Here is a 49,183-nt window from a genome sequence, read left to right on the forward strand (position 1 = left end):
GGTCGTCCTCGAGGGGGTAGTCGTCGGCGGCTCGGCCGCGAACGTAGCGCTCGCCGTCGGCGTCGAGCAAGATGCGGTAGGCCTCCTCGGCCTCGAGATCGACGTCGAAAGTGAAGGTGTCGCCCGCCTCGAGGTCGGCGATCGACCGCTCCTCGAGGGCCGAGCCGAAGTCGTCGGTCAGGACCGCCGTCGTGACGCCCTCGGTTTCGCTCGAGAGCCGACACGCCACGCTGTCGAGGTCCTCGAGGGGCTGGAACCGGATCCCCGAGGGTCGGTCCAGCGATCCCCAGGACTGTGCCTCCTCGTCGCCGTTGAGTTCGAGCGCGCTCTCTTCGGTTTTCGTCTCGTAGCCGCCCGAGCCGGAGCCGGCGTTCTCGACGGTGAGTCGATCGATACAGTAGCGGTAGCCGTCGGTCTCGAGGTAGCCGCCGTAGATCCCGTGAGTGACCGAAAGCAGGTCGTCCTCGAGGGGGTAGTCGATCGCGGCCCGGCCGCGGACGTAGCTCTCGCCGCCGGCGTCGCAGACGACCCAGTAGGTCTCGCCGGCCTCGAGTTCCGTTTCGAAGGCGAAGGTGTCGCCCGCCTCGAGGTCGGCGATCGAGCGTTCCGCGAGGGCGTCACCGTCGTCGTCGGTGAGGTACGCGGTCGTGACGCCCTCGGTCTCGGCCGAGAGCCGACCCGTTACCCTCGAGAGGTCGTCGGCCGCGTGGAACCGAACGCCGGACGGCTGGTCCAGCGAGCCCCAGGACTGGCTCTCCTCGTCGTCGCCGAGATCGATCGTGCTCTCCTCGGGTTCGGACTCCTCGGGTTCGGACTCCTCGGGCTCGCTCGGTTCGGAGTCGACGATCGAAACCGTGATCCGATCGACACAGTAGCGGTAGCTCCCGGACTCGTAGTCGCCGCTGTAGATGCCGTGGGTCGCCTCGAGGACGTCGCTCTCGAGGGGGTAGTCGGCGGCGGTCCGCCCGCGAACGTAGCTCTCGCCGCCGGCGTCGAGGAGGAGCCGGTAGGCCTCGCCGGCCTCGAGGTCGACGTCGAAGGCGAACGCGTCGCCGGCCCCGAGGTCGTCGATCGACCGTTCCGCGAGGGCGTCGCCGTCGTCGTCGGTAAGAACCGCCGTCGTGACGCCGTCGGTCTCCGCGGAGATTCGGCACGTGACGTCGCGGACGTTTTCCGCGGTCCGGAACCGGAGGCCGGAGGGGTCGTCGAGCGAGCGCCAGGACTGGCCTTCCTCGTCGCGACCGAGGTCCAGCGTGTCCGTATCCGACTCCTCGTCGGCCGAGTCCGTCTCGCTCTCGTAGCCGGTGTCCGGAACCGTTCCGGCGTCGGCGGGTCCGATCCGGTCGATACAGTAGCGGTAGCTGTCCGAGAGCTGGCCGCCCCCGTAGATCCCCTCGGTGACCGAAAGCGACTCCGACTCGAACGGGTAGTCCACGGCGGCCCGTCCGCGAACGTAGCTCCGCCCCCGGGCGTCGAAGACGACCCGGTAGGTCTCGTCGGCCTCGAGTTCCGTGTCGAAGGCGAACGTGTCGCCGGCCTCGAGGATCGCGATCGTCTGTCGCTCGATGACGTCGCCCGAGTCGGTGGTCAGATACCCCGTGACGAGCCCCTCCGAGCGCTCGGAGAGCCGGCACACGAGCCCGTTTACGGTCTCGGTCGTCCGTATTCGGACGCCGGAACGGCCGTTCAGCGAGCGCCAGGACTGACCCTCGTCATCGCTCTCGAGGTCGATCGCGTCCTCGCGTTCCCCGGACCGGATCGGGCCGATCCGGTCGATGCAGTAGCGGTAGCTGGTCGTCTCGGCCCCGGCTTCGGTGTAGAGGCCGTGCGTGACCGCCAGCAGGTCGTTCTCCAGGGGGTAGTCGACCTCGGCCCGTCCCCGGACGTAGTTTCGACCCCGGGCGTCACACTGGATCCGGTAGGTTCGGCCCGCCTCGAGGTCGGTCTCGAAGGCGAACGTCTCACCCGGATCGAGCGCCGCGATCGTCCGTCGCTCGAGGACCGTCCCCGACCCGGTCGCCAGGTAGGCCGTGAGGAGTCCCTCGCTCCGTTCGGAGACCCGACACTCGAGACCGTCGAGGCGCTCGGCGGGAACGAACGTGAATCCGGATCGGTTGGTCTGGTTGTGCTGTGCTTCGTCGTCGCTGTCGAGATCGAGCGTCTCCGAGTCGCCGTCGATCCCTACCCCGTCGGCGTCGGTGGTTCGATTGTGAACTTGTGGTGTCATCGTTTCGCGTTTTCGCTTCCGTTGATCGTGCGTGGTAATTTCGTGCTGCTGTCCTTCCTTGATCTTAGTCGGGTTCAATTGATTTCAGATTTTGTTGGTCGTTTTAGATATAATATAACTGAAGCAATATAAACATTCAGGATATAAATACAATCTGTGTGGAAGAACTGTCTCTAGATCGATCAGATAGTCGCCCGGGTGGGATAAGTCTTCTAGACGGCTCGCCGCCGGGGAGCGGAGTCGGGCGTATCGATCGGACTCCGACACGCGGCGGTCAGACGAACGCGAGCGGGAGCATGACGAGCACGCCGACGGCGATGCCGCCCGCCAGTTCGGGCTTCCCGCCGCGGGGTAACTCCTCCCCGAGCGCCAGCGCCTCCGGAACGAACTCCGTGAGGACGAGATAGATCATCGCTCCGGCGGCGAAGCCGAACCCGAACGGGAGAAACTCCCGGGCGACCCGGACGAGCCCGAACGCGAGGACGGCGCCGATCGGCTGTGGAAGACTCGAGAAGGCTGCTCACCAGACGAGCTTCCAGTTCGCCACGCCCATCGACTTCAGCGGGATCGAGATCGCGACGGTCATGAACACCGCCAGCAGCGGGACGGTAACGCCGAGCAGGGGAACCCCGCCCTCGAGACCGAGATCGGCGAAGGAGACGCCGAGACCATGATCCCGGAGGAAAAGCCCCAGAGAACGACGCTCCGCTGGTCGCTGATCTCGTCGAAGAAGAAGAACGGAATCGCGCCGAGACCGGTCGCTAACGCGGTGACCAGTCCCGCGACGAACACCAGCACGAGGTTCTCGAGGAGGACCATTCGGGCGGCGTCTCGCTTCGGTGCGATTATCGCTCGAGCGTTCGGACCGACAGCACCGGAACCGGTGCGGTGCCGATCACCCGCTGGGAGACGCTTCCGGCGACGACGCGATCGAGCCCCGAGCGACTCTCCGTTCCCACGACGACGAGGTCGACGTCGCGCTCGTCGGCGTAGGCGACGATCTCTCGATGAGGGATCCCCCGCTCGAGGGCGCGCTCGGTCTCGAGACCGCGCTCGCCCGCACGTTCGGCGATCTTGCTCGTCGAGCGCTCGCCGAGCTCCTCGAAGGCCTCGAGGACGACGCTCGTGTGCGAGTGGACGTCGTTGACGACGTACAGCGAGTGGACGCGCGAGCCGTAGGCCGTCGCGAGCTCGAGCCCCTGGTCGACGGCCGTATCTACCCCCGGCCGGCCGTCGGTCGCGATGAGTACGTCGTCGATCTCCTCGAACGGGGCCGCGGCGGTCGCGTTGACGGTAAGCACCGGACACCCCGCCTCGCGGACGACCGCGATCGCGACGCTACCCATGAGCCAGCGTTTCAGGCCGGTTCGGCCGTGAGTACCCATGACGATCAGCCCGACGTCGCGCTCGTCGGCGTACTCGAGCAGTTCCCTGCCGGGCCGACCGGAGCGAACACTCGTCTCGACGTCGAGGCCACGGTCGCGGCAGTCGCGCTCGACGCGCTCGACGAACTCCTGGTGGCGCTCGTGGACCGACTCGTCGTCGGCGTCCGCCCGGTCGACGACCGAGACGGCGTGGACGGTCGCCTGGAGACGTTCGGCGATCTCGAGTCCCTGGGCGGCGGCGGTCGCCGCGATGTCGCTGCCGTCGGTCGCGACGAGAATATCCCCGTTCATCGGAGCGGAGTACGGCGGCTACCCCTATGAACGTGGGGTAGCGTCCCACGGACTGATACGCTCGGCTCGAGCGGCCGGCCGGTACCGATGTGCCGACGCGCGAAGCCGACCGCTTCCGGGATCGGCTCGACGCCGTCAGCTCTCGGCGGCGACGACGCGGGTCCGTCCGGTTCGCGGGTCGATGTGAACCCGCCACATCCCCTCGTCGCTCGTCGCCGGAACGATCCACGTCGCCCGCGTTCGGTGTGGCATCGACGTTGCGACCGACTCCTGGCCGGCCGCGGTGAGCGTGTCGTACGCGAGCACCGCCGCCTCCTCTTTGGTCGTGATCTCGGCCGTCCCCGTTCGGCCGCTGGATGAGTTGGACATGGTCCCTCTGTCTACGGGTATGTCACCGACACACAAGAAGAGACGGCGTGGTTCCCGATCGTCGGGAACGACACGAACGGGTGCAGGCTCGGGACCCCGCTCATCCGCGCTTGAACGTCACGCCCCCGCCCCGCTCGGGATACTCCCAGACGACGTTGTCGTACTCGCAGGCGAACCGACAGCTCGAGCACTCGAGACAGTTCTCGTAGGCGATCCGCGGGACGCCGTCCTCGCCCTCGCGCCAGACCTCGGCCGGGCAGACGCGAACGCAGTCGTTCGTCTCGCAGTCGGCACAGATCTCCGGCACTTTCACGTCGAGGTGCGAGTCGCCGGGATCGTCGTACTTGACCGTGTAGAGTCGGTCCTCGAGCGAGTCGTTGTCGATCGTCGGGGTCGTCGGTTGCGTGCTCATCTCAGGTCACCACCTTGCGGTACCGCAGGGCCAGTCTGGCGGCGCCGGTCCACCCGCCGAGGGCATCGAGCATCGCCGCTTTCGCGCCGTCAGCGTGGGCCTCTTTCGGTCGTCGATCCATCCGGAAGTACGCCGTCCCGGCGTCGGCGAACGCCCGCGGGAGGTCCTCGAACAGCAGGTCGCGATCCGCCTCGACCGCGTCCATCAGCCACGCGTACCGCTCCAGGTTGCGCACGACGAACGACTCCTCGAGCGCCTCGGGGTAGGCTCGCAGCGCGTCGGCGTCGGTCCGCCGCCGGTCGGCCGCGCTGGCGATCGCGACACCGGCGTGGTAGCCGCTCTCGACGGCCATGTTCGTCCCCTCGAGGTGGACGCCGTTGTTGAGCACCAGTCCGGCCGCGTCGCCGGCGATAACCGCGCCGTCGTGGACGAGGTCGGGGACGCTCTCGGCGCCACCCTCCGGGATGGTCTTGGCGCCGTACTCGACGGTCCGGGCGTCCCGAACCAGCGGCGCGACCGCCGGGTGGGACTTGAACGCGTTCAGCGTCTCCTCGGGCGACTGGTCGGCGACGACGGCGTCCTCGATCCGGTAGGCGACGCCGACGCTCACCGTGTCGTCGTTGGTGTAGATGAAGCCGCCGCCGAAGGCGTCGCCGACGGCACCCTCGCCGAAGTAGTGGTACGAGACGCCCGCGTCGTCGGTCAGCCGGAACCGATCCTCGATGACGCCCTCCCGGTCGGGGAACTCGAGTACCTCCTTGACCGCGACGGCGACGTCCTCCCGGCTCTCGGTCGGCTTCAGGTCCGCCCCCTCGCTGACCAGCGAGTTGCCGCCCTCCGCGAGGACGACGTAGGGCGCCCGGATCGTCCCGTCCGGGCGGTCGGTCTCGACGCCGACGATGCGACCGCCCTCGCGGACGAGGCCGGTGACCGTCGTCTCGGTCACCAGCGTCGCTCCCCGGTCGACGGCCTGCCCGGCGAACCACTCGTCGAACTCCCCGCGCAACACCGTATAGGAGTCGTTGTGCGGTTCGCGGTGCCACTCGCCCGGCCGCAGGGAGACGGCGGTCTCGTCGTCCTCGCTCAGCATGCTGAAGCGCTTCTCGGCGACGTAGCGCTCGAGCGGCGCCTCCTCGAACGCGGTCAGTTCGCGGATCGTCGGCGTGTACAGCACGCCGCCGAAGAGATTCTTCGCTCCCGGCGAGGCGCCCCGCTCGAGGAGCAGGACCTCGAGGCCCCGATCGGCCATCGTCAGGGCCGCGGCGCTGCCGGCCGGTCCCGCGCCAACGACGATCGCGTCGAACCGGTCGTCGTAGTTCGGTTCCGCTCGCGTCTCCGCCTCGAGTTCCGGTGTCATCCTGGGACCTCCTGTCTCCGTTCGTCCGCGAGCCGTTCGGTCAGCGCGGGACAGACCTCGAAGAGGTCGCCCACGATGCCGTAGTCGGCGTGTTCGAAGATCGGCGCGTTCGGGTCGTCGTTGATCGCCACGACCGTCCCGCTCTTGTTCATCCCCTCGACGTGCTGAATCGCGCCGCTGATGCCGACCGCGACGTACAGGTCGGGTCTGACGGTCTTGCCCGTCTGGCCGACCTGCCGGGCGCCGTCGACCCAGCCCTCGTCGACCGCCGCGCGACTCGCCGCGAGTTCGGCGTCGAGCGCGTCGGCGAGTCGCCGCGCCGGCCCGAGGTCGCCCTCGATGCCGCGTCCGACGGCGACGATCCGCTCGGCCTCGGTGACGTCGGCGGTGTCGCCGACCTCGCGCTCGAGCACCTCGCTGATCGCGTCGGCCTCGTCGACGACGACGTCGACGCTCACGACCTCGCCGTCGGCGACCCGCTCGGGGTCGGGGCCGGCCGCCTCGAAGACGCCCGGCCGGATCGTCGCCATCTGCGGGCGGTGTTCCTCGCAGAGGATCGTCGCGAGCACGTCGCCGCCGAACGCCGGGCGGCGGGCCTGCAGGATCCCCTCGTCGTCGACGTCGATCTCGGTGACGTCGGCGGTGAGCCCGGCGTGGGCGGGCACCGCGACCCGCCCCGCGAAGTCCCGGCCCGTGTGGGTGCCGCCGATGAGCACGATCGAGGGCTTGCGCTCCTCGACCATCGCGCGGAACTGCTCGCCGTAGGGGTCGGCCCGGTAGGGCTCGAAGACCGGATCGTCTGCGACGAGAACCCGGTCGGCGCCGCGAGCGAGCGCCTCGTCGGCCACCGTCTCGAGGCCCTCGCCGATCGTCAGCGCGACGAGATTCTCCCCCGTGTTCTCCGTCAGCTCCCGCGCCTCCGCGAGCAGCTCCCAGGAGACGGGCATCACCTCGCCGTCGTGTACCTCGACGAACACCCAGACGTCCTCGTACTCGCCGACGTCGATACCGGGTTCGTCGGCGCTCATGCTTCCACCTCCGTCATCGCCGCCGCGAGGTCGTCGACGTCGTCGACCACCTCGCTCCTCCGCTCGACCGGGTCGACGGTCTCCATCCGACCGACGGAAGTCGGCGAGACGTCGAGGCCGACCTCCTCCTCGATCCCCAGCGTCTCGGCGTCCCAAACCGTCGGCTCGAAGTCGTTCTCGCCGTAGATCTTGCGGTGCAGTCCCGCCGGACGGGGGTCGAACTCGCCGAACGCGACGGCGACGACGACCGGTAACTCGGCGGCGACGAGTTCGTAGCCGCCCTCGACGTCGCGTCTGGCGGCGAGCCGTCTCTCCCCGGGTCGCGGATCGACCGCCTCGACGTAGGTCAACTGCGCCCAGCCGTTGTGCGCCGCGATCCCGGGCGGCACCTGTCCAGTCGAGGAGTCCGTCGTCTCCTCGCCGCAGACGACGACGTCGGCCTCGAGCGCCTCGGCCGCGCGGGCGAGGGTCAGACTCGTCGGCCAGGTGTCGCTGCCCGCGAACGCCCGGTCGGAGATCAGGACCGCGTCGTCACAGCCCACGGCAACGGCCTCCTCGAGGACGCTCGTCGCGTTCGGCGGCCCCATCGTCATCGCGATCACCTCGCCGCCGACCCGATCGCGGATCGTCAGGGCCGCCTCGAGGGCGTGCCGGTCGGGCCCGTTCATCACCGCGGGCGCGTTCGCCCGGTCGAGCCGGCCCGTGTCGGGATCGATACCGACCTCGTCGGCGTCGGGAACCTGTTTGATCCCGACGGCGATCGTCCATGTCATGGTATCATCACGTGCGGAGGTTGGCGTGCCGTACTCGTGAGCTACCGCGTTCCTTCTAACCGGGTGAGAACGACCTTCACACGTCAATGCGACGGCTGGTCGTCACCGTCGGTTCCGGCCGTCCCGCTCGAAATCGAACGGGTCGCTGTCGACGGCCCAAAGGAGGACGAACGAGTTCGGTCGATACCCACTGATCAAGAACCTTCCGCCTCTTATAAAACGGCGGGGAGAATACCAACGGGTATGACCGCCACCTCCGTCCAGCAGCCGAGCGGGAAAACGGAGACGCCGCCGCTTCGGGCGACGCTCGAGGTCGAACCCGACCCGACGGTCGGCTGTCCGGTCGTCGCCGAGGCGCCGAACGCCGTCGCAGTTACCCGGACGTTCGCCGGCGACGGGAACTGCCACAGCGACGTCGTGACCGTCGACGACGACGGCTGCGACCGTTCCTACGTGCGATCGACGGCGACGGCCGACTGCGTCTGTCGGACCATCAGCCGGCACGACTGCGTGTTCGACGTCACCGGCGTCACCGACGGCTCGCTCGTCGTCTCGCTGGTCGTCGACCGACGGTCGCGTCTCGCCCGCATCGTCTCGGCGCTCGAGGAGACCGGGGCCACGGTTCGGCTCCGCCACCTCGCTCACCGGTCGGCCGACGAGCGGGTCACGCTCGAGATCGACGCGTCGGACGTCACGGCCAGACAGCGCGAAGCCGCGAAGCTGGCGGTCGAACTCGGCTACTACGACCGACCGCGAAACGCGACGCTCGCCGATCTCGCGGACGCGCTCGACGTTTCGAAGTCCGCGGTCTCCCAGCGACTCGGTGCGGTAGAGCTGACGCTGATCCGGTCGTTCGTCGCGGAGTGATCCCGAGGGGGGGATCTCGAGCGGCGCCCGATCGGCGGGGGCAGTGTCGGCCTACCCGGTTTCGGGGGCAGCCACCCGCGTCGCCGCGACGACCGCCTGGACCAGCGTCGACTCGGCGGCCCGGAGCCGCTGAGAGACCGCGGACTTCGAGATCGAGAGTTCGTCGGCGAGTTCGCTCAGGCCGACCGTCCGGGGGCTGGCGTAGTACCCCGCGTCGAGCGCGAGCTCGAGCGCCTCCCACTGCTTCGGCGTCACCTCGCTGAGATCGACCCTGACGGTTCCGCCTCGCGGCTCGTCTACCTCGAGGGTCTCCGGTTGGACCGTCCCCCCGGCGTCGTCGATACACGACAGCACCTCGCGGGTCGAGTCGATGTCCGAGACGACCATGGTGACCCTGAATCGGTCCGACGGCGGCGAGTCACTCATCCCCCTTTACCTCCGCTCGAGCATCGATCGCCGCGCCGGTCCGCCGTGCGAACGACGGCCGTCCGGGGAGGGGACGAGTCGCCCCACCCGTCCGATCGCCGGAACCGTTCGGTACCGGTCGCTGTAGTCCTCATAGATAGATCTCGGGTCTCGAGGTTCCTCACTGTCGCGCTACATATTACAGTCGTTTATTCGCAACGGCGGGAGAAACCGCTCGACTTCGATCCCGGCCGCGGCTCAGTAGAACTCGCGGACGAGATCCATCGCGTCCTCGGGGGCGCCGTCGGGAATCTCGGACATGTCCTCGGTGACGCCGTGTTGTTCGTGGTACGGCACGGAGTTTTCGTTCTGGTACATCACGCCCTGGTACTCCTTCTCGCTGTCGAGGATGACCTCCTTGGCGGCCTCGTAGTCGTTCGGGTCGTGGTCTTCCTCCTCCTGAAGGTCGACCAGCGAGTCGCGGAAGTAGTCGTAGGTGTCGACGTCGTTGAACGTCACGCAGGGGCTGAAGACGTTGACGAAGCCAAAGCCGTCGTGTTCGATCGCCTTCTGGACGATCTCCTGGTGACGCAGGGCGTCGGAGGCAAACGACTGGGCGATGAAGGACGCGCCGGAGGCCAGCGCGAGCGCGAGCGGGTTGACCGGGGGCTGTTTAGGACCCTCGGGGGTCGTCGAGGTCTCGAAGTCCGAGCGCGAGGTCGGCGACGCCTGGCCCTTCGTGAGTCCGTAGATGCGGTTGTCCATGACGACGTAGGTCATGTCGACGTTTCGGCGGACGGCGTGGACGAAGTGGCCGGCGCCGATCGAGTAGCCGTCGCCGTCCCCGCCGGCGACCATCACTTCGATGTCGGGCCGGGACATCTTGACCCCCTGACCGACCGGAAGCGCACGGCCGTGAACCCCGTGGAGGGCGTAGCTGTGCATGTAGGTCCCGATCTTGCCGGAACAGCCGATCCCGGCGACGACGAACGTATTGTCGGGGTCGTTGCCGGTCTCGGCGAGGGCTTTCATCATGCCGTTCATCGTCCCGAAGTCGCCGCATCCGGGACACCAGGTCGGCTGCTTGTCGGATTTGAAGTCTGTGAATCTAACGTCGGAGCTCATTATGCGGGCACCTCCTCGGCGAGTTTGGTCGTAATCTCTTCGGCCAGTTCGTCCGCCTTGAAGCGGACGCCGGTGTACTTGTTGATGCGTTTCACGCGGGTAAGGGCGTCGTGTTCGATCACGTCCGCGAACTGTCCCGTGGCGTTACACTCGACGACGATCGTCTCCTCGGCGGCCTCGATCTCGTCTGCGAGGTCGGGTCGCGGGAAGATGTAGGGGACCGAGATGACGCGGACGTCGACGTCTTCGTCCTCGAGGTACTCGAGGGCTTCGACCAGCGCGCCCTCGTTCGACCCCCAGGAGATGACGAGGTTCTCCGCATCGGGGTCGCCGAACTCGCGGTAGTCCCACTCCTCCTCGTTTTTCGCGGTCTCGACCTTGCGGTTTCGCTTGTCGACCTGCTGAACGCGAACCTCGGTCTCCTCGGTTCGGCGGCCGAGTTCGTCGTGCTCGAGACCCGTGCTCATGTGGGCGCCGTCGGTCGTGCCGGGGATCGATCGCGGGCTGACGCCGTCCTCCGTCGCGGCGTGGGCACGGAAGCGGCCCTGGGCGTCGAGCCACTCCTGGACCTCCTCGTCGTCGACGAGCTTGCCGCGGTCGATCTCGACGTCGTCCATGTCGAACGCTTCCGGCGGGAACGTCTGCTCGGTGACCGACATCGCCAGGTCGGAGACGAGGAACACCGGCGTGTTGTACTTCTCGGCTAAGTTGAACGCCTCGATGGTCTTCCAGAAACACTCGGTGATCGAGGTCGGGGCGACGACGAAGCGCGGGACCTCGCCGTGGCCGCCGTAGAGGGCCATATTGAGGTCGCCCTGCTCCTGTTTGGTCGGCATCCCCGTCGAGGGACCGGAGCGCATCACGTCGGTGATGACCAGCGGCGTCTCGCTGGTCGCGATCAGGCCGAACGTCTCGGTCATCAGGTCGACCCCGGCGCCCGAGGTCGCGGTCATCGACCGCGCCCCGCCCCGGGCCGCGCCGAGCGCCATGTTGATCGCCGAAAGCTCGTCCTCGGCCTGCACGACGTGGCCGCCGTAGTCCTCGAGCCGACCCGTCAGGTACTCCATGATCGAGGTCGCAGGCGTGATCGGGTACCCCGCGTAGAACCGACAGCCGGCGGCGATCGCACCCATGCCGATCGCCTCGTTGCCGTTGAGCAGGACGTAGTCCTCGTCGGTCGTCTCGAGGTCGTAGCCGAGGTCGTCGACCTCGTAGTTCTCCTGGACGTACTCCTGGCCCAGGCGAGCGGCTTCCTTGTTGTTCTCGACGATCTGGGTCCCCTTCCCGCCGAAGCGCTTCTCGAGGGATTCGTCGAGATATTCGACGTCGAACCCGGTGATCTCGCAGGCCGCTCCGAGCGCGACGATGTTGCGCATGATCGCGCCGCCGGCGTCCTCCGCCAGCGACTTCAGCGGGACGTCGATTCCCTTCATCTCCTCGGGAATCTCGGCGTCCCACGAGCGTTCGCCGTCGTAGATGATCGCGCTGCCGTCGTGGAGTTCGTCGAGATTTTCGTCGATCGTCCGCTGGGTAAGCGCGACGAGAATGTCGAGCCTGTCGACGACGCTCTGGACCTCGTCGACGGACGTTCGGATCTTGTAGGCCGTGTAGCCGCCACGGATCCGAGACGCGAAGTCTTTCGAGGTGAATACGTGTCGCCCGGCACGCGAGAGCGCTTGAGCGAAGATTTTGCCGGTGGAGTCGATGCCGTCGCCAGCCTCGCCTCCGATCGCCCAGTTGAGGTCCGCTGCCATGTTATGCGGCACCTTGCTCCCAGTAAATGAAAAGGCTTCTGAAAGCCCTCATAGAGGCTTACTCGAGCGTGAGTATATCCGCGAGTCGCCGCCGCTCGGTTCGGCCGGAACGGAACCGCTTTTCACGCTCCTCCCGAACTGATCGGATATGGAAGGGACGCCAGTCGCCGTCGACGCCGTACGCGAGGTCGGCCCCGATACCGTCGCGCTCGAACTCGAAACTCCCGACGGGTTCGACGCGCTTCCGGGACAGTTCGTGCTGCTCCGGGCCGTCCCGGGAGCCGACGACCAGCGGGCCGACCACGACGAGGACGACGTCGTCGCGCGCCACTACACGCTCTCGTCGGCCTCGGTCGAGGACACGTTCGAACTCACCGTCGGCGTCGATCCCGACGGCGACCTCTCGCCGTGGCTCGCCGACCTCGAGCCGGGCGCGACCGTCCACGTCGAGGGCCCGTTCGGCGAGATCACCTACGAACGCGACCGCGATATCGTCGCGATCGCCGGCGGCCCCGGCGTCGGCCCCGCGGTCTCGATCGCCGAGGGGGCCCACGACGCGGGCCACGAGGCCGTCGTGATCTATCAGGACGACGAACCGGCCCACGTCGACCGCCTCGAGACCCTCGAGGACGCCGGCGCGACGGTCGTCTTCGTCGACGAGGGCGACGAGGAGACCTTGCGAGAGGCGATCGAGGACCACCTCGAGGACGGCCAGCTCTACGCCTTCGGCTTCCACGACTTCGTCGCGTTCGTCGCCGACACGATCGACGACGCGGGCGGCGATTCCGACGAGGCGCTGATCGAGAACTTCGGCTGAGTCCTCCCGAAGCCGGTGCCGTCGTTTTTGTTCGCTCGATCGGCTTCGTCAGCGCCGTCGACGAGAACCCCTCAGACGGCCGGACGTCGTTTCCAGCGCACCCGCGACCCGGGGTGACGGTTGCGCCGGAACACCGGTACAGCGATCCGTCTCAGACGCGATCGGTCTGCGCGAGGGAGATGCCTCTTGCGATCACGTACAGCAACACGTTGGCGCCGCCGAGAACGAGCACGAAGTACCCGACGTATCGAGAGCCGAGACCGACTATGCTGTCCGAATCGACGAACGCGTAGTAGGCCAGCGGAACGACGGCGATCACTGACCAGACTACCAATAGTTCGAATATTTCGATGCTTTCGCTCAACAGTTCGCGTGTGTTCGTCTCTGGTTGTATCATACTATCATCTATCGTTACCGCAGTTCCGTGGACATTTTTACCCGTAATTAGACTAATGTAGTTTTATACTAAAAAAGTCTGTATTTATAAGTGTGGCCCTTCTTGCGAGACATCATCGAATGGATAGTATTCCCTGGCCTCTTAGGGAAATCAGCAGGAACCTGAATTGGTTGTTTGTGCCCCGACCTCTGTCGACCAACTGAGGCCGATTCCGCTCTCGAGGTCCGGAATGATTACCGAACTCCGAAGTTCGGAGTAACCGATAGTGTCGGTAACGTCTCGCTCACTACACCCGGAGAACCTGACCGAGTATTCTCCGGCAGTGCCTGGTGAATACTCCCCAGGGCCGACTTGACCGTTATCTACGTACACTGGATAGGAGAGGGAGAATCCGACCGATCTGGCGCTTCCTTCGAGGGTAACGGTGACATAGTCGCCGTCGATAGTCCGTGTTATACTCGGATCCCGGTCGGTTAGTTCGACGTTACTGTTACTGATGTCTAAGTGATTATCCAGGTGGGTTGTCTTCGGATCACCATGCCAACACCTACGCCGCCCAGAGAGGCTGATCCCGCAATTGCTCGAAGTACGGTACGTCGCCGAGATGTCCGCTTGTCGGTAGACATCACCAAATTTGCTACCTCTTTACTACTCATACTGTAGGATGGAAATTTTAAATACCATAGAAAACACAATGAATTGGTCTAATAGACGATATCTCTTCGAGTCGGCTTCTACTTACGAACACGTGGTCAAGGGGGTCATGCTCGGTTGTTTGATCGAGACAACAAGACCCTGCGCGAGGCGGTCGAGGCCTACCTCGAGGCGGCATAAGTCTACGCCTTCGGCTTCCATGACTTCGTCACGTTCGTCGCCAAGGCAATCGGCGAGGCCAGCGGTGATTCCAACAAGCCGCTGATCGAGAACTTCGGGTATCTCGCCCGTCGTCGCGGCAGACGCACCGTCTCTTTCACTGGACGAGTGCGTGAGCGAAACTATCTGTGGGTGAAAGAATCCGTCGGTGAGAGTGTGAATCCCCTCGTGTCCGGCGAACGCAGGGCGCCCAGTCAACCAGTTTTCACCGATGCCCGTCAACTCGAGGTCGCGACGCAGAACGAACCCGGATCGAGACCTGCGGCGAGGCGTACCGAAATTCATCGACTACCGGGCACCAACGGGTGACCGCTCGGTTCAGAGAACGTCGTACCGACTTTTTCTCACTCGTCTCGAAGCCGCTCGAGCCGCCCCACGCTATCTGCGTCCCCGGGATCCTTGTCCGAGCGCACGCCGACGAACCGCGGAAACCGCAGGGCATAGCCCGAGGAGTACGTCGGCGAGGACTGGATCTCCTCGTAGCCGACCTCGAAGACGACCGCGGGCTCGAGTTCGACCGCTTGGCCGTCCTCGCTCGCGATATGGGGCTCGAGCAGTTCCGTCAGCTCGGCGAGCTTCTCGTCCGTAATTCCGGTCGCGACCTTGCCGACCGTCTCGAGCGCGTCCTCGTCTCGCACCGAGAGCTCGAACGTCCCCAGAAACGTCGCCCGCCGGCCCTCGCCCCACTCCGCGCCCGTGACGACGCAGTCCAGCGTCTCGACGTCGGGTTTCCGCTTGCGCCAGTGCTTCCCGCGACGCCCCGGCGAGTACGTCGACTCGAGGTTCTTGAGCATGATCCCCTCGTGACCCGCCTCGAGGGCCTCGGCGTCGATCCGTTCGATCTCCTCGGGATCGTCGGTGCGCCACAGCAGGGACAGCCCCTCGACCTCGTCGGGCTCCTGGCCGGGTTCCTCGCGCAGAACCCGCTCGAGTCGCTCGTGGCGGCTCGTCAGCGGCTCCTCGAGCAGGTCCTCGCCGTCGGCGTGCAGACAGTCGAAGAAGACGGGCCGAACGGCGACGTCCTCGCGAGCTTTCGCGACGTCGTGTTTGCGACGGAAGCGCTTGAGCACCTCCTGGAACGGCAGCGGGGAGCCGTCGTCGTCGATCGCGACGACCTCGCCATCGAGGATGACGGGTTCGGCGAGGTAGTCGTCGGCGAACTCGACGACCTCGGGAAGCGCGTCGGTGACGTCCTCCATGTTTCTCGAGAAGACACCGATCGAATCGCCATCGAAATGAAGTTGACAATTGTGTACCGCAGTAAGCGGAACGCAGTAACTTTCGTCGTCTGCAACCTGTAGATTGTATACCGTTTGGCGTGGATCTACCTCTCGTGGATTCTTTCGAGACAGCTCCGTTTTAGAGAGGGTATCGACGACAACGAATCCGTTCTCTATCCGTGCATACCGGTCAGACTGGGATATTGTTAGACGATAGTACGTTTTGTCGTTTTTTCTAACTCGGCGAATTCCGAAAACTCGCTCGAACGTCAACGCTATGAGCTGTATTATGGATACAAGATATCGCTCCTTCGTTGTGATATATCGTCTCCCCTGCGGGTCTTCGTATCCGTCTGCTTCTTCCCAACCCGTGAGGAACGCATCTATCTGTTCCTCCGACAGGTTCCAGAACCAGTCCGGGACTGTTTTTCCCCTCCATCCATCCTGATCCCCTTTTCTGAAATTGTTGCATAACCATTTGAATAATGGACCGTCCGTCCAGTACATATTGGTCGCACCACCGTGGTTATAGGTGTGTACGTTCTCCGGTGAGATTCCGAGCGTATTGACGACAATCGATCGATATTCTTCCAATAAATCCGAATCATCGTTATGAAACATCAATCCAATTCGGTTGTTGCCATTGTAGTCGTTCGTAGAACCATCACCGATCCAATATCCGAGGAACCGATAGAACGACGTCGATAGTTCGAATTCTTTTGTATAGTTGTCGATGGTGTTGAGTTGGAGTTGCTCAGGAGGTGTCGAGGAAGACTGGACATTGGGAACCGGAAAGGCAAGCGTTTCAGACGCAGTAACGTCTTCGACCGGAATCCATTGAGTGTCTCCCGAATCGTAAACCAACATCTCGTGACCCTCTGTTATTTTAAACTCCGTCCCGAAATACGTCGAAAGTTCGAATATCCGTTCGGTGCTATCGATTGCCCGTTTATTTTTAGCTACAACCTCCCGGAACCGTCCTTTGTGTGTGAGGACCCTATCTCCAACTTCGAGATCACGAACGGCGAGTTGCCCCCGGTCGCGTGTGTAAATCGGTGTATATCCCGAAATACAACGAGCCCCGTCGTACTTCCACTCGACGCCGGCCTCGTCCCACTCCTCGAGGGCTCCCGTGACGGTGCCGGCCTGGGCGAGCATCGCCTGGACCGGGCGGCCGACCTCGAGGTCCATCGCGTCGAGGCCCTCACGGCCGTCCTCGAGGGCGACCCGGGCGACCTCGCCGTAGTCGTTCGACACCTGCAGCGCGCGCTCGACGCGCTCGGTGGGGACGTCGAACGCCTCGCCGATCGCGTTCCGGACCGTCCCCTCGCCGACGCCGATGCGCATCTCCGAGAGCACGAGCCGGGCGAGGTAGCGAGCTTCGTCGCTCGAGCATCGATTGAACAGTCCGAACAGCAGGTCGACCTTGCGGTCCTGGCTGCCCGACCCCTCGGCTGCCGCGAGGTCGCGCAAGGTGTCGTCGACCTCGCGGACGGTGAGGTCGCCGGTGCTGTTGCCGTTTCCGAAGGCGCCCAGCCCCCGCTGGCCGCCGAACTCGTAGCTCGCGGCCACGTCGCCGATCTCGCCGACCTCGGCGAGGCGGTCCTCGACATCGTCGGGGGAGACGTTCGTCCCCGCCGCGCGGGCGATCGCCTCGTAGCAGGCGCTGGGTCCGATATCGAGCGTTCTCGAGGTCCAGGCCGGGAAAGCCCGTCCCTGAACGTAGCGAGCGACGATTTCGACGGTCCGCGAGCCGTTCCCGTCGGCCGCGTCCTCGAGCAGGGTCGCGACGCGGGCGACGATCTCGAGGTCCGCGGGCTCGGCTTCGATCGCGGCGGCTCGGTCGGCGAACGTGGCGAACTCCATCGGGGACGTGTAGCCGTCGACGGGTGTAAAACGGTTCGGAGACGGGCCGATCCTCGAGAGCGTGCTTTCAAGACGGTCGGGCGCGGACAGGGGCGTATGTCATCAGAAGAGGCGGAACTCGCATCGCGGGTCGCGGACGTGCTGTCCGTCGACGCCGACGAGTTTCGCGACCGGGCCCAGGCCGACGCCGAGGTGATCAAGGAGGCCGTCGAGGAGGGCGTCTTCGACAACCCGCAGGCGATCGTCGGCTTCGAGTACGAGTTCTACGCCGTCAAGTCCGACGACTGCACGCTTCGCCGGGTGCCCCGACGGCTGCTCGAGCTGATCGGCTTCGAGAAGGAACTGGGACTGCACAACGCCGAGATGACGACCAGTCCCCAACCCCTGAGCGCGTACGGCCTGGTCGCCCAGGAGGCCGAGATCAAGGCGCGACTGCAGACCGCGCTGCGGGTGACTCGCTCGGAGGGGATGCGCCTGGTCAGCGACTCGCTGTGGACGATCCCGCCGGAGGGCGAGGACGCGAGGACGTACCTCACCGACAGTATCGAGCAGACGATCACGGGCCCCGACGGATCCGAGCGGACGATCCGCGTCGCGACGAACATGAGCGATTCGGGTCGCTACCACGCGATGGCGAACACCAGCGGGGCGGACACCGCGGGAATGCGCATCGAGGCGCCCCACGTCTCCCTGCAGGCGGACACGGTCATGCCCGAGAGCCTGATCACGTCGATCCAGCCCCACTACCAGGTCGCCCACGCGCCCGATCTTCCGATCTACTTCAACTACGCGCTGCGGATCGCGGGCCCGCTGCTCGCGCTGGGGGTCAACTCGCCCTTTTTCCCGCCGGATCTGTACGACGACGACGGGACCCCCGAGCAAATTCTCGCGGACGCCTGGATGGAACACCGGATCAGCGTCTTCGAGACGGTGCTCAACGATCCCTCTACCGGCGAGGGGAAAGTCCGGTTCCCGAAGGACTTAGCGAGCGTCGACGAGGCGATCGACCGCATCGCTGCCGACGACACCATCGTCCCGATGCCCGTCGAGGCCGGCGAGCGCTTCGACGACAGTTTCTCGCACTTCCGGCGCAAGCACGGCACCTACTGGCGGTGGGTTCGCCCCGTCTTCGGCGGACCGACCCGCTCGGCCGCCAACGCCCGCATCGAGTTCCGCCCCGTCGCCGCCCAGCCTACGGTCAGAGATTCGATCGCCTTCCTCGCGGCGTTCGCCGGCCTGCTCGAGAGTCTGACCCGCCTCGAGCATCCGATCGTCGAACTCGACTGGGCGGTCGCCCGCGAGAACTTCTACGCCGCGATGCGCGAGGGGTTCGACGCCGAACTGACCTGGATCACCAACGATGGGCGGGAAACCACCGACCGACTCGAGCTCTACGAGGACCTGCTGGCCCACGCGGAGGACGGCCTCACGAACCGCGGGCTCACCGAGGAGGAGGCCGCGAAGTACCTCTACCCGCTCCGTCGGCGGGTCCGCCAGAAGATGACCCCCGCTCGCTGGAAGCACGACCGGGTCCGGGAGGCGGTCGACGACGGCGCCGACCTCGAGGCGGCGATCGAATCGATGCAGCAGCGCTACGTCGAGAACCAGTCCGAGACGCTGCTCGAGGGGAGTTTCGCCGACTGGTTCGTCGACCGGTAGCGTCGTCGAGGGGACCGCTGCGGACGGATTTCGCATAAATACACCACATCCTGACTCTCATCTGCAACGCTTTTATCACTTCGCGTGTATTCTCGCGTATGAACAGACGACGCTACCTCGCGGGAACCGGATCGGTGGTCGCGGTCGGAACGGCCGGCGGCTACGCGGTCGGGCGCGCTGGCGGGGACGACGAGGACGACGCCGAACCGACCGAGACGGAGAGCGACGGGGAGACGACCCCGGACGAGTCCGAGGAGGAACCCGCCACGGACGACGAGGAGCCGCCCGTCCGGACCATCCTCCACCTGACCAGCGGTGACGAGGCGGACCACGATCGGGCGCTGAACAACCTGGAGAACCTGCTGGCCGACGAGACGACCGACACCGACGCGGTCGAGTTCGTCGTCAACAGCGCCGCAATCAGTCTCTACGTCGCCGACGAGACCGACCATGCCGATCGGATCCGAACCCTTGCCGAGGATGGCGTCGCGTTCAAGGGCTGTGCGAACTCCCTCGAGGGGTTCGGGATCGACGAGTCGGAACTGCTCGAGGCGGTGACGGTCGTCCCGGCCTCGGTGGGCGAGATCGCGAAGCTCCAGGCGGAGGGGTACGGCTACATCAAGGTTCCCTGAGTCGCGGTTCGGGTCTATCGCTCGAGCGCGACGCCGCTGTCGGACAGTCACACCTTGCCGCTTTCCCCACCCCCGAGTGGTGGGTCGGCGTAGCACGCCCTATGTCACCGACGGAGATCCCACAGCCCGGTCTGGGCACCTCGGGCCACGAGGGCGAGGCCTGCACCGAAGCCGTCAAGACCGCACTCGAGGCCGGCTACCGCCACATCGATACGGCACAGATGTACGACAACGAACGGGCCGTCGGCCGCGCGCTCGAGGAGAGCGACGTTCCCCGCGAGGACGTCTTCCTCGCGACGAAGGTCCACCCCGAGAACCTCGCGCGCGAGGACGTCCTCGAGACGACCGCGGAGAGCCTCGAGCGCCTGGGCGTCGAGTCGGTCGACCTGCTGTACGTCCACTGGCCGACGGGCGCCTACGAGCCCGAGGACACCCTGCCGGCGTTCGACGAGGTTCGCGACCGGGGCTGGACCGACCACGTCGGCGTCAGCAACTTCACGACCGACCTGCTCGAGGAGGCGGTCGAAATCCTCGAGGCGCCCGTCCTCGCCAACCAGGTCGAACTCCATCCGCGGCTCCAGCAGGACGACCTCGTTTCGTTCGCGCGCGAGCGAGACGTGACGACGGTGGCGTACTGTCCCATCGCGAAGGCCGAGGTAAACGAGATCGACGAACTGCGGGAGATCGCGGACGCCCACGACGCGACCCCGGTTCAGGTCGCACTGGCCTGGCACTACGGGCGGGAGGGCGTCGTCCCGATTCCGAAGGGAAGCGGCGAGCACATCCGCGAGAACTACGACGCGCTCGAGATCGAACTGAGCGAGGACGAGCGCGAGCGCATCGACGACCTCGATCGCGGTGAGCGGCTGGTCGACCCCGACGAGGCGGCCTGGAACCGGTAGCTCGGGACGCCCCTCGAGGAGCGTGTGACGGCCAGGTCGCAACGCATTAGGCGCCCTCGCTCGAGACTCCCGCGTATGGTCACGTTTCTCTCCGGGGGCACCGGGACCCCGAAGCTGCTCGACGGCCTCGAGGCCGCGTTCTCGCCGGCGGAGACGACGGTCGTCGCCAACACGGGCGACGACCTCGAACTCGGCGGACTGTTCGTCTCGCCGGACGTCGACACCGTCCTCTTCCAGGGCGGGGACGTCCTCGACCGCGAGACGTGGTGGGGGATCGCGGACGACACCCACGAGACGAACGCCGAGCTGTTCGCGCTCGCCGACGCGGCGGACCTGCCGACGGGGCCGCAGTACCTCGCCGACGACCGACAGACCGCGGGCCGGGAGCTCGCGAACTGGCGGCGGTTCTCGGGGATCGCGGAGTTCATGACGATCGGTGACCGCGACCGCGCGGTCCACATCACGCGGACGAGCCTCATCGATCGGAGCCACACCTTGAGCGAGGCGACCGAAACGCTCGCCGACGCCTTCGATCTGGCGTTCGATCTGCTGCCGATGAGCGACGACCCCGTGGCGAGTCTCGTCCACACACCGGAGGGACCGATCCACTTCCAGGAGTACTGGGTCGCCGAGCGCGGCGAACCGACTGTCGAGACGGTCGAGTTCCGCGGCGCCGAGACGGCCAACCCCGCGCCAGGGGTGCTCGAGGCGCTGTCCGACCCCGTCGTCCTCGGCCCCTCCAACCCAATCACCAGCATCGGTCCGATGCTCGCCGTGCCGGGGATCGCCGACGCGCTCGCGGAGACGACCGTCGTCGCCGTCTCTCCGTTCCTGGGAAGCGAGGCGTTCTCGGGGCCCGCCGCGGAGCTGATGGACGCCGTCGGCTACGAGCCCGGGACGCCGGGGTTGGCCGAGGCCTACCCCTTCGTCGACGCGTTCGTGCTCGACGAGGACGACGGGACGACGTTCGACGAACCCACGATCCGGACCGATATCCGAATCGACGACTCGAGCGACGCCGAACGCGTGATCGGTGCGGTCGAGGACGCCCTCGAGCGGGTGCGCTGAGATGTTCGAGCCACCGCTCGCGCTGGCGAGTCTCAGCGGGGAGGCCGACGCCGACTGGGCCCGCGCCGGTGCCGACCACGCCGGGGCCGCCTTCCTCGGCGGGATCGCCCTCGACGCGGACTCGAGGGCCGCGGCCCGCGAGATGGTCCGCGACCGCGATCGGACGGAGTTTCTCCCCGAGGACCCCCTCGCGTTCGTCGACCGCGAACTGGCCGCCCTCGAGGACGTCCCGATCCGACCGGGGTTCAACGTCCGCAGCGTGACCCCGGGACCGGTCGCCGACGCTGCGCGAATCTGTCGGGACCGGGGGGCCGTCCTCGAGATCAACGCCCACTGCCGCCAGGAGGAGCTCTGTGCCGTCGGCTGCGGCGAGACGCTGTTGCGGGATAGCGACCGACTCGCGGAGTACGTCGCCCGCGCGGCCGAGACTGGGGCAGTCGTCGGCGTCAAGGTCCGCGCGGAGGTTCCGGGGGTCGAGCTCCCCGCGCTCGCCGCCGAACTCGAGGCCGCGGGCGCGTCGTTCGTCCACGTCGACGCGATGGACACCGAGTCGGTGATCGCCGGGATCGACGACGCGACCGACCTGTTCGTCGTCGCGAACAACGGCGTCCGCGACGACGAGACGGTCCGCGAGTACGTCGACTACGGCGCGGACGCGGTCAGCGTCGGCCGGCCGAGCGACGATCCAGTGGTGCTCGAGCGCGTCCGGGCGGCCGTCGACCGGCACCAGGGACCCGGCCTCGAGACGCCGTCCCGGTAATCCGCGGCGCTCCGCGGTCGGCCGGAAGCTAGGTTTATCACGGTTCCTGTCCACGGACGTGCCATGAACGGGATCCACGACGTCGGCGGAATGGACGGGTTCGGTCCGGTTCCGTACGACGGCGGCGAGAGCGACACCTTCCACGAGCGCTGGGAAGGCGAGGCGTACGCCACGTTCGTCGCCACGCTCGGGAACCGCGTCGCCTCGATCGACGAGTTTCGACACAGCATCGAGCGACTGCCGCCGGAGCAGTACCTCGAGTCGACGTACTACGACCGGTGGGTCACCGCGCTCACACGGCTGTTGCTCGAGGACGACGTGATCGATCCCGGGACGTTCGCGAGTCGAACCGACGCCTTCGAGGCCGGGACGGCGACCGTGCCAGACTACGAGGATCCCCGGATGCTCGGCCGACTCGCGGCCGGCGTTGAGGACTCCTACGCGACGGACGCCCCCGCGGAGTCGCCGTTGTTCGCGGTCGGTGACGCGGTCGTCGTCCGGAACCGACATCCGGACGGCCACACCCGCTGTCCGCGCTACGCCCGCCGCGCTCGCGGCGAGGTCGTCGCCCGCCGCGGTACGCAGGTGCTCCCCGACGCTCGCGCCCACGGGGACGACGGCGCCGAACCGCTCTACCAGGTGGCGTTCGACGGCACGGAGCTGTGGGGCGAGGACGCCGAAGACGGCGTCAGCGTCACCCTCGATCTGTGGGAATCGTACCTGAAGCCGGCGGAAGCCGACGCGGAGGGATCGCGATGAGCGACGGCACCGAGTTCGACGTAGACGAACACGCGCGGGCCCACGATCCGGAGTCGCGCGTCCGCGCACTCCAGTCGCTTCTCGTCGAGAAGGAACTGCTCTCGACCGACGCCGTCGACGAGATCATCGCCACCTACGAACACGAGATCGGGCCGCTCAACGGGGCCCGCGTCGTCGCTCGAGCGTGGACCGACGACGAGTACCGTGACCGGCTCCTCGCGGACGGGATGGCCGCCGCAGCGGAGGTGGTCGATGTCGACGGCGACGCGATCGACCTCGAGGTCGTCGCGAACGGCCCGGACGAGCACCACCTCGTGGTCTGTACGCTCTGTTCGTGTTACCCGTGGGCGCTGCTCGGGCTGCCGCCGACGTGGTACAAAACTCCCGAGTACCGATCGCGGGCGGTCAAGGAGCCGCGGGCACTGCTCGCGGACGAGTTCGGCACCGACCTCCCGCCGGACGTGGAGGTCCACGTCCACGACAGCACCTCAGAGTGTCGGTACATGGTGCTTCCACAGCGCCCATCCGGAACGGCGGGAATGGCCGCGGACGAACTGGTCGATCTCGTGACGCGGGACGCGATGATCGGCGTCGAACGGCTCGAGGACACATGCCAGCGGGAAGATACCGGCGAGGGCGACCGATGACCGACGACGAGCCGGCGCCCCGACTCCCGGCCCTCGAGCCCGCGGCGGACGACTCACGGACCTTCCGTACCCCCTGGCAGGCCCGGGCCTTCGCCATCGCGGTCGCGCTCTCGGCGGACGGAACGTACGAGTGGGGGACGTTCCAGGAACGGCTCGCCGAGGAGATCGAACGGGCCGACGAGTCGGCCGTCCCCGCCGACGAAGAAGCGTCGGAGGCGGCGTACTACCGGCGGTGGCTCGCTGCTCTCGAGCGGCTCCTGCTCGCGGACGGCGTACTCGAGAACGCCGAACTGGCCGAGCGCACGCTGGAGTTCGCGGAAGGCGAACGCGACGCGTCCGAGTGGATCGATGGAGCGCGAGAGCATGGCACCCACGGCTACGACGGTCACGATCACTGATACGGATCGTTGGAACGTTTTACCGGTGATCGCTGGGACGGGGACAGCGATCACCGGTACCGAACGACAACGGTCCGTATGAGATGTTCGAGCCACCGCTCGCGCTGGCGAGTCTCAGCGACGAGGCCGACGCCGACTGGGCTCGCGCCGGCACCGACCACGCCGGGGCCGCCTTCCTCGGCGGGATCGCCCTCGACGCGGACTCGAGAACTGCGGTCCGCGAGATGGTCGCCGACCGCGACCGCACCGAGTTCCTGCCCGACGATCCCCTCGCGTTCGTCGACCGCGAGCTGGCCGCCCTCGAGGGCGTCCCGATCCGGCCGGGATTCAACGTCCGCGAGGCGGTCGACCGCCACCTCGCCGACTGATCGCGCGAGCGTATCGGTGATAGCGGTCGCGAATCGGCGGTCGCGACAGCGATTTTTTCGATACGTTATCCAGCGATTACTATTCCGGCGCGAGGACGGTGCGGCGCTGTCCGCCTCGGAGGTCGGCTCCCGCCGATCGACGATATATTGTGCGCTTGGGAGACGATACAATTGTTTAGAACAGTTGTGCATAGAACAAGTTCTACTATAGCAACCGGATAGCAATGGTCGTCTCGAGGGGAGAGAAAGTATGGCAAACTGGCGTCGTCGATCCGTGCTGTCGACCGGTGTAGCGCTCGCGGCTGGAAGCGTGCTGGCCTCCGCCGGGACGGCCGAGGCGGAGTTCGAGGGAACGGCGGGTTCGGAAGCGGGCGGGTGGTCGTCCTACCGCGGGAACGCCGGCAACACCGCATCTGTGCCGGCGGACGGTGCGTTCCCTGAACCCGAGACGGTGGCGTGGACGTACGACCGGGCGGGCGACCTCGCGGCCGTCGACGGTACCGCCTACCTCCGAACCGGAACGGGCGTTCACGCCCTCGAGGACGCCGACGGATCGGTCGCCTGGACCGCGGAGGGACTCGGCGCCGCCGGAACCCCGGCCGTCGCCGACGACGCCGTCTACGTCGGCGGCGAGGCGCTCACGGCCCTGGACGCCGCCAGCGGCGAGATTCGGTGGACGACCGATCTCGAGGGCGGCGAGTCGACGTCCCCGACCGTTGTCGACGGCACCGTCTCCCTCGTCGCCGACGGGGAGCTGCTGGCGTTCGACGCAGCCGACGGCTCGCTCGAGTGGCGCCGCGAGTCGGTCGCCCTCGAGCGCGAGTCCGGGACCGGAATGCCCGAGATCGACGACGCGACGGTCTCGTTCGCGGCCGTCCCCCTCGCGGTCGCGAACGGCTCCGTCTACGCGGCCGTCGGCGAGGGCGTCGGCGCCGACGGCACCGCCGGCTTCGCCGCGCTCGACGCGGGCACCGGCGAGACCGAGTGGACCTACTGGGAGCAGTGGCAGTGGGACCCCCACGGCCACGTGATGGCGACCGCCGACAGGGTCTACACCGGCTCGATCGCCGACGGCGACACCTATCCGGTACTCGACGCCGACACGGGTCAGGAGGTCGATCGACTCACCTTCCGGTTCCCGCCCGCGATGACCGACGGGACGCGCGTGACGACGGGCAGACACGGGTTCTCGAGCGCCGACCACGAGGGAACCGAGAACTGGAGCGAGGGCGGAGGCACGGACGCCTGGCGCCGCCCCGTGATCGTCGGCGAGACCGTCATCGTTCCCTACTACCCGGGCGACGAGTACGTCGACGCACTGTACGGGTTCGACCTTGAGGACGGCACCGAGCAGTGGACGTTCACCCACGACGACCTCGACATCGGCGACCTCTCGGAGTGGTACGCCGCCAGCGAGGACACCGTCTACGTCGCCGCGAGCGGGGACGCAGGTGACGAACGGCTGGTCGCCATCCGCTCCGGATCGGGCAGCGGGGACGAGGAGTCCGAGGAGACCGAAGACGAGGAGTCGGACGGCGAAGACGAAGGCGAAACCGAAGCGGAGGGAGACGACGAGACGCAGGAGAGCGACGGCGACGGGGAGAACGAGGACGACGGGAACGACCCGGACGACTCGAGCGACGACGCCGGTGAGGACGGCTCCGACGAGGACGGAAGCGACGGTTCGAACGGCGACGATGGGGCTGCCGACTCGGACGGCGACGGCCTCGAGGAGGTCGACGGTACCGAGACCGACGACGGCTACACCGGCGAGGAGGCGAACGACGACACCGACGGGAACGCGACCGACGAGACGGGAGGCGACGAATCGAGGGGTAACGACACCGAAACCGGCACGACGGACGACGGGGACACGGAGACGGACGACAACAACGAAACTCGAGAAATCGAAGAGAACAGCTCCGCAACCGGTCAGGACGGCGACGGGGCTACCGACTCGGACGACGTCGATGCTGATAGTAACGACGACACCGAGGGGATGCCCGGCTTCACCACCGGTGCCGGGATCGCCGGCGGCGCGCTCGGCCTCGAGTGGCTGCGCCGACGCGCGAGCGTCGAGGAGGACGACCGCGAGTAGCTCGAGTTCTCATACTGTCTGCTGTACGTCAGTTCCGGTGGGACCGCGATCCGGCCTGCGGTCCCACCGGCAACTCGGTGCAGCAAACCGTCTCACTCGACAGTGACGCTCTTCGCGAGGTTGCGCGGCCTGTCGATCGATCGGCCCAGCCGGTTGGCGACCCAGTAGGCGAGCAGCTGCAGCTGGACGTTCGCCAGGATCGGGTAGAACCGCCAGTGGGTCTCGGGCACCGAGAGGACGTGGTCGGCGTGGCCCGCGACCGCACCCGGATCGTCGGTCACCGCGACGATCGGCGCTCCTCGAGTCTCGACCTCCGTGACGTTGCCGAGCATCCGATCGGTGTTCGCCCGGCCGTTGACCAGCGCGATCACCGGCGTCGCCTCGCTTACCAGCGCGAGCGGTCCGTGTTTGAGCTCGCCGGCCGCGAAGCCCTCGGCGTGTTCGTACGTGATCTCCTTCATCTTGAGTGCGCCCTCGAGGGCGACCGGCGCCTCGTACCCGCGGCCGATGAAGAAGTAGGCGTCGGCGCCGACGTACTCCTCGGCGACGGCCCGCGCGTTCGAGCCGTCGAGGATCGACTGGATCCCGTCGGGAAGCTCCCGCAAGGCCTCGACGAACCGCCGCGAGCACTCGTCGGTGAGCGCGCTCGAGAGCATCGCCAGGGCGACCTGCTGGGAGGAGAACGTCTTCGTCGCGGCGACGCCGATTTCGGGTCCCGCGCGGATGTACATGGTATGGTCGGCCTCCCGTGCGGCCGAACTCCCGACGACGTTCGTGACCGCGAGGGTCCGCGCGCCGACCCCGTTGGCGGTTCGAAGCGCGCGCAGGGTGTCCGCGGTCTCGCCGCTCTGGGTGACGCCGACGACCAGCGTCCCGTCGTCGACCGGCAGTCGCTCGACGTCGTACTCGCTCGCGAGAAACGCCGTCGCCCGGACGCCCCGCTCGCGGAACAGCCGAGCGCCGTACAGGGAGGCGTGATAGGAGGTGCCGCAGGCGACGAACTGCACCTCGGTCGGTCGCGACAGGCCGTCGAGCTCCTCGATCGAGACCGCCTCCTCGAGGGGCCGTGGACGTCCGCGGAGACACTCCCGGATCGACCGGGGCTGTTCGTAGATCTCCTTGAGCATGTAGTGGTCGTAACCGCTCTTGCCGGCGTCCTCGGGATCCCAGTCGACGGTCTCGACCGAGACGTCGACGAGCGCTCCCCGCTCGTCGCGGACCTCGATCCCGCTCGGTCTGATCGTCGCGAACTGGCCGTCCTCGAGATAGACGACCTCGTCGGTGTACTCGAGGAAGGCGGGAACGTCGCTGGCCAACAGCGCACAGCCGTCGTCGACGCCGAGCACGAGCGGCGACTGGTCCCGGGTCGCGTACACCTCCTCTCGACCGTGAAACACCGCGGCCACGGCGTAGCTCCCCTCGAGGCGCTCGATCGCCCGGCGAAACGCGAAGCGGGGGTCGGCGCCCTGCTCGAGGGCCGCCTCGATGAGGTGGGGGATGACCTCGGTGTCGGTTTCGCTCTCGAAGACGTGGCCCGCGGCCTCGAGCTCGTCGCGAAGCTCGCGGTAGTTCTCGACGATCCCGTTGTGGACGACGGCGACCCGTCCCTCGCAGTCGGTGTGGGGGTGGGCGTTCTCGTCGGACGGCGGGCCGTGCGTACTCCAGCGGGTGTGGCCGATCCCCGCCAGCGCGTCGACGGTTCCCTCGGGGAGGTGTTCCTCGAGGGCCTCGAGTTCGCCCTCTCGCTTGTAGACCGACACCGACGGGTCCGCGATCGCAATTCCCGCCGAATCGTAGCCGCGGTACTCCAGTTTCGAGAGACCGCTCGAGAGCACCTCGACGACGTTCCGGTCCGCCTGTCCACCCGCGTATCCGATGATTCCACACATCAGGAACGCACCTCCGTTCCGCCGGCGAGCGTTCCTCGGACCGTCGTCCCGGTCTCGATGTCCGTTTCGGGTCCGACGAGTGCCCCCGGGACGTAGTCGATGCCGCCGCGGTCGATAACGCGGTCCGCCAGCAGCGCGCCGAGGGCTTCGTCCTCGTAGACGGTGTCGCCGACGCGGACGTCGCCCGGGCCGCCCGGAATCGTCGATCCCGGGCCGATCTCGACGCCGGTTCCGGTAACGCACTCGATGACGGTCGCGTTGGCGCCGATCGTGGTGTCGGCGTCGACGACGCTCCGTTCGACGACGGCGTTGGCGCCGATCGTCGCGTTCTCTCCGAGGCAGACGTACGGTCCGACGACGGCGCCCGGGCCGATCGCACAGTCCCGGTCGATCACGACGGGACCGCGAATAACCGCGTCGTCGTGGATCGTCGCCTCGCGGTCGCCGATTTCGGGGTCACCGTTGACGAATCCGGTCTCGAACAGTTCGGCGGAGACGTCGAGGAGATCCCAGGGATACGTCGCGTCGGTCCAGAGCCCCTCCGAGGCGACCCCTCGAACGATCTCGCCGGTGTCGACGAGCGTTGAGAGGCCGTCGACGAGGAGGTGTTCCCCGTTTCTCGACCGGGCCGATCGAACGCCGTCGAACGCGACGGGCTCGAGCACGTACACGCCCGCGTTGAGTCGGTAGTTCCGGCCGTCCCGCGGGTTCTCGACGATATCCGTCACGAGTCCGTCCTCGACGAGAACGCCGCCGTAGGATTCGACGTTCGACCTGTGGAGGTACGCGACCGTCGCGGCGGCGCTCGAGTCGTGCGCTCGGACGACGTCGCCGATGATCCGAGAGTCGACGATCTGGTCCCCGTTGATCGCCAGACAGGCGCCAGTAACCTCGGACTCGGCCGCGAGCAGTGCGTGGCCGGTGCCGAGCTGTTTCTCCTGGACGACGTAGCTGATCGGGACGTTTCGGTAGGTCGAGCCGAAGTACGACTGGACTCGCTCGCGTCGGTAGCCGACCACGACGACGAGTTCGGAGATTCCCGCGTCGATCAGCTGATTGAAGACGTGTTCAAGGATCGGTTTCGTCGCCGCCGGGAGCATCGGCTTGGGGCGGTTCCGTGTCAGCGGACGGAGACGGGTCCCCTCTCCAGCAGCCAGGACGATCGCGGAGTCGATCGACATGCGCTGCAATATATTCGGTACCCTCTTGTGACCTGTTGACAGTCTCTTCGGTTCAATCGTCGATATACGGTGTGAATCGCTTCCCGATGTACCGGTACTGGTAAAGCCCCGTCGCAGGATCGCGTTCCGTACCTTGAGTCCTCTTGTACGGTCGCACGAGAGCGGCTCCGCGACGTCTTGCCCGCGACGAGCAGCGATAATACCGAATTACGCCGCTCCGACACCTGCTAATTCCGAAACGAGAACCCCGGACTGGCAGGTCGTACCGAGCCGGTTTCGCTCCCCCGTCCGCGGAACGCTCGGGGATATGAAGACGAATTCGAAGGCGACGACTGACTGGCGTTCGCTATACACCTGGTCATGATTCGTTCACCACCCACGTGCCAGGAATAGCCTCGAGACGTGTTCTCCCAGCGGGGAAGTCCACGAGACCGTTGACTGGACCATGACCAGGTGTATATACAGGGAAAGCCTCGCCGTTCACGGTGAGAAGGTTCTCACTCATTCTCAGCGATCGTCACCGAGACGTGTGCTGTTGCGGTGTCGGGTGCCGGCTCGTCGGGAACGGCTCCCGAGTACAGGAGCCAGACGAGCCGTCCACCGTCGCTGCCCGTCATCTCGAGGTCGTACTCGAACACCTCAAACTCACCACCGTCGACCGGTACCTCGACTTGCTCGAGTTCGCGCTCCCCGTCGACAGTGCCATCCTCGAGTTCCTGCTCGAGCGCGACGACGGTGTACGTCCGCTCCTCGTCGGCGTGGTTGTCGACGCCGATCGCGATCGACTCGGTCGTTCCGGGCTCGAGTTCCACTCCGTCGGTCAACAGCTCCCCGTCGGCGTCGAGCAGGGAGATCGCCGCGGAGCCGTCGTCGTCCTCGCCGATCGCCGGTCCGTAGCCGTGGTGGTCGGCGACGGCAAACCCGACCGCGCCGACGGCGACGATCACGGCGACAGCGAGCGAGAGCGTTAGCGCGAGGTCGGCGACGCCGTCGGGTCGAAGCGCGTCCGTCGCCCGTCGACCCCACTTGCGGTACGGCACCCGGAACCGGTCGGCCGGTCGCACGGCCAGTCGCCGTCGCGTCGCGACGACGACTGTTGCCAAAACGAGAAGCGACACCCCGATCAGCATCGGCTCGAGTCGGATCCCCCACGGCGTCGCGTTCAGTGCCAGGCCGACGGCGGGGACGACGATCGCACTCGAGACGACCGACAGCGAGAACCGATCGACGCCGTCGACGTCGTCCCGCGTCGGGAACAGCGCGGAAACGACGACGTAGCCGGGGACGACCAGCAGAAAGGCGAGTCCGAGCGGAATCCGAATCGGCGTCTCGCGGAGCACCGGAGCGAACGTCGCGACGGTGACCAGTCCCGTCACCGCCAGCGCGACGGCGAGGTCGGCCGGGAGCCGTCGAACCGAGCCGAGCGGACCGTTCGAACCCATCGCCCGTGGCCTACCACGGTCGGCGCATAAAACCCGTTCGTCGTCGATCCGGACGGTCACCGGGACGTGACCGAACCGCCTCGCTCGGACGCGGTCGAACCGCTCCACGTGTCGGCTCCCGGAGGCGACGCACCCGATCGCAGTCGAGACGAGACGCAGCGGACCGATCACCTCTCGAGGACTGACCGATCGGTGGGAAATCGCGTATTGTTCCGTTCGCTGCGAGGAAATACGCCGTTTCGGCCCCACAGTTTCAAACACCCCTTCGCCGTACGTTGGGCGAGTGAAAGCCGTGACGACCGACCTGGACGACGACACCTCGGTGGTTCGACGGGAGTCGTCGACGACGCTCGCCGCGAACGAGGGGGCGCTCGAGGCACCCCTCCGGCGCGAATCGGGCGACGGCCACCACCGGGGGCAGAACGGAACCGTGGTCGGGTTCGCCCTCCTCGGCGCGCTCGCGTTCGTCGCCGGCCTCGCGATACCGGACGGGCGGGCAGTGCTGTTCGCGATCGCCGGGATCGGCGGGGTCGCCGCCGTACTCGCGTACGGGCTGGAGCCGGAACGCACCGTGGAAGCGCGGGACGCGACGCGGGTCTACGAGACGAGCGCAGCCAACCTCGCCCGGCTCGTGGAGACGGTCGACGGTACCGCCGACCGACGCTACGCTCCGGTTTCGGGGAGCGACCCGGACGGAGTTCGGCTGGTCGTTCCCCTCGCCGACCCTCCTCGAGGAGCGGATCCGGTCGCCGGAGACGGAGGCGACGCCGACGAGCCGGCGCTGTCGCTCGAGCCCGTCGGCGCGCCGTTCGTGGCCGAACTCGAGCGGTCGCTCGAGGACGGGCTCGCAACCGAACCCGAGCGGCTGGCCGAGCAGCTGACCGACGCGCTCGTCCATCGGTTCGAGTTCGTCTCCGACGCGGCGCCGTCGGTCGACGCGGCCGAGGGACGGCTCGAGGTCGCGGTCGCGGACGACGCCTTCGGTCCCGTCGACCGGTTCGACCACCCCGCGGTCTCGACGCTGGCCTGCGGACTCGCCGTCGGGCTCGAGCGACCGGTCGAGGCGACGGTCCTCGAGGACCGAACCTCCGGAGGGCGGCTCGTGACCTGCCGATGGGAGCCGGCGGGCGGAACGGATGCGACCGATCCGAACGGATGATCCCGCCCGTCGCCCGACGATTCGTCGCCGGCGAGACCGAGGCCGAGGCCCTCGAGCGCGTCCGTCGGTTGAACGAGCGCGGAATCCGGGGTATGATCAACCGACTGGGAACCCACCACGACGATCCCGATCGGGTGCGGGCCGATACGGAAGCGTACCGCGAGCTGGTCGCCGCGATCGGCGACGCGGGACTCGAGGGATCGGTGTCGGTCAAACCCTCCCAGCTCGGGCTCGACCTCGGCGAGGGCGTCCTCCGTCGGTCGCTCGAGTCGATCCTCGAGGTCGCGAGCGAGCGCGACGTCGTCGTCTGGCTCGACATGGAGGAGCGGGCGACGACGGACGCGACCCTCGACGTCTTCGAGGCGTTCGTCTCCCGATACGGCGACGCGCAACTGGGCGTCTGTCTGCAGGCGAACCTGAAGCGAACGACAGCCGACCTCGAGCGCCTCGCGGGCGTCCCCGGACGGGTTCGCCTCGTTCGGGGTGGCGCCTACGACGAACCGCCCTCGGTCGCCTACCGCGATCCCGAGCGGATGGATCGAGCCTACCGGGACGTCCTCGAGCGTGGGTTCGAGACACTCGAGGGGCCGGTCGCCGTCGCGACCCACGACCTCTCGATCCTCGAGTACGCCGTCGAACTGAGCGAGCGCCACGGGACGGCCCTCGAGATCCAGATGCTGATGGGCGTCCGGCCGGCGGTCCAGCGGGAGCTGGCGACCGAGTACGACGTCGGCCAGTACGTCCCCTACGGCACCCGCTGGAAGCGGTACTTCCTGAATCGGCTGACCGAGACCGACCACACCTTCCGGTTCGCGCTGCGAGCGCTGCTCGGTCGATCCGCTCGACCGATCGGGGCGCCGTCGAAACGTCCGTGAGCTGAATCACTCCTGGAGCTTCGGCAGCCGATCGACCGCGGCGAACAGCCGTCGCTCGAGCCCCCGCGGGAGGACGCCGATCCCGTCGACGATCTCCGCGAGCTCCTCGCGGGTGAGCGCGCCGGTGACGACCGCGAGCGTCGCGTACGCGAGCGCGCCCAGCGGCGGGACGACGGCGAGGACCAGTAGCGACGACGGAACGGCGACCGCCAGCGGAACGATGAGGGCGGCCGTCCCGGCGGCCGAGACGAGGATCGGTTTCGATCGGATCCCCTCGAGCGGGCGATACCCCACGTAGCGGGCGGCGAGCGACTGGAACGCGACGAGGCTGCCGTAGCCGACCGAGGTGGCGACGGCCGCGCCCGCCATCCCGTAGGCGGGGATCAGCGCCAGGTTGAGCGCGAGGTTGACCAGCGAACAGGCGCCCGTCGCCGCCAGCAGGGGACGCAGCGAGCGCCGGCCCTGGTTGATCGCCAGCGTCGGCCGCGCGACGGCGAACCCGACGACGCCCGGGAGCAGCAATAACAGGGGCAGCACCGACGGCTCGAACGCCGAGCCCAGATAGAGCGGGACGAAGTCGGCGGCCAGCGCGGCGACGCCGACCGCCAGCAGGGCCGTGAGGAGGAGGACGTACCGGGTGGCCCGCTCGGCCTGGTGCTGGATCGCCTCGAGGTCGCCCGCGGCCCACCGGCTCGAGACCCGCTGGAGGAGCACGAGCTGGACCGCGATCGGAGCCAGCCAGAGGAACTCGGCGATCGAGAGCGCCCCGCGGTAGTAGCCGACGGTCTCGTCGGTCGTCCACAGCTGCAGGAGAACGACGTCGACGTGGTACAGCGAGTTCAAGAAGAGAAAGAAGAGGATCGTGCTCCCGAGGTAGGCGACGATCCCTCGCCTGGGAAGGTCGACGGTCGGCGGCGAGACCAGCGACCGGAGCGGGATCGACCGGGCGACGAACCCGAACGCGAGGACGAACACCGTCGCGCTGGCGATGATGTGGCCGAGGAGGACCCCCTCCACGCCGAGGCCCAGATAGACGAGCCCCAGCGCCGTGAGGACGAACAGCGTCTTCTCGAGGACCTTCAGCGGTTCCGAGCGTGACTCGCGCTCGAGCCCCATCAGCGTCCGCAGGTTGTGGGAGGCGAGCTGGCTGGCGACCGCGTACCCGCCGAGCAGGTAGAACAGCGAGGTGAAGGGGGCGCCGAACAGGCGGGCAGCGAGGCCGGACCGCGCGGCGAGCCAGAAGGCGAGCGCGACGAGGACGCCGAGGACCAGCGCCGGGCGGAACACGTAGCCGTAGACCGCGGCCCGCCAGGCGGGATCCGAGCGCTCGGAGATGTACTTGCGGACCGCGTCGCTCGTCCCCCCGACGATCACGACGTTGACGATGCCGAAGATCGAGAGCGTGAGCGCGTACCGACCGTACTCCGTCGGGCCGAGCAGCCTGACCAGCGCCGGCGTGAACAGAAACCCCGCGAAGACGACGAATAGCTTGGCACCGACGACCGACCGCACCGCCGAGGACAGCGAGTCAGCCACGCGAATCCGCCGACCGAACGGTCGACTGTGGGCGTGGGTCGGGACCGACGCCGGCGTCGCGAACGTCTTCCGGCGGCGCCGACCCGTCCCGCGAGCGCGAGTCCTCCGGCGCGTGACGAATTACTTCCACGGCGGCTCGTACCGGCGGTGGAGCGTTCGGGCGAGGTTCAGCGCCGACAGCGCGGGCGCCGGCCGGCCGCGTTCCCAGAGCAACAGCGGGATCGGTCGGGCGCCGAAGTACTCCTTGAACCTGAACACGCCGTTCCGGAAGTCCGGCGTCGAACCGCGGAGTTCGTAGGTCTCGTGCTCCCGATCGATCGCCCAGCGGATCGCGTGCTCGTGGAGCAACTCCGGCGCGTGGTACTCGAAGTGGTCGGCGGTGACCGCGGAGTAGAGGTGTTGGAACCCCGACTGCTCCTCGTCGACGACGTACAGGTACATCCCCCGGCGCTCGCCGTCGACCCGGAGCGAGAAGATCACGATCCGCTCGTCGAGTCGCTCGAACTCGGCGAAAAACGAGGACGGGAACGCGGAGAGATCGACGCGATCCATCACTCGCACGTAGTCGTCGTGGAACGCGGCCAGCACCGGGGCGTTCACGGGCTCCTCGACGACCTCGACGTCGGCGTCGTGGCCTCGCCGGATCCCGCGACGGCGCTTGCTGTCCATCCCCTCGAGGATCGGCTCCCAGCCGCGGGTGAGATCGAGGACGAACCGGCTCGAGCGAACGGCGACCGCGTACCCTCGCTCGCGGAGGAGTCCGTGGTAGCGGACGAACCCCTGATCGTAGGGACGGAGCTGGTTGAACAGGATCCGGCCGTCGCAGCGCTCGGCGACGGCGTCGAGGAGGAGTCCGATCGCCCGTTCCTCGTCGGTCGTCGCGATGGGGCCGCCGAAGCCCGGGTGGATCGACTTCAGCCTGCCGACCGGACCCAACTCGTCGACGACGTTCGGAAGGACGGCGATCGGGTTTCCCTTCTTCGAGACCACGAGGTGTCGGGGTTCGCGGTCCAGCCCCTTTTCGACCGCCAGGAGCCACTCGTAGCGGTGGAAGACACAGCCCAGGTCGGACCCCTCGACGACGTGGTTCCACTGGTTGCGGTTCGCCTCCTCGATGCTGTCCAAGTGTTCGACTTCGAGAGTCATGCGAGCGTCGGCGTGTTCGTTCGCTCCCACCGCCCGCCGAGAAATAGCTTCGGAGCGTCCGCCGGACACGCTCCCGTTTCTCGAGCCCGTCGGGGAGGGTAACGACTCGTTGCGTCGGCTCGAGGGCGGTCACGGGACGCTCGCCGGACCTTCGAGCGCCATCGGACCCGCCAGCGGCGGCGGGCCGTCGAACGCGGGCGGGAACAGCGAGACCCGGTCCGCGTCGGCCCAAGCGTTCTCGAGCAGCCGTGCGTTGTCCTCGCGCTCGAGACCCTCGTTGGTCGCGAGCGTCGCGTCGCCGACGACGATCACCGTCCCCTCGCCGACGCTCTCGACGGTCGCGACGGACCGCGGGCCGAGGACGTCGTCCTCGGCGCGGCTCGCCTCGGGGCCGTCCGCGAGGTAACTCGAGTCGCTCGTCGTCGCGAGGACCGTCGCGCCGTTCGGCTCGAGCGCGGTCGCGCGATCGAGGCCCAGTCGATCGACCCCTTCGGTCAGCTCGTGGTCGGCCGTCTCGGTCGCGATCGGCATCGCGGGCCCGCGGTGGTGGTGGCGGTCGTCGCGGAGCGTCCCGGTCTCGAGCCGGGCCTCGCCGCCGACCGACGCGAGGAACTCGTTCGCCGCGGGGTCGTCGGCGAGGACGATCAGGGTTCCGCCCTCACGGACGAACGACGCGGCGCTGTCGGCCGTCTCCTCGTCGGTCCCGGACTCGAGGACGACGACCGCGGCGTCGTCGGCCTCGAGGGCGTCGGAGCTATCGACGGCCGCGTACTCGCGATCGGGGTCGTCCTCGAGGGCCTGGCGGAGGTCGCTGGTACCCTCACTTCCGGGGTTGTACGGGTCGTAGGCGCCACTCGAGGTCGCGCCGAACCAGCCGATCGCGAGCACGACGATGGCGGCGAACGCGAGCAGCGCGAGTCGCGATCGCTCGGCGCTCACGGCACCACCCCCGGCGCGAGCAGCTCGAGGGTGCGGACGGCGACGACGACGGCGGCCGCGAGGAGCCCGACCGGGACGAGCCACCGCGGGCGCCAGCGGGGCTCGACCTCGTGGGGGGTCAACAGCTCGTCGAGGACGACGCTCCCGAGGACCGCGAGCAGGACGTACGCGCCGAGGGAGAACGCTCCCGAGAGGAGGAGGGCCAGCAGCGCTCCGAGCAGCCAGGCTACCTGCAGTCGGAGGTATCGGCGTCGGCGCGGGCTCGTCATCGGCCACCCGTCCACGCCGAGGGGCGTAAATCCGGCCGACGATTTCGGGCTCGAGGCTGCGGTAATACGACGTTGCGAACGTACCTTTTTGTTGCGGGTCCTCGCTCCCTGCGGTCGCTCGAACCGCTTGCAAAAATCTACGGTGAATCGGATCCGCTCAGACATGGAACGACACCGAGCCGGAGTCGTACACCCGATCCCGATCCTCGAGTTCCGCCCGCGGAAGCTCGGCCTCGTCGACGTACGCCGAGAACTGCAGCGGGCGGTCCTCGAGTTCGCCCTCGCGCAGGAGGACGGCGTCGTGGTCGTCGAACATGGCGTCGCCGTCGGCGGCGTCGACCACCGCACACGGCGCCCCGAGGCGTTCGCCCATGTACCGACAGCTGACCCGATCGGTGCCGAACTCACCCCGGTAGCCGTCGTCGATCGCTTCGAACGACTGGCGCTCCTCGTCCTCGAGGTAGAAGGTGTAGAACGGGCGTTCGACGACGGGGTTGTCGGAGGCGGTGAAGTCGTTCGAGACGGCGGCGAAGGTAAACAGCGAGAGGATCACGAGCAGGGCCAGCACGGTCGCGAGGCCGCCCCGACGGACGAGTTCGTACAGCCCGTAGCCGCCCGTCAGCGCGACGAACGCGAAGCCGTAGTGACCGAACCGGTCGACGTTGATCCCGGCCAGCGCGTCGAGCAAGAGGAGGGGACCGGGGAAGATCAGCGGGACGAGCGCGACCGCGACGATCCCGACCGTCAACAGGCCCGACCCTCGCGGCCGGCCGCCGTCGCTCGCGACCGCCGCGCTCGAGGGGACGTCCTCGCTCGCGTCGGGGCCTCGAGCCCGGCGCTCGAGCAAGAAGAGGAAACCGAGGACGACGAAGAAGAGCGCGAACCCGTAGGGGACGTAGTTCGCGAGTTCGACCCAGGGGCTGGCGATCACGCCCTCCGGCACCGCCGACTCGGAGGGGCCGAACAGGACCGACTCGATCGTCCCCGCGAGCCGTACGACGAGCCCCTCGGCGGCGTACAGCCAGTAGAGGCCCATCGTCAGCACCGAGACCGAAAGGACGTAGGCGTCGACGAGCGGCTCGGTCCGCCCGGTCGCGCGCTCGGCCAGCGCGACGAGAGCGAGGATCGCCAGCACGAACGGGATCGTCACGGGGTGGGCGACGACGACGGCGGCGACGAGCCCGACGGTCAGCAGTCGCATCCCCGCGGTCGGCCGGCTCGCGAGCGCGACCAGCAGCGCGACGAACAGGATCGACGTCGCGCTGCGGGGGATCGAGTACATCCCGTAGAACAGGTACAGCGGGAACGCGATCGCCACCAGCGACGCCAGCAGGCCGAACGTCTCGTCGGGGTGGAGCCGACGGGCGAGCCCGAAGACGAGCCCGACCCCCGCCGCGAACAGCCCGCCCGACAGGAGGGAGGTAGTCGTGTGGGCCGCGACCCCGTCTCCCAGCAGGAGCGAGCCGAACGCGGCGTAGACGTGCCAGAGCTGGAACGACTCGTAGCCCGGTAGCAGGGTCGACGTCCGTCCGGTCTCGAGGATCGTCTCGGTCATCGCGGTGTGGGCCGAGAGGTCGGTGTGGCCGACGAAGAAGTCATAGTTCAGCGTGACGCTGAAGACGACCAGCAGGAGGGCGACGACCAGGTGGTAGAGTCCGATCGCGCGGCTCGCCCGCCCCGGCGGAGTCGTCACGATCAACAGAAAGCAGAGGCCGTAGAGGACGGCGACGCCCGCGTAGAAGCCGTACGGGCGGACCTCCGTTGCGACCAGCACGATCACGAGCGTCCCGACAACGAGGTGAAACGCCGTCGACGGGAGGCGCCAGTCGATCCGGATCGGTGCCGCCGTCCCGGTGACGGTCACCGAACCGCCACGAACGCGACGGGCGACCAGCGGCGCCGCGAGCAGCGGCACGGCGACGTACAGCCCCAGAATCGACAGGTTCGACAGGCCGAGCGCGAGCGGGATCCCGACACCCAGCACGGCCGCTGCGACGAGCGCGGCCGAGAGCAGTCGAACCGGCTCGAGAACGTCCCGGCTCATCCCATCCTCCAGCCCCGGCCGGAAGCCGGGTCGATCGATCCCGTCTGACAGTGCTGCACGGTCGAGGCTCGGCTACGCGAACCAGCGCGAAAAACGTTACAGGACGTTCAGCCGAACCGACGGCTCGAGCCGTCGTAATCGGGCGCTGCCGTGCGTCCGTCGTCCCGAGTCCGAGACGATCGGAGTCCCGACGCCGTCGGTCGATAACTCGCGGTTACCGCCCTCGAGCGGCGACAATATCGCGCTTCCCGCCGGGACGATGCCGAACGCTATAGGACCGCCGACGCGTCCTTCCGGCGATGGATCGGCGAACCGTCCTGAAGGCGAGCGGCGCCGTCGCCGCGACGACGCTGCTGGCAGGGTGTCCGACCGACGACCCTGAGGATCCCGACGAATCGGACGAGCCGGAGGAGACGGTGCCGGAGGAACCGCCCGAGGACGAGGCGCCGGACGAGTCGACCGGGTTCGAGGACTCGCTCGCGGACCGCGTCGACGAGGACGACGAGGGCGTCGAATTCGTCGGGATCGAGTACGACGCGCTCGAGGCGCCGACCGACGCCTACCGCGTGTGGTCGGGCGAGCCGACGGCGTTCTCGTTCGTCGACAACCACACGTTCGATGGGGAGACGGCGTTGCGCTGTGAGATCCCCCGCGGGGAGAGCAACGGGAGCAACGCCGCCTACTGGTTTCCCGCGAACGGCTACGGCCAGCCCCTCGAGGTTCGACAGCGGGCGATGATCCGACTGGGCGACGGTTGGACGATGGAGCCAGGCGACGTCTGTCGGTTCTGGGCGCTCGGACTGAACACGGAGGCGGGGGAGCACGGCTCGGGCGGTCGCGGACGGCCCTCGGGTACCGACGGCTGGTCGAGCATGCTCGCGATCACGAACCGGGAGGGGCGATCGGCCGACGAGTACAAGCTCGCGGCCTACACCTACCACCTCGATCAGCCCTCGACCAGCGGCGAGTTCGAACTGACCGACGCCAGGCTGCCGGCCGACGAGTGGATCGCCCTCGAGACCGAGGTCGCGATGAACGCGGTCGCGGACGGCGAGGCGCTCGCCGACGGCGAGGCCCGGTGCTGGATCGACGGCGACCTCGCCTACGAGCGAACGGACTTCCGCTGGACGACGGTCGAGGAGCAGGCCGTCGAGTACGCCGGCCCGCTGGTGCGCTACGGCGGGAGCGAGACCGCGCCCGTGGACCTGTCGATCTACTACGACGAACACGAACTGCTCGCCGCGGGGATCCCCGAGATTCCGCCCTACGACCAGCACCCCCATTTTGAGGATCCGGCGAACATGGACGCCTACGACGGGCGAGTAACGTACGTCAACGGCGCGGAGCGCGCGACCTACCGGCTGTTCGTCGACGGCACCGTCGTCCACACCGACTGGAGCAACGCCGACGGCCACCAGGCGACCTACAACGGGACCGTCGAGATCACGCCCGCCGAGGAATCCGAGCACGGGTACGCGACCGCCGAGGCGACGGCCGAACCCGAGACCGTCGACGGCTACCTCTTCGACGGCGACGTCGTCGCCCTCGAGGCCGACCCCTCGCCCGAGGAGCTGTGGATCGGGGGCGACGAGGTCGACCCCGGCGACTATCCCGACGAGCCTAGCGACGCGTGAACGCGACCGCCTCGCGGTCGGCGGCTCGCTTCTGTCCGGCGGTCACCGTCGGGAGCCGTTCGAGAACGGTGGCCGGCGGCGTCAACCACGCCCCGAGGTCCGAGCGATCGACGTTCCAGGGAACCCCCGGCCTCGCGACCGCGCGCACGCACTCGAGCAGTCGCTCCTCCTTCCGATTGCGGGCGTAGTAGTACAGCTCCCGGAGCGGGAACGTCATCTCCCCCGTCGGCTCCGGCGAGCGCTCGGGGAGGCGGTCCTCGAGCCCCAGCGTCGTCGCGACCAGCCGCGAGGCGAACCGGTAGCCGTGGGCGCTGGCCAGCGCGTAGGAGGCCCAGAACTTCGGGTTGATCTCCATGAGGACGAGGTCGCCGTCCGCGCGGCGCTTGCATTCGACGAGGGCGACGCCGTCCCACTCGAGCGCCCGGAGCAGGTCGCTCGCCGCCGACTCGAGGGCGGGGTCCGGGCGCAGCCGGAGGTGCGTACCGCTCCCGCCGCGACGGGGGACTGAGCGGAGTTCCTCGTGAGCCATCCGCAGTTCGACCGCTCCGTTTCGGCAGAACAGCCCGCAGCCGTAGGTCACACTCGAGCCGTCGATCGACTCCTGGACGAGCACCTCGCCGGTCGGCGACGCCTCCTCGAGGCGGTCGTAGACCTCCCAGAACCGGGCGGGATCGACGACGCGAGCGGTCGTCTCGCCCCCGCCGCCGGCCTCCCGGCGGGCCTTGCAGAACAGCGGGAACTCGAGGGCCTCGAGCGCGCCCCGCTCCCGTCCCTCGGCGTCGAGGGTCTCGACGAGACTCGAGTAGTCGGCCGGAACCTCGATCCCGACCCGTTCGGCCAGGCCCATCGTCGCCGTCTTGTCGGCGGCGGTCTCGAAAGCGTCGGGACCGGGGAGACACACCGCCGTGTAGGCAGGAAGTTCGTCGCGGGTGGACTCGATCGCGGCGGCCGACTCGTATCCGACCGGCAGGACGATCTGCGGACGGGTCGCCTCGAGGACGGTCCACAGCGCTTCGATGTAGTCCGGATCGTCCGGGGAGGGGATCGTGACCGCGACGTCGCAGTAGCGCGACCGGCAGAGACGGCTGTACCGCGTGGTCCCGGCGCCGACGATCGTCGCCTCGAGATCCGCCGAGAGTTCGCGGGCGATCGTCAGCGAGGTCGGATAGTCGCCGTCGAGGACCAGCACTCGAGGCCCCGGTGGCATAGGTCGACGGCGACGGCCACGGGGAAAGCGAGTCCGATCGTCACGGCCGCGGTCGGCGAGTAATCCCGTCTTTCTCGCCGTCGTCGGTCCGGCGAACGGTTGCGGGTACGCGTCTCGTCACGTCTAACTCGCGATTGACCGCGGTGAACCGCGCGTTGCTCACCGTAATAGACGATTGCGTTCGGACTATCTGTCCCGTCGAATTCGGTCAAACGTAACACAGGATCCGGCCAGTCAGAATCAGTTTCGGATTTTATTACAGTCTTCAGAAAGGGAAAATTGATAACCGTCGTTCCCCGTTTCCCGACCGCATGGAACGACAGCACCCGGCTCGAGACCGAACCGACGAGACGCGTAACGACGGATTTCGCGGGCGTAACGGCGCGGTTCTCGGCCGGCGATCGTACCTCGGCCTCGCTGGCGGGGCGCTGGCCGCGCTCGGCGTTGGTACCGGTGCAGGCGCGAGCGCGACCGCGGCCGCCGAGACCGACTCGCGGATGATCGACGTCGACTACGACGAGTACGCGAGCCCGGACGAGGTGTACGACGTCAACGACGTTCGAGGGTCGTACACGCCGGAGTTCGTCGCGGATCGAGGAACGCGCAACGAGCGCTCGCTGCGAACGGAGTTCACCGGCGACTCGAAGATCGCGAACTGCGAGTACCGCCTGCCCGACCACGTCGGCGACCAGCAGGACGAACTCTACACGCGCTTTACGGTCTACCCCGAGGGGTTCGACCTCGGCGCCGACGACACGGTCCGGATGTTCTGGGCGCCGCTGACCAACGGCGGCGGCTCCTCGGGCGGCGGCGCAGCCGACGGGCAAAACGGCTGGTCGAACGCGATCGGGTTCGCCAACCGAAACGACTCGCCCGCGCCGGAGGGGTACAAGTTCTTCTCGTACGCCTACCACATGGACGGCTCGGGCGACTTCCAGATGACCGACGCCGTCGTCGAGATGGACGCGTGGAACGAGATCGAGTGTCATATCGTGACCAACTCCTACGACGGCGGGACCGCCGAGGCCGACGGGACGATGCGCTACTGGGTCAACGGCGACCTCGCCTTCGAGGACACCTCGATGCGGTTCACCGCGAGCGACGACAACCGCATCGAGGCGGTCGGCCCGCTGGGCTACATCGTCGGTAGCGGCGGGGGCGCGCTCTACTACGGCGAGCACCAGCTCGGTCTCGAGGTGGATCGCGAGGAGGCTCGACGGGAACTCGGCCTCTAGACCATCAGCGAACCCGCAAGCCCGATCAGCGCCACACCGAGCGCGAGTTTGAGCCGGCCGGGATCGGCCCGGTGGGCGACCCACCAGCCGATTCCGACGCCGCCGAGATACGAGAGCGTGATCGGGACGAACAGCGAGGTGACGACGGCGTCCAGCAGCAGGTAGTTGACGGCCGTAAACAGCGCGGTCGCGACGACGACGACCTGCGTGATCGCGATGGTCGCGAGCATCGGCACGCCCACCAGCACCAGCGCGGGCGCAGACAGCGCCGCGCCGCCGATCCCCAGCAGGCCGCCGGCGACGCCGATCACGAGCCCGACCGCGACGAAGCCGACGGTGTCCCACCCGCCTCGACCGAGTTCGACGCGGGGCTCGAGGTCGTGATATTCGCGGTAGACGATCGTCACGCCGACGGTCGCCAGCAGCGCGGCCAGAATCAACCCGTACAGCGCCCGCGAGAGGTAGGCGTTGGCCTGCACGCCGATCCAGGTGCCCGCCGCGGCGGCCGCGCTGACGACGCCCGCGATCCACCAGTCGATCTCGCCCGAGCGGGCGTAGATGAGGCTCCCGAGCACCGCACCGATCGTGAAGACGGCGCTCGAGGTGCCCGCGACCTCGGCGCTCGAGAGCGACGTTAGCAGGTAGAGCCCGGTGACGATGAGGATGCCCCCGGGACCGATCGTGGCGACGACGATTCCGCCGAAAAAGGCCAGAACGACCAGCGCGACCAGAAGTTCGGTAGCGACGACCACGTGTCTCGGTCGGCCGTACTCGGGAGGCGCGGGTAGGGCTTGGCCTTGCTTGGCAACGGTCGGGTAGGGGTATGCGGGCAGCTTCGTCGGGGGCGGAACGGCCAGCCTAGTAGAACAGCGCCGGCAGCGCGAGCGCGACGCCGTTGGTCCAGCCGAAGCCGAACTGCAGCGGGTACTCCCCGCCCCCGCCGGCGCCGGAGCCGCCGGTGACGTCGTACTTCTCGAGCATCAGTCCGGTTCGGTCGAAGACGTCGCGGTTGAGGTCGAGCCACCGGCCGGCGACCGTCTCCGCCAGCCCGTCGTAGCCGTACTGGCGAAGGCCGACGGCGGCCATCCAGTGCAGCGGCGCCCACCCGTTCGGGTAGTCCCACTGCTCGCCCGACTCGGTCAGCGTCGTCACCAGCCCGCCGGAATGGAGGAACCGCTCCTCGAGGTGGGCCGCGACCGCGGCCGCCTGCCGTTCGGTCGCCAGCCCGCAAAACAGCGGGACGACGGCCGCGAGCGACCAGGTGTCGGTTCGCCGTTCCTCGGTCCAGCAGTAGTCGAAATAAAAGCCCGCCTCGGGATCCCAGCAGTAGCTATCGATCGCTCGTCGTCGATCGCCCGCGGCTCGGGCGTAGCGGTCGGCCCGATCCGCGTTCCCGGCGGCTCGCTCCCACCGCGCGAGGTTGTCCTCCATCGCGTAACAGAGCGCGTTCAGATCGACCGGGAGCAGCTCGGTCGTTCGGATCGACGTCAGGTCGTCGTCCTCGGCGAGCCACCGGCTACTGAAGTCCCAGCCCGACTCGCAGGCCGCCCGGACGTCCCGGTAGAGCCGTCGGTCCTCGCGGTCGGTCTCTTCTGCGAGGGCGACGTCCTCCCGGTAGGACTCCTCGCGCGGCGCGGCGCGGTCGTCCCAGTACCGGTTGAGTGGGGTCTCGTCGGTCCGAACGACGCGGCGAGTCGCCGGGTCGTCGGGCGTCGCGGTCTCCGTGCCGTCCATCCAGAACTCGTGTTCGCGCCGCAGCGCCGGGAGGTAGGGTTCGACCGCCTCGAGCCCGCGCTCGTTCTCGAGGATATCGAGGAGGTGACAGAACATCGGCGGGTTCGATCGGCTCGAGTAGTAGAGGCGATTGCCGTTCGGGACGCAGCCGTACTCCTCGACGAGCGCCGCGTTGTTCTCGGCGAGTTCGTCGATGAGGTCGATCCGGCCCGTCACCGCGAGTCCGGTCGCGGCGAAGTAGGTATCCCAGTAGTAGCTCTCCCGGAACCGCCCGCCGGGGATCACGTACCGACCCGGAATCGAAAGCAGCGTGCTCCGCTCCGGCTCCTCGCTCGGCTGTCGGATGAGGTGCTTCCACAGCTCGTCGATGTAGCGCTCCATCGAGATCCTCGAGGGGTCGGCGGCGGTGACGGGATCCTCCGGCAGCGCGAAGGCGTCGGCGACGAACTCCTCGAGGTCGAACCCCGGCTCGGATCGTTCGCGCTCGAAGCGGTCCCTGATCGCCTCGACCTCGTCCTCGGGTATCGTGTCGACGAACGCCTTCGAGTCGTCGAACGCCTTCGAGAGCTGCACCCGCTCGAAGAGTTCGCCTGCGAGTTGCGGATACGACGCGAACGAGGACATGTTTGTTACTGTTGTAGTAACTCATTTCAATCTATTGCGTTCGCTCGAAGAAGTACCCCTCCCGTCGGTGCGGTGCCGGTCGGCGTTCGGCGACCGTACCGGTTACCGCTGTGACGACGTCTCCCGCCGGCCCTCGAGCAACTCGCGACACTCCCGGCAGGGGCCGACCCAGGCCCCCATCGCCTTCGCCTCGCGGATCAGTCGCTCGTAGAGCGTGCGGTAGCCCGGGAACTCCGCCTCGTTCATGTACCGGGGGTGCCAGAGCACGGTCATCACCGCGTCGTGGTCGTGGGCCTCCTCGAGCAGCCGCCGACACTCCCGCCAGGCCCACTCGAGGGAGGGCGCCGACGGAATCAGGGCTCGCTCCATCAGCGTCAGCGGGAAGACGACGAACGAGTCGTCGAACGGCCGAAGCACGTCGTAGCGCCCGTCGAACCCGTAGTTCGTACTCGACCCGTAGCTGGCGTCGTACTCGAGCCCGATCGCGCGGTGGTGTTCCCAACTGCGCTGGCCGACGAGGTTCAGGTAGTGCTGGCGGCCGCCGACCACGCTCCCTTCGAGGATCCCCTCGAGCGTCCGCTTCTCGGCCCGCAGTCGCTCCCGGTCGTCCGCGGACTCGTAGGAGCCGTGCAGTCCGACCTCCCACCCGCCGCGCTCGAGGGCCCGGAAGGCGTCGACGAGTTCCGGCTCCGTGGGGTCGTACCGTCCCGCGTAGAGCATCCAGCTCTCCGGCCGGAGCCACTCCCGCGGGGACCGATCCAGCAGCGACTGCTCGTCGAGGACGTACCACGACGAGCGGACGCCGAGTTCGTCCTCGAGGGCCATCAGCTCCTCGAACTGCCAGTACGGCCGCTCGTCGGTGACCAGCGAGCGCAGGTGCGAGGGGTCGCGCTCGAGGACGGCGTAGTACGGCGCCTGGTAGGTCTTGTACACCCGGTCGACGTCGTGGGTGAGACAGAGCGCAAACTCCCCCGGAACGTCGGTCATCGGCGGACGACCTCCGGGACGGTCGACTCCGCCGACTCCCTCGGCCGACCACCGCGGACGGCGTCCTCGACGGCGCCGACGATGACGCCGGTCGTGTCGACCGTCTCCTCGAGGACCCGCCGTCGCCGACGCGCCCAGGTCGACTCGCGGATCCGAAGCAGTTCGCGCGCGTGCGAGAGAACATCGATCGGGCGAGCGTCCGCCGAGAGCCACCGCAACAGCCGGTAGCGCCCCTCGAGTTCCTCGAGGACGCCGGCCCGCAGCCCCGAGACGTAGAGCGCGGGCGTCCCGAGCAGCGCGCTCTCGATCGCCATCGTCGCCCCCTCGCCGAGAAAGAGGTCGGCCTCGGCGAGCAGGTCGTGGATCCGATCGGGGGCGGTCGCGAGCCGGCGGGCCTCGAGGGATGGCGGGAGCTGCCCTTCGGCGGTGACGCGAACCGTCGCGCCGAAGCGCTCGAGGCCCGCGACCACGCGCTCGAGGTCGGCCAGCCCGCTCCGGCCGACGTCGTGGGCGGCCGTCCAGGAGACGAGCCGGACCACGACCAGCGGCCCCTCGTCGCCGATCCCGGTCAGCCCCGCGGGATCGGGAGCGAACCGATCGGGGTGGAGATAGGCGAGTTCGTGGTAGCCGGGGTACCGACGGTGGTGAGAGCCGTAGTCGTCCCAGAACGCCGTCGGCGTGTAGAGCCGATCCGCGAACGGAAGCGAAACGGCGTTTTGCACCGCCGCGTGCTCGGTGTCGGTAAAGAGGATTCCCTCGCCGTCGACGAGGTGTCCCGCGTGGGCTACCGCCGGCTCGCCGATCCCGACGATCGCGGCGGGCTCGAGTCGGCGCACGCGACGGAGGATCTCGTACTCGTAGCGGGGCTGGACCGCGAGCAGTCCCAGCGGCGACGCGACGGAGCCGGCGATCCGCCGATGGGCGATGCCGTAGCGCTCGAGCAGTTCGCGGGCCAGCTCGCGCTCCCGGACGAGAACGCGGACGTCGTACCCCCGCCCGCGCAGCTCGCCGATCGCGTGTCTGAAGAAGTGGACGTGGGCGGGGTGCTGGATCGTGACGACGACGCGCTCGCTCATCGGAGCACCTCCAGGGGCGCGTTCAGGCGCTTCTCGAGGCGCGTCGCGAGCGCCAGCAGCGCCGTTCCCGCCAGCGCCAGCAGCGTCGGCCGGCCGAACGCACCCGATTTCCCGTCCGCGGTTCGCGATCGGCGACGGCGCAGCGACCGGACTCCCTCGAGGACGCTCCCTCCGAGGGCGAGCGCTCCGAGCGCGTAGGACAGCGAGACGGGGTGTCGTTTCCGGAGGGGGTACCGCCTCGCGAGTCGCCGGACGAACGTCCGGACGAGCAGCGCCGACACCGTCGGCACGTACGTCGCGTACGCGATCGAGGACTGCTCGTCGCCGTAGCGCGCGGGGATCGGGACGTCGGCGACGCGCAGCCCCGCGGCGTTACACCGGGCGAGCAGGTCGTTCGGGTAGCCGTACCGATCGTAGAGCGCCTCGAGGTCGAGCACGTCGAGCGCGCGTCGGGAGATCGCGGTGTACCCGTTCTGGGGATCGCCGATCCGCCAGTACCCCGAGGCGATCCGGGTCAGGGCGGTCAGGATCGCGTTCCCGACCAGCCGGAACCGGGGCATCTCCGCCCGGTAGGCGCCGTCGGTCAGTCGGTTCCCCTTCGCGTAGTCGGCCTCGCCGTCGACGATCGGATCCAGCAGCGCGGGCAGGTACGCGGGATCCATCTGACCGTCGCCGGCCATCACGGCCGTCACGTCGATTCCGTCGGCGAGCGCCCGGCGGTACCCCGTCGCGATGGCGGCGCCGACGCCGCGGTTGCGGTCGTGGCGGATCGGCACGATTCGACGATCGAACGTCGCGCCCGCGACGAGCGCCCCCGAGTTGCGGTCGACCGCCGCCTCGCGGTTCAGTCGGGTCGCGCGCTCGGTGATCTCGGCCCAGGTGCGATCCCTCGAGCGATCGTCGACCGCGTAGACGCGATCGACGTAGTCGGGGATCGTCTCGAGCACGTTGCCGACGAACCCTGCCTCGTCGTAGGCCGGGACGACGACGCCGATCGTTCGCCCGCCGTACATCAGCTCGCCCCTCGTCGATTTCGACGCCGTGACCGATCGCGTGCCCGCGGGTCAGTCATGGCGCGCCTCCGGATCGGCTCGCGGCCGTTCGGGCCGCGTCTGGTTCTCGATCCGCCGTGCGATCTCGAGGGCGGCGATCCCGTCGTCGACGGTCACCTCGGGAGTCGTCCCCGTCCGGACGGTCTCGAGAAACGACGCGAGCTCCCGTCGCAGGGGTTCGTCGTTCGGGACCCGCACCCGTTCGATCAGGCTCTCGTGTCTGAACCGGACCCCCTCCTCGCGCTCGACGTACTCGGGGACCGATCGCCGGTGGATCTCGATCGACTGCTCGAGGTAGTCGACCGCGACGAGACACTCCTCGGCGGTGATCTCGAGGGTGCGAACCTTGCGCTGGGTCAGCCGGCTCGCCGATAGCGACGCCATCGCCTCGGGAAACTCGAGTAAGGCGGCGGCGTGGCGGCCCTCGGCGACGCCACAGCCGACCACGTCGACGGGATCGTCTCCGAGCAACGCGCGGACGACGTCGATGTCGTGGATCATCAGGTCGGTGACGGCGCTGTCCGCGATCGTTCGTCCGGGGGGCGGGCCGAGTCGGCGGGCGACGACGCCGACGATCGACAGCTCCTCGAGGATCCCCTCGAGGGTCTCGACCGCCGGGTTGAACCGCTCGACGTGACCGACCTGAACCGGGACGTCGGCCGCCTCGACCGCCCGTCGCAGCCGCCGGCCGTCCGCG

Annotated in this window: 41 protein-coding genes and 3 pseudogenes; 16 read left to right on the forward strand and 28 right to left on the reverse strand. The window is 68.0% G+C overall.

The genetic code is table 11. The features are described from left to right. From ACNA7R_RS05050 to ACNA7R_RS05085, 8 genes and pseudogenes are all read right to left on the reverse strand, one after another. Window positions 1–2,227 (reverse strand): annotated as a pseudogene (locus tag ACNA7R_RS05050) (hypothetical protein); the annotation flags it as partial. Window positions 2,228–2,501: 274 nt separating this feature from the next. Beyond that, a pseudogene (locus ACNA7R_RS05055) lies at window positions 2,502–3,046 on the reverse strand (ZIP family metal transporter). Between the two features lie 26 nt (window positions 3,047–3,072). Beyond that, on the reverse strand, window positions 3,073–3,903 hold the full coding sequence (locus ACNA7R_RS05060) for a universal stress protein (protein ID WP_416282467.1): 831 nt from the start codon (window positions 3,901–3,903) through the stop codon (window positions 3,073–3,075). Between the two features lie 135 nt (window positions 3,904–4,038). Beyond that, window positions 4,039–4,272 (reverse strand): hypothetical protein, encoded by a 234-nt coding sequence (locus ACNA7R_RS05065; protein ID WP_416282468.1) that lies wholly within the window; start codon window positions 4,270–4,272, stop codon window positions 4,039–4,041. Window positions 4,273–4,372: 100 nt separating this feature from the next. Continuing rightward, window positions 4,373–4,684 (reverse strand): ferredoxin family protein, encoded by a 312-nt coding sequence (locus ACNA7R_RS05070; RefSeq protein ID WP_416282469.1) that lies wholly within the window; start codon window positions 4,682–4,684, stop codon window positions 4,373–4,375. Window position 4,685: 1 nt separating this feature from the next. Further along, window positions 4,686–6,041 (reverse strand): FAD-dependent oxidoreductase, encoded by a 1,356-nt coding sequence (locus tag ACNA7R_RS05075; protein ID WP_416282470.1) that lies wholly within the window; start codon window positions 6,039–6,041, stop codon window positions 4,686–4,688. Then, a complete protein-coding gene (locus ACNA7R_RS05080; RefSeq protein WP_416282471.1) occupies window positions 6,038–7,069 on the reverse strand; it encodes an electron transfer flavoprotein subunit alpha/FixB family protein in 1,032 nt (343 codons plus the stop codon). The genes ACNA7R_RS05075 and ACNA7R_RS05080 overlap by 4 nt, the downstream gene beginning before the upstream one ends. Beyond that, window positions 7,066–7,842 carry an electron transfer flavoprotein subunit beta/FixA family protein gene (locus ACNA7R_RS05085; protein WP_416282472.1) on the reverse strand — a complete coding sequence of 259 codons (777 nt, stop codon included), beginning with the start codon at window positions 7,840–7,842 and terminating at the stop codon, window positions 7,066–7,068. The genes ACNA7R_RS05080 and ACNA7R_RS05085 overlap by 4 nt, the downstream gene beginning before the upstream one ends. A gap of 243 nt (window positions 7,843–8,085) precedes the next feature. Here ACNA7R_RS05085 and ACNA7R_RS05090 point away from each other — a divergent pair, with 243 nt between their 5' ends. Beyond that, a complete protein-coding gene (locus ACNA7R_RS05090) occupies window positions 8,086–8,709 on the forward strand; it encodes a helix-turn-helix domain-containing protein (protein WP_416282473.1) in 624 nt (207 codons plus the stop codon). 51 nt (window positions 8,710–8,760) lie between these two features. Here ACNA7R_RS05090 and ACNA7R_RS05095 read toward each other — a convergent pair whose 3' ends face one another. The 3 genes from ACNA7R_RS05095 to ACNA7R_RS05105 form a co-directional block, all read right to left on the reverse strand. Continuing rightward, the gene (locus tag ACNA7R_RS05095; RefSeq protein WP_416282475.1) at window positions 8,761–9,135 is read right to left on the reverse strand and encodes a helix-turn-helix domain-containing protein; all 375 of its coding nucleotides are present in this window, start codon (window positions 9,133–9,135) and stop codon (window positions 8,761–8,763) included. 237 nt (window positions 9,136–9,372) lie between these two features. Then, complete coding sequence (locus ACNA7R_RS05100; protein ID WP_416282476.1) at window positions 9,373–10,239, reverse strand: 2-oxoacid:ferredoxin oxidoreductase subunit beta; 867 nt, start codon at window positions 10,237–10,239, stop codon at window positions 9,373–9,375. Then, window positions 10,239–11,993 carry a 2-oxoacid:acceptor oxidoreductase subunit alpha gene (locus ACNA7R_RS05105; RefSeq protein ID WP_416282477.1) on the reverse strand — a complete coding sequence of 585 codons (1,755 nt, stop codon included), beginning with the start codon at window positions 11,991–11,993 and terminating at the stop codon, window positions 10,239–10,241. The genes ACNA7R_RS05100 and ACNA7R_RS05105 overlap by 1 nt, the downstream gene beginning before the upstream one ends. 148 nt (window positions 11,994–12,141) lie before the next feature. Between ACNA7R_RS05105 and ACNA7R_RS05110 the strand changes: the two genes are divergently transcribed. After that, on the forward strand, window positions 12,142–12,810 hold the full coding sequence (locus ACNA7R_RS05110; RefSeq protein WP_416282478.1) for an FAD-dependent oxidoreductase: 669 nt from the start codon (window positions 12,142–12,144) through the stop codon (window positions 12,808–12,810). A gap of 151 nt (window positions 12,811–12,961) precedes the next feature. On the opposite strand, the gene ACNA7R_RS05115 is transcribed toward ACNA7R_RS05110, so the two are convergent. Both ACNA7R_RS05115 and ACNA7R_RS05120 read right to left on the reverse strand, forming a co-directional pair. Beyond that, complete coding sequence (locus tag ACNA7R_RS05115) at window positions 12,962–13,144, reverse strand: hypothetical protein (protein ID WP_416282479.1); 183 nt, start codon at window positions 13,142–13,144, stop codon at window positions 12,962–12,964. Window positions 13,145–14,424: 1,280 nt separating this feature from the next. Further along, window positions 14,425–17,166 carry an ATP-dependent DNA ligase gene (locus ACNA7R_RS05120; protein ID WP_416282480.1) on the reverse strand — a complete coding sequence of 914 codons (2,742 nt, stop codon included), beginning with the start codon at window positions 17,164–17,166 and terminating at the stop codon, window positions 14,425–14,427. Between the two features lie 96 nt (window positions 17,167–17,262). Between ACNA7R_RS05120 and ACNA7R_RS05125 the strand changes: the two genes are divergently transcribed. From ACNA7R_RS05125 to ACNA7R_RS05170, 10 genes and pseudogenes are all read left to right on the forward strand, one after another. Then, window positions 17,263–18,825, forward strand: a complete 1,563-nt coding sequence (locus ACNA7R_RS05125; protein WP_416282482.1) for a hypothetical protein — start codon at window positions 17,263–17,265, stop codon at window positions 18,823–18,825. A gap of 98 nt (window positions 18,826–18,923) precedes the next feature. Further along, window positions 18,924–19,457 (forward strand): DsrE family protein, encoded by a 534-nt coding sequence (locus tag ACNA7R_RS05130; protein ID WP_416282483.1) that lies wholly within the window; start codon window positions 18,924–18,926, stop codon window positions 19,455–19,457. 101 nt (window positions 19,458–19,558) lie between these two features. Next, window positions 19,559–20,359: an aldo/keto reductase gene (locus ACNA7R_RS05135; protein ID WP_416282484.1), complete on the forward strand. Its 801-nt coding sequence runs from the start codon at window positions 19,559–19,561 to the stop codon at window positions 20,357–20,359. A gap of 75 nt (window positions 20,360–20,434) precedes the next feature. Beyond that, window positions 20,435–21,427, forward strand: coding sequence for a 2-phospho-L-lactate transferase (gene cofD / locus ACNA7R_RS05140; protein ID WP_416282485.1), 993 nt, complete (start codon window positions 20,435–20,437; stop codon window positions 21,425–21,427). A 1-nt stretch (window position 21,428) separates the two neighbouring features. Further along, entirely contained in the window at window positions 21,429–22,187 is a 759-nt protein-coding gene (locus ACNA7R_RS05145; RefSeq protein ID WP_416282486.1) for a tRNA-dihydrouridine synthase, read from the forward strand. Window positions 22,188–22,250: 63 nt separating this feature from the next. Next, window positions 22,251–22,946: a nitrile hydratase subunit beta gene (gene nthB / locus ACNA7R_RS05150; protein ID WP_416282487.1), complete on the forward strand. Its 696-nt coding sequence runs from the start codon at window positions 22,251–22,253 to the stop codon at window positions 22,944–22,946. After that, window positions 22,943–23,593: a nitrile hydratase subunit alpha gene (nthA, locus tag ACNA7R_RS05155; protein WP_416282488.1), complete on the forward strand. Its 651-nt coding sequence runs from the start codon at window positions 22,943–22,945 to the stop codon at window positions 23,591–23,593. The genes nthB and nthA overlap by 4 nt, the downstream gene beginning before the upstream one ends. Continuing rightward, on the forward strand, window positions 23,590–23,991 hold the full coding sequence (locus ACNA7R_RS05160) for a nitrile hydratase accessory protein (RefSeq protein WP_416282489.1): 402 nt from the start codon (window positions 23,590–23,592) through the stop codon (window positions 23,989–23,991). Before nthA ends, ACNA7R_RS05160 begins: the two co-directional genes overlap by 4 nt. Before the next feature lie 83 nt (window positions 23,992–24,074). Beyond that, a pseudogene (locus ACNA7R_RS05165) lies at window positions 24,075–24,356 on the forward strand (dihydropyrimidine dehydrogenase); the annotation flags it as partial. 253 nt (window positions 24,357–24,609) lie between these two features. Continuing rightward, window positions 24,610–26,457: a PQQ-binding-like beta-propeller repeat protein gene (locus tag ACNA7R_RS05170; protein WP_416282490.1), complete on the forward strand. Its 1,848-nt coding sequence runs from the start codon at window positions 24,610–24,612 to the stop codon at window positions 26,455–26,457. 92 nt (window positions 26,458–26,549) lie between these two features. On the opposite strand, the gene glmS is transcribed toward ACNA7R_RS05170, so the two are convergent. The 3 genes from glmS to ACNA7R_RS05185 form a co-directional block, all read right to left on the reverse strand. Next, window positions 26,550–28,346, reverse strand: a complete 1,797-nt coding sequence (gene glmS, locus ACNA7R_RS05175; RefSeq protein ID WP_416282491.1) for a glutamine--fructose-6-phosphate transaminase (isomerizing) — start codon at window positions 28,344–28,346, stop codon at window positions 26,550–26,552. Further along, window positions 28,346–29,527 (reverse strand): sugar phosphate nucleotidyltransferase, encoded by a 1,182-nt coding sequence (locus ACNA7R_RS05180; protein WP_416282492.1) that lies wholly within the window; start codon window positions 29,525–29,527, stop codon window positions 28,346–28,348. Before ACNA7R_RS05180 ends, glmS begins: the two co-directional genes overlap by 1 nt. 497 nt (window positions 29,528–30,024) lie before the next feature. Beyond that, window positions 30,025–30,969, reverse strand: a complete 945-nt coding sequence (locus ACNA7R_RS05185) for a DUF1616 domain-containing protein (RefSeq protein ID WP_416282493.1) — start codon at window positions 30,967–30,969, stop codon at window positions 30,025–30,027. Between the two features lie 292 nt (window positions 30,970–31,261). On the opposite strand from ACNA7R_RS05185, the gene ACNA7R_RS05190 reads away from it, so the two are divergent. Further along, window positions 31,262–32,128: a hypothetical protein gene (locus ACNA7R_RS05190; protein WP_416282494.1), complete on the forward strand. Its 867-nt coding sequence runs from the start codon at window positions 31,262–31,264 to the stop codon at window positions 32,126–32,128. Next, window positions 32,125–33,003, forward strand: a complete 879-nt coding sequence (locus ACNA7R_RS05195) for a proline dehydrogenase family protein (protein ID WP_416282495.1) — start codon at window positions 32,125–32,127, stop codon at window positions 33,001–33,003. The genes ACNA7R_RS05190 and ACNA7R_RS05195 overlap by 4 nt, the downstream gene beginning before the upstream one ends. A gap of 6 nt (window positions 33,004–33,009) precedes the next feature. On the opposite strand, the gene ACNA7R_RS05200 is transcribed toward ACNA7R_RS05195, so the two are convergent. From ACNA7R_RS05200 to ACNA7R_RS05220, 5 genes are all read right to left on the reverse strand, one after another. After that, window positions 33,010–34,539 carry a polysaccharide biosynthesis C-terminal domain-containing protein gene (locus ACNA7R_RS05200; RefSeq protein WP_416282496.1) on the reverse strand — a complete coding sequence of 510 codons (1,530 nt, stop codon included), beginning with the start codon at window positions 34,537–34,539 and terminating at the stop codon, window positions 33,010–33,012. Between the two features lie 120 nt (window positions 34,540–34,659). Further along, complete coding sequence (locus ACNA7R_RS05205; protein ID WP_416282497.1) at window positions 34,660–35,685, reverse strand: peptidoglycan bridge formation glycyltransferase FemA/FemB family protein; 1,026 nt, start codon at window positions 35,683–35,685, stop codon at window positions 34,660–34,662. 129 nt (window positions 35,686–35,814) lie between these two features. Then, window positions 35,815–36,624, reverse strand: coding sequence for a DUF4350 domain-containing protein (locus ACNA7R_RS05210; RefSeq protein ID WP_416282498.1), 810 nt, complete (start codon window positions 36,622–36,624; stop codon window positions 35,815–35,817). After that, on the reverse strand, window positions 36,621–36,893 hold the full coding sequence (locus ACNA7R_RS05215) for a hypothetical protein (protein WP_416282499.1): 273 nt from the start codon (window positions 36,891–36,893) through the stop codon (window positions 36,621–36,623). Before ACNA7R_RS05215 ends, ACNA7R_RS05210 begins: the two co-directional genes overlap by 4 nt. Window positions 36,894–37,050: 157 nt before the next feature. Continuing rightward, complete coding sequence (locus ACNA7R_RS05220; protein ID WP_416282500.1) at window positions 37,051–38,937, reverse strand: hypothetical protein; 1,887 nt, start codon at window positions 38,935–38,937, stop codon at window positions 37,051–37,053. 299 nt (window positions 38,938–39,236) lie between these two features. On the opposite strand from ACNA7R_RS05220, the gene ACNA7R_RS05225 reads away from it, so the two are divergent. After that, window positions 39,237–40,571 (forward strand): twin-arginine translocation signal domain-containing protein, encoded by a 1,335-nt coding sequence (locus tag ACNA7R_RS05225; protein WP_416282501.1) that lies wholly within the window; start codon window positions 39,237–39,239, stop codon window positions 40,569–40,571. On the opposite strand, the gene ACNA7R_RS05230 is transcribed toward ACNA7R_RS05225, so the two are convergent. Next, window positions 40,558–41,778 (reverse strand): ATP-dependent carboxylate-amine ligase, encoded by a 1,221-nt coding sequence (locus tag ACNA7R_RS05230; RefSeq protein ID WP_416282502.1) that lies wholly within the window; start codon window positions 41,776–41,778, stop codon window positions 40,558–40,560. The two genes, ACNA7R_RS05225 and ACNA7R_RS05230, sit on opposite strands and share 14 nt — an antisense overlap. A gap of 311 nt (window positions 41,779–42,089) precedes the next feature. Here ACNA7R_RS05230 and ACNA7R_RS05235 point away from each other — a divergent pair, with 311 nt between their 5' ends. Further along, a complete protein-coding gene (locus tag ACNA7R_RS05235) occupies window positions 42,090–43,013 on the forward strand; it encodes a hypothetical protein (RefSeq protein ID WP_416282504.1) in 924 nt (307 codons plus the stop codon). Here ACNA7R_RS05235 and ACNA7R_RS05240 read toward each other — a convergent pair. From ACNA7R_RS05240 to ACNA7R_RS05265, 6 genes are all read right to left on the reverse strand, one after another. Next, complete coding sequence (locus ACNA7R_RS05240) at window positions 43,010–43,765, reverse strand: sulfite exporter TauE/SafE family protein (RefSeq protein WP_416282505.1); 756 nt, start codon at window positions 43,763–43,765, stop codon at window positions 43,010–43,012. The two genes, ACNA7R_RS05235 and ACNA7R_RS05240, sit on opposite strands and share 4 nt — an antisense overlap. A 106-nt stretch (window positions 43,766–43,871) precedes the next feature. Continuing rightward, entirely contained in the window at window positions 43,872–45,371 is a 1,500-nt protein-coding gene (gene treF, locus ACNA7R_RS05245; RefSeq protein ID WP_416282506.1) for an alpha,alpha-trehalase TreF, read from the reverse strand. Window positions 45,372–45,473: 102 nt separating this feature from the next. Continuing rightward, window positions 45,474–46,358 (reverse strand): polysaccharide deacetylase family protein, encoded by an 885-nt coding sequence (locus ACNA7R_RS05250; protein WP_416282507.1) that lies wholly within the window; start codon window positions 46,356–46,358, stop codon window positions 45,474–45,476. Next, the gene (locus tag ACNA7R_RS05255) at window positions 46,355–47,434 is read right to left on the reverse strand and encodes a hypothetical protein (protein ID WP_416282508.1); all 1,080 of its coding nucleotides are present in this window, start codon (window positions 47,432–47,434) and stop codon (window positions 46,355–46,357) included. The genes ACNA7R_RS05250 and ACNA7R_RS05255 overlap by 4 nt, the downstream gene beginning before the upstream one ends. Then, entirely contained in the window at window positions 47,431–48,447 is a 1,017-nt protein-coding gene (locus ACNA7R_RS05260; protein ID WP_416282509.1) for a glycosyltransferase family 2 protein, read from the reverse strand. Before ACNA7R_RS05260 ends, ACNA7R_RS05255 begins: the two co-directional genes overlap by 4 nt. A 51-nt stretch (window positions 48,448–48,498) precedes the next feature. Continuing rightward, window positions 48,499–49,183: Gfo/Idh/MocA family oxidoreductase (locus tag ACNA7R_RS05265; protein ID WP_416282510.1), on the reverse strand; the 685-nt coding region annotated here is incomplete at its 5' end.

Source organism: Natronococcus sp., from assembly GCF_047921035.1.
GTDB lineage: Archaea > Halobacteriota > Halobacteria > Halobacteriales > Natrialbaceae > Natronococcus.

What these genes read in the sequence shown, in the direction of transcription:
- ACNA7R_RS05135 (WP_416282484.1), top strand. Translation starts at nt 19,559, where the DNA reads ATGTCACCGACGGAGATCCCACAGCCCGGTCTGGGCACCTCGGGCCAC.
- ACNA7R_RS05095 (WP_416282475.1), bottom strand. Translation starts at nt 9,135, where the DNA reads ATGAGTGACTCGCCGCCGTCGGACCGATTCAGGGTCACCATGGTCGTC.
- ACNA7R_RS05225 (WP_416282501.1), top strand. Translation starts at nt 39,237, where the DNA reads ATGGATCGGCGAACCGTCCTGAAGGCGAGCGGCGCCGTCGCCGCGACG.
- ACNA7R_RS05255 (WP_416282508.1), bottom strand. Translation starts at nt 47,434, where the DNA reads ATGAGCGAGCGCGTCGTCGTCACGATCCAGCACCCCGCCCACGTCCAC.
- ACNA7R_RS05160 (WP_416282489.1), top strand. Translation starts at nt 23,590, where the DNA reads ATGACCGACGACGAGCCGGCGCCCCGACTCCCGGCCCTCGAGCCCGCG.
- ACNA7R_RS05085 (WP_416282472.1), bottom strand. Translation starts at nt 7,842, where the DNA reads ATGACATGGACGATCGCCGTCGGGATCAAACAGGTTCCCGACGCCGAC.
- ACNA7R_RS05215 (WP_416282499.1), bottom strand. Translation starts at nt 36,893, where the DNA reads ATGACGAGCCCGCGCCGACGCCGATACCTCCGACTGCAGGTAGCCTGG.
- ACNA7R_RS05075 (WP_416282470.1), bottom strand. Translation starts at nt 6,041, where the DNA reads ATGACACCGGAACTCGAGGCGGAGACGCGAGCGGAACCGAACTACGAC.
- ACNA7R_RS05130 (WP_416282483.1), top strand. Translation starts at nt 18,924, where the DNA reads ATGAACAGACGACGCTACCTCGCGGGAACCGGATCGGTGGTCGCGGTC.
- ACNA7R_RS05080 (WP_416282471.1), bottom strand. Translation starts at nt 7,069, where the DNA reads ATGAGCGCCGACGAACCCGGTATCGACGTCGGCGAGTACGAGGACGTC.
- ACNA7R_RS05235 (WP_416282504.1), top strand. Translation starts at nt 42,090, where the DNA reads ATGGAACGACAGCACCCGGCTCGAGACCGAACCGACGAGACGCGTAAC.
- ACNA7R_RS05185 (WP_416282493.1), bottom strand. Translation starts at nt 30,969, where the DNA reads ATGGGTTCGAACGGTCCGCTCGGCTCGGTTCGACGGCTCCCGGCCGAC.
- ACNA7R_RS05065 (WP_416282468.1), bottom strand. Translation starts at nt 4,272, where the DNA reads ATGTCCAACTCATCCAGCGGCCGAACGGGGACGGCCGAGATCACGACC.
- treF (WP_416282506.1), bottom strand. Translation starts at nt 45,371, where the DNA reads ATGTCCTCGTTCGCGTCGTATCCGCAACTCGCAGGCGAACTCTTCGAG.
- ACNA7R_RS05120 (WP_416282480.1), bottom strand. Translation starts at nt 17,166, where the DNA reads ATGGAGTTCGCCACGTTCGCCGACCGAGCCGCCGCGATCGAAGCCGAG.
- cofD (WP_416282485.1), top strand. Translation starts at nt 20,435, where the DNA reads ATGGTCACGTTTCTCTCCGGGGGCACCGGGACCCCGAAGCTGCTCGAC.
- nthA (WP_416282488.1), top strand. Translation starts at nt 22,943, where the DNA reads ATGAGCGACGGCACCGAGTTCGACGTAGACGAACACGCGCGGGCCCAC.
- ACNA7R_RS05230 (WP_416282502.1), bottom strand. Translation starts at nt 41,778, where the DNA reads ATGCCACCGGGGCCTCGAGTGCTGGTCCTCGACGGCGACTATCCGACC.
- ACNA7R_RS05145 (WP_416282486.1), top strand. Translation starts at nt 21,429, where the DNA reads ATGTTCGAGCCACCGCTCGCGCTGGCGAGTCTCAGCGGGGAGGCCGAC.
- nthB (WP_416282487.1), top strand. Translation starts at nt 22,251, where the DNA reads ATGAACGGGATCCACGACGTCGGCGGAATGGACGGGTTCGGTCCGGTT.
- ACNA7R_RS05125 (WP_416282482.1), top strand. Translation starts at nt 17,263, where the DNA reads ATGTCATCAGAAGAGGCGGAACTCGCATCGCGGGTCGCGGACGTGCTG.
- ACNA7R_RS05260 (WP_416282509.1), bottom strand. Translation starts at nt 48,447, where the DNA reads ATGTACGGCGGGCGAACGATCGGCGTCGTCGTCCCGGCCTACGACGAG.
- ACNA7R_RS05090 (WP_416282473.1), top strand. Translation starts at nt 8,086, where the DNA reads ATGACCGCCACCTCCGTCCAGCAGCCGAGCGGGAAAACGGAGACGCCG.
- ACNA7R_RS05070 (WP_416282469.1), bottom strand. Translation starts at nt 4,684, where the DNA reads ATGAGCACGCAACCGACGACCCCGACGATCGACAACGACTCGCTCGAG.
- ACNA7R_RS05060 (WP_416282467.1), bottom strand. Translation starts at nt 3,903, where the DNA reads ATGAACGGGGATATTCTCGTCGCGACCGACGGCAGCGACATCGCGGCG.
- ACNA7R_RS05195 (WP_416282495.1), top strand. Translation starts at nt 32,125, where the DNA reads ATGATCCCGCCCGTCGCCCGACGATTCGTCGCCGGCGAGACCGAGGCC.
- ACNA7R_RS05110 (WP_416282478.1), top strand. Translation starts at nt 12,142, where the DNA reads ATGGAAGGGACGCCAGTCGCCGTCGACGCCGTACGCGAGGTCGGCCCC.
- ACNA7R_RS05100 (WP_416282476.1), bottom strand. Translation starts at nt 10,239, where the DNA reads ATGAGCTCCGACGTTAGATTCACAGACTTCAAATCCGACAAGCAGCCG.
- ACNA7R_RS05250 (WP_416282507.1), bottom strand. Translation starts at nt 46,358, where the DNA reads ATGACCGACGTTCCGGGGGAGTTTGCGCTCTGTCTCACCCACGACGTC.
- ACNA7R_RS05180 (WP_416282492.1), bottom strand. Translation starts at nt 29,527, where the DNA reads ATGTCGATCGACTCCGCGATCGTCCTGGCTGCTGGAGAGGGGACCCGT.
- ACNA7R_RS05205 (WP_416282497.1), bottom strand. Translation starts at nt 35,685, where the DNA reads ATGACTCTCGAAGTCGAACACTTGGACAGCATCGAGGAGGCGAACCGC.
- glmS (WP_416282491.1), bottom strand. Translation starts at nt 28,346, where the DNA reads ATGTGTGGAATCATCGGATACGCGGGTGGACAGGCGGACCGGAACGTC.
- ACNA7R_RS05220 (WP_416282500.1), bottom strand. Translation starts at nt 38,937, where the DNA reads ATGAGCCGGGACGTTCTCGAGCCGGTTCGACTGCTCTCGGCCGCGCTC.
- ACNA7R_RS05105 (WP_416282477.1), bottom strand. Translation starts at nt 11,993, where the DNA reads ATGGCAGCGGACCTCAACTGGGCGATCGGAGGCGAGGCTGGCGACGGC.
- ACNA7R_RS05170 (WP_416282490.1), top strand. Translation starts at nt 24,610, where the DNA reads ATGGCAAACTGGCGTCGTCGATCCGTGCTGTCGACCGGTGTAGCGCTC.